Raw genomic sequence first — 47,597 nt, 5'->3', positions numbered from 1 at the left:
TTTAAAAAATAAGATCAAACTAATTAAAAAACAAAATACCGATAAAATAACGCTCAAAAAAATAAAAAGCTCAGCAGGAATTATTTCTAAAAAAGCAGGTAGTATCATATAAAACATAAGGAACACATCAGTAACACTGTAAATATTATCAGTATTAAAGCATAGAAATATACTCAGGTTAAGTTTATTCTAGCGTTATCATTAAACAGTGAATATTTAATAATCATTTATTAAATGAATACGATCCCCCATTTTATTAAGAATAGTAATTTCGCCATCACAAACAGCAATAATTGATTTTTCCTCCTTAAATTTTTCTGAAATAATCACGCGACCACTGGCATTTTGTGGAAACTGACCAATAAAGTGCATTAATTCAAGTGAGTTATCACAATAATAAATAATAGTAACGGTACGTAGCTTAGTGTTAGTCATAATTAAGGATATTTCAGGCTTTATTTTTCAGTGTTATATCAGTGTAGTTGAAAAAGCGAACATTACTGTAGGTAATAAAAAAGCGCCCTGAGGCGCTTTCTATAAATTGATTACCACAAAATCGCCATCAATTAGCTTTTTGACTGAGCATCTTGTACTTCAATCTTAGCTTTCCAAATAGCCGGTCCAGTAACATGAACAGATTCGCCTTGAGTATCAACAGCAACTGTTACTGGCATATCTTCAACTTCAAATTCATAGATAGCTTCCATACCCATATCTTCAAAAGCAACCACTTTAGCTTTTTTGATGGCCTTTGATACGAGGTATGCTGCGCCGCCTACAGCCATTAAATACACTGACTTATGCTTTTTAATTGTTTCAACCGTAGCCGCACCACGTTCCGCTTTACCAATAGAGCCAAGTAAACCTGTTTCAGCAAGCATCATTTCCATGAATTTATCCATACGTGTTGCTGTTGTTGGTCCGGCGGGGCCAACGGCTTCATCACGTATAGCATCGACTGGGCCTACGTAGTAAATAAACTTATCCGTAAAATCTACAGGTAATTTTTCGCCTTTTGCTAACATCTCTTGAATACGCTTATGAGCAGCATCACGTCCAGTTAATATCGTACCGCTCAGTAAAACAGTTTCACCGGTTTTCCATGAGCTTATATCGGCTTTCTTTAAATCGTCAACGTTAACACGGCGAACGTTTTCACCCACTTCCCAAGTAATTTCTGGCCAGTCTTCTAACTTAGGTGGCGTTAAATTAGCGGGTCCTGAACCATCTAAATGAAAGTGTACGTGACGAGTTGCTGCACAATTAGGGATCATGACCACAGGTTTTGATGCGGCGTGCGTTGGCGCCGACATGATTTTAATATCAACAACCGTTGTTAAACCACCAAGGCCTTGTGCGCCAATGCCGAGTTTATTTACGCGTTCAAAAATTTCTAAACGGAGCTTTTCTTCTGCTGTTTCTGCACCACGGTCAATTAACTCTTGAATATCAACAGGGTCCATCAAACTTTCTTTAGCAAGCACGCCTGCTTTTTCAGCCGTACCACCGATACCTATCCCTAACATGCCCGGTGGACACCAACCTGCGCCCATTGTTGGTAGTGTTTTAACGACCCAGTCAGCAATTGAATCGCTTGGGTTTAACATTACCATTTTAGATTTATTTTCACTGCCTCCTCCCTTTGCAGCAATCATAATATCGACACCACCGCCTGGCACCATATCAATATGCACAACTGATGGTGTATTGTCTTTGGTGTTAATACGTGCGCCAGCGGGGTCTTTAACAATAGAGGCGCGTAAAGGGTTGTTTGGATTTAAATAAGCTTGTCGAGTACCTTCATCAACCATTTGCTGGACGGTTAAGTCAGTTTTATCCCATTGAACATCCATTCCGACTTTTACAAAACATGTCACTATGCCCGTATCTTGACAAATTGGGCGCTGCCCGTGAGCTGACATTCTAGAATTAATTAAGATCTGAGCAATAGCGTCTTTCGCTGCTGTGCTTTCTTCTTTATGATAAGCTTTTTCAAGTGCTTGAATGAAGTCTAACGGGTGATAATAAGAAATATATTGTAATGCATCAGCAATACTTTCAATTAAATCTTGTTGTTTAATGATAGTCATGAGGGCCTCTTTTATGCAGATCTACATATGTAGTCCAACCGCATTTTCCTACGTCCCTGAAATTACAGATAATATCGGGTCGTTAAAAAGGGTTGAAAGTTATGAATTTGCAGATATCATACCCTTCTTGTTAACGAGCTACCACAATATTATCGAGTATAACCTGTCATGTTCACTATTTCTGCCCAGCACTTTACTGTAGACAAATCGATTGATGTAGCCGCACTATTCTCAGTTTTTAGTCAACAGCCTTGGGCGATGTGGCTTGATTCCTGTGGGAATAAAAAGGCGCCTTCTCACGTTGATAGTAATTTTGACATTATGGTTTGGCAACCAGAAGTCACACTAACCACACACGGTGAACAAACTGAAATACATTGGCTAAAAGATAACAAGAAAGAAATTAGTGATGAAAACCCCTTAACACTTATTAAAAATATTCAGCAACAGTGTTTTAGTGATATTAACGTTACTCGTAGCCATCTGCCTTTTAATGGTGGCAGTCTTGGGTATTTCTCTTATGACTTAGGTCGACGCTTTGAAGCACTACCTAATCTAACCACCCATGATATTGATTTAGCTGAAATGTCAGTTGGCATCTATTTACACGCTTTAATTTTTGATCACAAACAGCAGCAGTTCTGGCTTGTTTGTCCACAATCACTTCGCAAAAGCTTAACCGTTACTATAAATGAGCAACTCGCTTTAGCCGCTCAATGCCAACAAGCAACTGAAAAGTTTTCATTAACGTCAACGTGGCAATCGAATATGAGTAAAGCCAGTTATAATGAAAAATTTCAACAAGTACAAAACTATTTATTGTCCGGTGATTGCTATCAAATTAATTTAGCTCAGCGTTTTAAAGCGACTTATCAAGGTAATGAATTTGACGCTTATTGTGCACTTCGTGAGAAAAACAAAGCACCATTTTCTGCTTTTTTACGGTTTAATAATGCAAGTATTTTAAGTATTTCTCCTGAACGATTCTTACAAAAAATAGCGAATAAAGTACAAAGTAAGCCCATTAAAGGCACCAAACCACGAAGCGATGATGCGACCATTGACCTGCAAAATTCGATTGATTTACAGCATTCAGAGAAAGATCGCGCCGAAAACTTAATGATTGTAGATTTACTCAGAAATGACATCAGTAAAGTTTGTATGCCCGGTTCAGTCAAAGTTCCTAAGTTGTTTAACATTGAAAGCTTTCCTGCGGTTCATCATTTAGTGAGTACTGTTGAAGGTGAATTAGCACCGCAGTATCAGGCGACAGACTTATTAGCTGCATCATTTCCTGGTGGCTCAATTACCGGCGCCCCAAAAATAAGAGCCATGGAAATTATTGACGAATTAGAACCCCATCAACGCAGTATTTATTGTGGCTCTGTTGGCTATATCTCGGCTTGTGGAAACATGGACACGAGTATTACCATTCGTACTTTATTATGTGAAAGAAACATCGTAACAAAAGAAAACGCCCTCTATTGCTGGGCTGGAGGTGGTGTGGTTGCAGATTCAAAGGTAGACTGTGAATATCAAGAAACCTTTGATAAAGTAAATAAAATATTACCTGTGTTATCAGCACTTTAATTTTTCGCTCCTTTTGCTGTTTTAGCTTTACTCGCAATGGATGGATTTATAATGACAAAGCATGATTTTCTGCAAAAATTTCAGTTATCAATACTCAACGATTCACTTCATCAATATCAGCACCATGCGACGCTTAAACCTGCAGCCGTTCTTATTGCCTTAATTGAAGAAAATAAACAGTTATCTGTTGTGCTTACCAAACGCGCCAGCCATTTAAAGCATCATCCAGGACAAATTAGTTTTCCAGGCGGTAAAATGGAAGATTTTGATGCAGGTTTCGTTAGCGCGGCAATTAGAGAAGCTGAAGAAGAAATAGGCCTAAATAGTGACAACATAAATATTGTCGGTCAATTGCTCCCTTATGAAACAATCAGCGGCTATGTGGTTACCCCCATTATCGCTTTTATTGACAAGAAACAACATTATGTAATGGATGAAAATGAAGTTGCTGAAATTTTTCACGTACCCTTACAGCACTTTCTCAACATTAGTAATCATTATACCGTTACCATAGAGCGCCATCGAAAACCATTTTCAATTCACTTTACGCCCTTTGAGCACCATAACATATGGGGCGCAACCGCCGTCATGCTTAAAGATTTAGCCATTCAATTATCATAACGTTTAAATGTATGTCTAATATCACCTATAATTAAGCTATTATTGTTTTTCATGGTGATAGCTTTCAGTTACAATTACCGAAGATAATTCCAACTTTTGTTAATTTTAACAAAATAAATGCAGGTTTTAAGTATGATTAGTGTATTTGATATGTTTTCCATTGGCATTGGCCCTTCAAGCTCCCACACCGTAGGTCCAATGAAAGCTGCGAAGTTATTTGTTGAACAGCTCAAAAATGAGAATAAATTAACCCAAACAACGCGCGTAAAATGCGAGCTTTTTGGCTCATTAGGGCAAACAGGTATTGGCCATGGTACCGGTAAAGCTGTTATTTTAGGCTTGTCTGGTGAAAACCCTGACACGATTGCCGTAGAAGATATTGATTCAATTCTTGAAGCTGTGGTTAGTAGCCAACACATATCACTTAATGGCGAACACGTTGTTTCATTTCCTAAAAATGACGCTATTATTTATCATCGTCGTAAAACGTTGCCGGCTCACTCTAATGCGATGACTATATTCGCTTATGCAGAAATTGCAGGGAAAGAAAGTACTTTATTACTCGAACAAACATACTATTCAATTGGTGGCGGTTTTATTGTTAACGCACGCGACTTTGAAAAAGAAAAAGACAAAGCACTATCTCTTCATAATAATATAAAACGCCCACATTATTTTTCATCAGCAACCGAGTTGATTAACGAAGCGAATGAAAAAAACCTCAGGATCAGTACTATCATGATGAACAATGAAAAGTGCTTAGCTGATGAAGCGACAGTTAGAGCTAAGTTAGTTGATATTTGGCAAGCAATGAAAGATTGTGTTGACCGTGGTATTAAAACAGAAGGCATTTTACCTGGTGGTTTAAAAGTTGCGCGCAGGGCCCCGGCCCTATTTAAAGCATTGTCAGTTGAGAATAATAATGATCCACTTATTGCTATGGATTGGGTGAACTTATTTGCATTAGCGGTTAATGAGGAAAATGCCGCCGGTAGCCGTGTAGTTACTGCCCCAACTAATGGCGCCGCTGGTATTATTCCTGCTGTGCTGTGTTATTACGATAAATTTGTTAAACCCGTTGATGAAGACACTTGTGTTCGCTACTTGCTAACTGCAGCAGCCATTGGCATTTTGTACAAAACAAATGCATCAATTTCTGGTGCAGAAGTGGGTTGTCAGGGCGAAGTGGGTGTTGCTTGCTCTATGGCTGCAGGTGCATTAACTGAAATTATGGGAGGCACGCCAAGTAAAGTAGAAAACGCAGCAGAAATAGGTATGGAGCATAATTTAGGATTAACCTGTGATCCTGTTGGTGGTTTAGTACAAGTTCCTTGTATTGAACGTAATGCAATGGGCTCGGTTAAAGCGATTAACGCCTCTCGCTTAGCATTACGCGGAACGGGGAATCAAAAGGTACCACTGGATAAAGTGATTAAAACCATGTGGGAAACAGGCAACGATATGAAAACTAAATATAAAGAAACTTCACGTGGCGGCTTAGCGGTGAACATTACTGAATGTTAAGACATTTTTAATCGCAAAGCGTCAACAGACAAAGGGTTGATGGCAGAGCATTTCCGTTCCTTACTATCGATGGCACCACGGCATACCGTTCATCCTGAACATTCGTCGTTCCTTGCCATCCATGGCACCACGGCATACCGTTCATCCTGAACATTCGTCGTTCCTTGCCATCCATGGCACCACGGCATACCGTTCATCCTGAACATAAAAAAGCGACTAATACCAGTCGCTTTTTTATTGGGGGTTTTTGAGCTTAAATCACGCGTTTATTAACGAATAGGTAATTTAATATCAACAAACATTTCATCTATTTCATTATTGTTTTTCAATAAGACAGCTTTAGTTACTAAATCACGATTTAAGTGAGGAGCAAACCGCTCGATAAAATCAAACATATATCCCCGTAAAAAAGTACCGCGTCTAAAACCTATTTTGGTCGTACTTGAATTAAATAGATGACTTGCATCGATAGCCACTAAATCACTATCAATTCGAGAGTCTATTGCCATTGTTGCAATGACACCGACACCAACACCTAAACGAACATACGTTTTAATCACATCAGCATCAGTTGCTGTAAACGCTATTTTAGGCTCCATACCCACACTATTAAAGGCGGTATCGAGTTCTGAACGGCCAGTAAAACCAAAAACATAAGTCACTAAAGAATACTTTGCTAAGTCTTCAATGGTGATGCCTTGTTTCTTCGCTAAAGGGTGATCAGGTCGCACAATAATACTGCGGTTCCAGTGATAGCAAGGTAACATGACTAAATCGTTATATAAGTGCAATGATTCTGTCGCTATCGCAAAGTCCGCATCGCCTTTTCCAGCAGCATCACTTATTTGTGAGGGAGTACCTTGTGACATTTGCAAAGAAACTTTTGAGTACTTTTTCATGAAACCTTTGATGACTTCAGGTAAGGCGTAACGCGCTTGGGTATGCGTTGTTGCTATACGTAATTTTCCTTCATCTGGCTGAGTATGCTCACGGGCAACCGCTTTTATGGCTTCAACTTTAGAGAGGATTTCTGTAGCTATGTTAATCACTTCGTTACCTGGCGCGGTAACATGAGTTAAATGTTTACCACTACGTCCAAATATTTGAATACCGAGTTCATCTTCTAGCATACGAACTTGCTTGCTTATGCCCGGTTGAGAGGTAAATAAGCTTTCGGCTGTTGCAGACACATTTAAATTATTGTTGAGTACTTCAACAATGTAGCGCAGTTGTTGCAGTTTCATAATTATACTTCAAAATTTTTATACTGATTGCTTATGCAAAAAATATATACTTAAATGAAAACTTATTCCATATTAATTTTAATTAATATGCTAATTTTTGTGATTAACTTTAAAAATGTAGGATTATTACAACAATAATACCAAAAAGTCACATGAAGCCGCGGTGATATTTTCAAATGACATTTTTAATTAAAAATAAAAACATATCAACTGTCTTAAACACTCCTTACTGATAAAAGGTTCATATAAGGCTATGCTAATGTGTACATTTTTTGTAGACTGCGTTAAAGACATTTTCATTTTCATAGACGAGTAGTTAATATTATGGGCATTATCATTGCTTTAATTATTGCATTAATCATTATTGTTGTAGCTGTTAGTGCATTTCAGCAACACAAAGAAAAACAAGATAAAGCAAAACGAACAAAAGCAGCTAAGCAAAAAGCAATTATAGATGAAAGTGAAGATCTTATTATTAAACTTGCTAATTTGCCAAGCAACCCTAATATTGTCAATATTCTTAATCGTCGCAGCCTAACCGCTGCAAAAATGATGAGGTCTATTTTACCTGAATCAAAGCAAATAAAAAATAAGGTAAATGAAATAGAATCAAGGTTAAAAGCCTCTGAAGAACTTTCAGCTTCGCAACCAGAACAAGAAGAACAATTCATTCTTCCTGATAATGAACAACAACTTGTTGCTATTTTACAGTCTATTAAAAAATTACGACTTACCTTAAAATCAGAGCAAGCCAAAGGTGCATTAGACGCACAAACATTCACTCATGAAGATAAAAAACTCGACACTATGCAACTTCAAATTGGTGTGGAAAGTTTGTTAAAGCGTGGTAATATCGCTCATGAAAAAGAGATGTTAGGTTCAGCCCGCCAATATTATGAAAAAACACTACAAACATTGTCATCGCACCCTTTGCAGTCGGAATATACAACGAATAAAAAAGCTGAAGTTGAGATTAAACTCGAAGAAATAACCAATGCACTTAAAACCACAAACGCTAAAGATGCTGCCAAGAAAGCTAAAGATCAAGAAGACGATATAGATATGTTATTTCAACCAAAGAAAAAATGGTAACAATCTACCCTTAGTAAAGATTCAAACCAGCATTTTGCTGGTTTTTTATTCTCTTTTAACAGCCGATTTAACTCATGAAAACATCGCCCAGTCATATACCTGTCATTAACCTCCCCTCATTGCTGAGAAAAATTATAAAAGCTTATGCCCTTAAAGCCGGTATAAGAGCATGTGGCTGTGAACTTTATAGGATTGGTCGTTCTCGTAATTGGCAGCTAAAAGCGAGCTTTGAGCAATTAGAAGCGGTTGTCGCATTTATACAAGGTTCAGAAGAACCCAGCTGGCAGTGGCTAGTCAGTTATTTAATGAGCCAACGACAAGCCCTCAGTCATGATGAACTTATGCGAATAGCCCAATTAAAGTCTCCTCTTACTGTTAACCAGTTAATGGCTCGCACTGACTGTACGATTATTGAAGCAAGAAAAGTGATAGATGAATTAGAATGGCAGTAGAATAAAAGACTTACAAGCTGTATTCCCTCTATTAGAACGAGTACTATAGCTAGATTAGCATTACTTACTTTATGGAAAATCATGGCACTAAAAGCAACAATCAATAAAGCCAGTATACAGCTGTCTGATATGGACAGAAATTACTACGACACCCTCAATTTAACCATCGCCCAGCACCCTTCGGAAACAGATATCCGCATGATGGTTCGTCTGTTAGCCTTCATTTTAAACGCAAGTGAAAATTTGCAGTTTGGTAAAGGCGTTAGTGACGAAGAGGAAGCCGCTATCTGGCAAATTAACTACTCAGAAGTCATTGAATTATGGATAGAGCTTGGCCAGCTTGATGAAAAACGTCTTAAAAAAGCATGTAATCGTGCCCAAAAAGTTATTCTTTACACCTATGGTAGTAGTGCGGAAACATGGTGGAAACAATCACAAAATAAATTGCGCTTACTGAATAAACTTTCCGTCGAGATGGTTAGTCAAGAAACCTGTGAGGCATTAGCAAAACTCGCTGGACGCTCAATGGACTTTCAATGCAGTATTCAAGATGGCCAGTTATGGCTAACCGCAGGCGATGAAACCCTTTTAATTGAAACGACAACATTACAATAATAACTAAGGACAAATAATGATAATAAAAAACAACCTTAAAAAAAACTGTTTATCCTTAGCGCTGCTCGCTGGAATAACCTTGCTTTCAGCCTGTGGTGAACAACCAACACCTGCGGTGAAAATTGCTAAAATGACCTCAATACAAGTTGTGAAAGATATCACTTACCTAGCGAGCGATAATCTAAAAGGGCGAGCAAGCTTTTCACCAGGAATTGATCAAGCCGCTGATTATATTAGCCAACGTTTTACAGAAATAGGGTTAACTCCACTTGATACGAATAAAGACTTCAAGCAAACCTTTAAAGTCACCAGCATTATGCCCAGCAGTTTAACGGTAACATTAAACGGTAATGCCATTGAGGTCGCCCAATTAGGTATGGCAAGCACCATCGCGACGCTTGCATGGAACAGTGCAGAAGATGTTAATACCCATATTATTGGCGAAACTGACAATATGCGTGCGGCTTTAGGTAAAATCAATAATGAGGGCGGCGAACACTTTGTTATTATTCATTCAGCTCACGCGAAAACGTTTGCCGGTTATCAAGGTTACTTTAAACGAGGCTTAACTAAGCTTAGTCTTAAGCACCAAGGTGCTATTGTTATGGTGTTAGCTGATGACAGTGAAATAACCTCTCTAGTGGTTAATGCGGCCACGAGCATTACTGAGAAAACGTTAACCAATATTGTTGCGATACTCCCAGGCAAAGATAAAAATCTAGACAAGGCAAAAGAAGTCGTTTTATATTCATCTCACTACGACCACTTAGGGTTAAGCGCAGATGGTAAAGAGGTTTTTAATGGTGCTGATGATGATGCATCAGGTACTTCAGCTGTTATTAACCTTGCACAGCATTACGCGAGCCAAGGTACTAATAAAAGAACATTGATGTTCAGCGCTTTTACTGCTGAGGAAATTGGTGGCTTTGGCTCGAAATATTTTTCACAACAATTGAACCCTGATGATGTCGTGGCAATGATCAACATTGAAATGATCGGTAAACCTTCAAAATTTGGTGCGGGTACAATGTGGATGACAGGAATGGAACGTTCAAACTTAGGCGAATTACTTAACGCCAGCTTGCAGGAAAAAAACACGAAAGTCTACAAAGACCCATACCCTGAGCAAGGTTTATTTTATCGTTCAGACAATGCGACACTCGCCAGACTAGGTGTTCCAGCCCATAGTTTTAGTAGCACACAACTTGATAAAGATCAGCATTATCATCAAATATCTGATGATATCAATAGCCTAGACTTAGATTCGATGTACGAGGTTATAGAGTCGTTATCCGTAGCGACTCAAGGGTTAGTCGATGGCAGTATTACGCCAACACGTATCGATGTAAGTACCGTTCGAGCAAGTGGAAAAATTTACTAAGTATTGCCATTCATTCTAAACATTGTCACTGTTTGTCATCGACGTACGAGGATGTAATACTGTCGTAAAGAAATGGATGCCTACAAGGATGTAGGTATTTATGATTTTATGATTTTATGATTTTATAGAACATAAATAATGACCGTTCATCGTGAACATAAAAAGCTGGCTAGATCTTATCAATCACAACGCATTTGGTACTCTAATTCACTCTGCCCAGTAACAATAAAACCATGGCGTAAATATAAAGAGATCACCGGATTTGCCAACAAAACGTTTAAAGTTAATGGCAACTTAAGTTCCTTCGCTTTTTTTTTGACTAACACTAAAACTCTACTGCCCACTCCTTTTCCTTGATATTGTGGAGATATTTGCAACTGTCTGATATGTAATTTATCAGCTAAAACACCCAATTTTATCAATCCTATGGGCTGTTTATTTATCAAAATAATAGATGAATCAGCAAAGAACTCATTGATCCGTTCGAGGTGCTGTTGATCAGATAAATTTAGTCCCGCGCTTACAAGATGATCTCCCATTGAGGCTTTTCTTAATTGCAGTAAATAGGGAATATCACTTCGCTGTGCTTGTCGAAATCCTATTGTTACTTTTCCATCATTTTGCATATTTTTACGTTTTTTTAATCACGAATTACCCACGACTCAATACAATACATAAAAACCACTAATCGTGTCTACTAAAGAACCTATAACGGCTAATGATAAATTTATCGATGAATGATGATTAACAAGCAACGCAGTCTGCTAACATAACGTTTAATAAAATATTTTCACAGTAAGGAAAATCATGGAGTTGAAGATAATACCTGTTGTACAAGTACTATTCGCTGTTATCTTGATGATAACCTTCAGTAAATTGTGGCCTATGTTTTCATTCAATTGGCCAGCGTACCTGATAGTTGCTCTATTGTTATTAGTACTTTCGGTGGGTGTGGGTATTTCAGCCATAGTCAGTTTTAAAAAACATAAAACAACGGTTAACCCAACAAAGCCAGAAACAAGTTCAACAGTCGTCAGTTCAGGCATTTATGCTATTTCTCGTAACCCTATGTATTTAGCCATGCTTATAGCTCTCGTATCTCTCACTTATTACTTACAGCATTTGATGTGCTTACCCGTGATACTCATTTTTATAAGTTACATGACGCGTTATCAAATTATTCCAGAAGAACAGATGTTAATGAAGATATTTGGTCAGCAGTATAAAGATTACCAGACAAAAGTTAGGCGGTGGTTATAACCCATTCCTTAAAAATAAATTTATCTACGTTTTCGATGCACTAATGCACCGGAAGACAGAGTGTATGAGAAAGAGTTGAACATAAAAAATCCCTCCATTTGAAGGGATTTTTTATAGCATGAGAATGTTTAAGCTTTTTTCAAATACGCTGAAACTAAAACAATACGCGTACCATTTACTTTACCTTCTATGTGCTCAGGGTTATCTGTTAGTGTGATGCCACGCACCATAGTGCCCTGCTTAGCCGTAAAATTAGCGCCTTTTACTTTTAAATCTTTAATGAGGGTAACATCGTCACCATCTTGTAATTCAGTGCCGTTACTGTCTCGTGTTGGTCCTTCGCGCTCAGCGGCTGCGATACCTTGCTCTGCCCAGGTTTTTACATCATCTTCCATGTAAATCATTTCAAGTGCATCTTGTGCCCAGCTTTCTGCAGAAAGCTTATGAAGCAGTCGATACGACATTACTTGCACGGCAGGTTCTTGGTTCCACATACTGTCATTTAGACAACGCCAGTGACTAACATCTATTTCTGCTTCACCATTAATTTGTGCCATACAAGTAGCACAGAGATATATACACTGCTGAGCACTTAAATCACTGGTTGGGGGGACTGGAAATACCGCTAGTTTGTCGATTGAGGTACACAATTCACAGCGAGTGTTACTGCGTGCTTTTAATGCATTTTCGGTAGGCATAATATTAATTCACTAATTTTTGGGAAGATAATTTTTCGCCATTATGCTCCTAATGAAGTGATTTAAAAAGTGCTGATTAATCACTGAAGGTAAATGGCGCTCCCCTTTCATTTAAAGACAGTACGTTAGGCATTACAATACCGTCTTTAAATTAAGGGTAAAAGCTATTGATCTAAGTTTTTAGTGATATGGTGTGAGGCTGCTGCGGTAAAAATAACATCTGTAGAGCTATTCAACGCCGTCTCAGCAGAATCTTGAATAACACCAATAATAAAACCTATTGCGACAACTTGCATCGCAATGTCACTATCGATACCAAACAAACCACAAGCCAATGGAATAAGTAATAACGACCCACCTGCCACACCAGAAGCACCACAAGCTGATATCGAAGCAACAACACTCAATAAAATAGCCGTCGCAAAATCAACTTCAATATTTAAAGTATTCGCCGCGGCAAGTGTTAAAACGGTAATAGTAATCGCGGCTCCCGCCATATTAATAGTTGCCCCTAAAGGGATTGAAACGGAGTAAGTGTCTTCATGTAGGTTAAGCTTTTCACATAATTCCATATTCACAGGAATATTTGCCGCCGAACTACGCGTAAAGAACGCAGTAATGCCTGATTCTTTTAAACACGTGAGTACTAACGGATAAGGATTTTTACGCATAATAAAATAAACAATAATAGGATTAACCACCAACGCAATAATAAGCATTGAACCTAAAAGCACCAGTACTAAATGACTAAATTCACCCAAGGTATTAAAACCTGTTGTTGCTATCGTATTAGCAACTAAGCCCATAATACCTAAAGGTGCGAAACGAATAACCAATTTGACAACACTTGAAATAGCTTCAGCAAAATCATGCACCATCACTTTTGTTGATTCACTGCCTTTTTTTAAGGCGAAACCTAAGCCTAACCCCCAAGCTAAAATTCCAATAAAATTCCCTGTAACAACAGCATTGAAAGGGTTGTCAACAATTTTAAATGCTAACGTTGATAATATTTCACCTAAACCTTGTGGTGGATTAGCATTTGCGCCAACTATATCTAACGTTAATTGCACAGGAAAAGCAAAACTTAATGCGACAGCGACTAAGGCAGCACTGATTGTTCCAAGTAAGTAAAGACCAACTATAGGTTTTAAGTTAGCGTCACTATTGGGTTTTTGATTTGCAATTGATGAGGCGACTAAAGCGAGCACCAAAATAGGAGCAACCGCTTTTAATGCACTAACAAATAAACTCCCTAGTATAGAAAATGACTGAGCTATTTCAGGTGAAACAAGGGCAATAAGAACCCCAAAAATAATTGCAATAATGATTTGGTTTACGATGTTCATAGATTTTAGCTTGCCAAATAGCGACTGGTTTTCTAAAGAAGTATTATCTGTTGTCATAGTTTTTCTTATATTAGTTATTGTTCTTATTATTAAGATAAGGTGTTGATGAAAGATTTTTACCACTTATGTACCAACACTGTCTAGTTTATTCGTTACACGGTCACTTTATAAAGACAGTTCACCCTCCCATGAAAGCGAAAAAGCTGAACTTTCGTTATCTGCTGAATAAGCCTTACAGACAAACTGCCCTATTACAGCAACTAATTCATTGTCATAAAATAGAAAAGGCAATCTTTTTCTCTGCCAAGGTGGAATAACAAGCTCTTGTAAGACCTTTTTTACAGGCCGTGAATGCTGCCGGTATTGCGGCAAACATTTTGGGTTTTCATGAGAAAATCGAATGGTGACTATTTCGTTATTTATTGGCTTTTTAATAAACGCTTGCCAATGTTTAGTTAAGGGCTTTTCACGAGTGGGCATAAAAAAGCTCAATAAACCGAGTTTATCTGGAAGCACGATATTGACGAGTTTTTTATCTGCTAAAGCCGCTAAATTGACATCATGCTGCCATAAAGAAAGGTCTTGGAAAATAGGTGTTAAATACAGTTCGCCTTTAAATCGCCTTATGCAACACTCAGCTAATTGAACAATCGGCGACTTATCAACGTCTGCATTTAACTGCTGACATATTTGCTTTAGTTGCTGACGACTTGGCATTAAAAAATCACCAAGTGATAGAAAATAGCGTAACAGATTCTTAAGCCGCGGTTCACTCAAGCTATTCAAATAAAGCACAGAAAGCCTATTCGCTGAGTGCTGGCAATTAGTTAAGTCTTGCTCCGCTAATTCATCAAGTAACTGCTGCGCTTCAAGACAATGCTCGGCACTTCGTGCAATGGTTTTGTTGATACTTGGCCAGCGCTCAGTTAATTTAGGTAAGATTTGGTGGCGAAGAAAATTTCGATCAAAGCGCTCATCAATATTAGATTCATCTTCTATCCAGTCTAACGCATGCTCTTTTGCATAAGCTTCAATCTGTGTTCGAGAAATCGTTAATAAGGGTCTAACAAGTAACTGAGCTGCGAACGTTATTTCACTTTGCATCGCTGACAAACCTTTTAAACCCGAGCCTCTTTTTAGCGCGAGTAGGAAGGTTTCCGCTTGGTCGTCACTATGATGACCCGTAACAATTAAGTCATTTGATGTCGCAACTGACTTGAGTGCTTTATAACGTGCATCACGCGCTTGTGCTTCTAAACTCTGTTGTGCCGTGGCTTGCACATTTACAGGAATAATTTCTAACGGAAGATCAAATTCTTGGCATTGTTCTTTAGCAAATGCTTGCCATTTAAAAGCATTAGGACTTAAGCCATGATCAACATGACAGACACGAATATTGCTATTAATTGCATTTTGTTTTTTTAAAGAAGCAAGATTGTGTAAAAGAACTTGTGAGTCAATACCGCCACTGTAGGCAATAAGGAGTGATGATGTAGGATGTTGAGAAAAAAAATCTCTTAACGTATTTTCAATCATAATTTACTTTGTAAATTGACACTGGCATGAACAAAGCTGCAGCTTTAACTTACATATAAAGATACATAAGATAAAGCGGCAACTTTATCAGTAAAATGTTAAATAACACTTTACCGATGTCGGCTTAAAACGACTTAACAGTAACCGAAAGACATTAATCTGTCATAACGCTTTTCTATTAATTCATCTTTTGATAACCCTTCTAACTCAGCAAGATTTGATTTTAATTCTTGCTTTAAGTTAGCGGCCATAATATCCATATCACGATGCGCGCCACCTAATGGCTCTTCAACAATATTATCAATAAGCTCTAACTCTTTAATACGTGTAGCCGTAATACCCATTGCGGCAGCAGCAGTCGGTGCTTTTTCTGCCGTTTTCCACAAAATTGAAGCACAACCTTCAGGAGAAATTACTGAATACGTAGAGTATTTGAGCATATTAACGCGGTCACCCACGCCAATCGCTAATGCCCCACCAGAACCACCTTCACCAATAACCGTACAAACAATGGGTACCGTTAATCGTGACATCACTTTTAAGTTCATCGCTATCGCTTCACTTTGACCACGTTCTTCTGCACCAATACCTGGGTATGCGCCTGGGGTGTCAATAAAGGTGATGATTGGCATATTGAAACGTTCAGCCATTTGCATTAAGCGTAAAGCCTTGCGGTAACCTTCAGGGCGAGGCATACCGAAGTTGCGTTTAACTTTTTCTGCAGTTGAACGGCCTTTTTGATGACCAATAATCATGACGGGCTTTCCGTCTAAGCGTGCAGTACCGCCAACAATAGCGCGATCGTCTGCGTAATGTCTGTCACCTGCGAGCTCGTCGAATTCAGTAAAGATGCGCGGAATATAATCAAGCGTATATGGACGCTGTGGATGACGTGCAACGCGAGCTGTTTGCCAAGGGTCAAGATTAGCGAAAATCTTTTTGGTTAACTCTGCATTTTTACCACGTAATTGGGTAATTTGCTCTTCGAGATCAAGATCTAATTCTTGACCATTATTCACTAATTCTAATTCTTCAATTTTTGCATCAAGCTCTGCAATAGGTTGCTCGAAATCTAAAAAATTTAATGACATATGATTATTCTTACCTATGTTCTATGCCGTTTTATCAACAACAGCATTATTATTCGAATAAAGTACTGAGTAATCATCAATGACGACTCAGTTGTTAACAAAGTCGTCATCGACATTGTTATAAATTGTTTGTATGGGTTAACAATAAGTTACCATTTAATGCGACCTGAATCATTTAAACCTTAAAGTGACATCTCCATCACCTAATAAAGTTTTCAATGCATGTAATAAAGGGTCTGCAGGCGTTACACGCCATTGTACGCCTAATTCTAGCATAGCTTTTGCTTCATCTCTTTGATAAAACAGGCGAACTGGGCATGTACCATCTTTGTACGGTGTTAATACATCAGTAAATTTGTCAATAAAACCTTCACCTGCCTTAGTTTTATTAACATTTATATCAACTGAAGTAACATAATTTTCTCGAGCATCGGCAACAGTCATGATATCTCGAGCGGTCATTGTAATGCCTCCGGAGTATTCATCAAAGCTGACCTGTCCGCTACACACTAAAATAGCATCGCTAATGAGCAATTCAGCAAATTTATCATAGTCATCAGGAAAGAGTCTAATATCCATTCGAGCACTTTTATCGTCAAGCGTAACCAATGCCCATCGTCTACCCCGTTTATTGACCATCACTCTTACGCCTAAGACCAAACCTACGGCAACGGTAGTTTTATCTTTGCTAGTTGGCTGCAAGCTTACTAAGCGCCCTGAGGCGTAGTACTTAATCTCACTTAAGAATCGATTAATGGGGTGGCCTGTTAGATATAGGCCCAGTGTCTCTTTTTCGCCATTAAGCCAAACTTCCTCTGCCCACATTGGCACATCTTTAAACGCTTGTCGGGTATCTTCTGGCTCTTCATTAATTAAGCCAAATAAATCATTTTGCCCAACCGCTTGTGCTTTTGCGTATTGATCTGCCGCTTTAATCGCTTCAGGTAACGTTTCAAATAAAACGGCTCGATTAGGCACTTCTTTGCCATTAATTATTTTTTTCGGACCTAAGCTATCCATTGCCCCCGCTTTGACCAATTTTTCTAAGACACGCTTATTAATTTTTTTCAGATCAAGGCGAGCACAAAAATCAAAAAGGTCGCTAAATTCTCCCCCAAGCTCACGTGCAGCAATAATGGCTTCAATAGGCCCCTCTCCCACACCTTTTACTGCGCCGATACCATAAACAATTTGATCTTGTTCGTTAACCGTAAATTTATATTGGCCAGCGTTGACATCCGGAGGGAGTAAATCGATGCCCATATTGCCACATTCATCAACGAGGGTAACAATTTTGTCAGTGTTATCGATATCTGCTGACATTACCGCAGCCATAAAGGGGGCAGGAAAATGGGTCTTCATCCATAAGGTTTGATAAGAAACCAGTGCATAAGCCGCTGAATGCGATTTATTAAAACCATAACCAGCGAATTTTTCAACCAGATCGAAGATTTTCATGGCGAGTTCGCCATCAACACCACGGTCAATGGCACCTTGCTCAAAACCTGCACGTTGCTTCGCCATTTCTTCTGGCTTTTTCTTACCCATAGCACGGCGCAGCATATCGGCGCCACCTAACGAGTAACCAGCCAATACTTGTGCAATTTGCATTACCTGCTCTTGGTATAAAATAATACCGTAAGTGGGTTCAAGAATAGGTTTTAAATCAATATGCTGCCATGTAGCATCGGGGTAGCTAACGACTTCACGACCGTGTTTACGTTCGATAAAGTTATCAACCATGCCTGACTGCAGTGGGCCAGGTCTAAAGAGTGCCACAAGCGCGATAATATCTTCAAAGCAATCAGGTTTTAGTTTAGCAATAAGCGATTTCATACCACTAGACTCAAGCTGGAAAACAGCCGTTGTTTCTGACCTCAATAACACCTTAAAGCTAGCGGGGTCTTCTAATGGGATGCGCGAAATATCGATAGGTGCTTTGCCTTCCTTTAACAACTTTACATCGGCCATTTCAATAGCCCACTGTAAAATGGTTAACGTTCTAAGCCCTAGAAAGTCAAACTTGACTAACCCCGCATCTTCAACATCATTTTTATCAAACTGTGTGACCGGATTCTTACCTTCGTCGTCACAATAAAGTGGCGCAAAATCTGTGATGGTCGTTGGTGAAATAACAACTCCACCAGCATGTTTACCCGCATTACGTGTTGTACCTTCTAAAATACGACACATATCAATTAGATCTTTTACCTCAGAGTCTTGCGCATAAGCTTCAGGTAATTTTGGCTCTTCCTCGAAAGCTTTCGCTAAAGTCATTCCCGGTGTTGGCGGAATAAGTTTTGAAATACGGTCAACAAAACCATAAGGATGGCCAAGTACACGGCCAACATCTCGAATAACCGCTTTTGCTGCCATCGTACCAAAGGTGATAATTTGCGACACTGCATCACGGCCATAAAGTTCAGCAACGTGGTCGATCACTTCATCTCGTCTGTCCATACAGAAATCGATATCAAAATCGGGCATTGATACACGTTCAGGATTCAAGAAACGTTCAAAAAGTAAGTCGTATTCAAGGGGATCTAAGTCAGTGATTTTTTGTGCATAGGCTACGAGTGATCCAGCACCAGAACCACGACCGGGGCCAACAGGAATGTTGTTATCTTTACTCCACTGAATGAACTCCATGACGATCAAGAAATAACCGGGAAAACCCATATTATTTACAACTTTAAGCTCAATGGCTAAACGTTCATCGTAAGGTTTACGGTTTTCAGCAAAGTCTGGCGAATCTTTATCGAATAAGGTTTCTAAACGGTCTTGTAGGCCTTCTTCTGATACTTTAACGAGGTAATCTTCTATCGATAAACCTTCAGTGGGAAAGTCTGGTAAAACATATTCACCAAGCCTTACAGTAACATTACAGCGTTTAGCGATTTCTACGGTATTTTCAAGAGCCTCAGGAATATCGGAAAATAATTCACACATTTCCTCTTCACTACGAAGGTATTGTTCTTGAGAATATTTTTTAGGGCGTCGTTTATCATTAAGCGTAAAACCATCATGTATGGCAACACGTATTTCATGGGCATCAAATCGCTTCGGAGAAATAAACATCACTTCATTGGTAGCAACCACTGGGAGTGATACCCTTTCGGCAAGCTCTACCGCTAAATGAATATAGTTTTCTTCATTTTCTCTATTGGTTCTGATCAATTCAAGGTAAAAGCAGTTAGGAAAATACTGTTGATAAAAGTCAACCATTTGCTCAACAAGATCAGTATTTCCTTTAATTAACGCTTTACCAATATCACCTTCGCGACCAGCCGATAATAGAATTAACCCTGGCGCATATTTAATCAACCAAAGCTTATCGATAACCGCTTTGCCTTGAATGTGACCGCGAAGATAGGCTTGAGAAATAAGTTCGGTTAAATTTTTATAACCGACATTATCTGTCGCTAAGACAACAATGCGAAAAAGTTCATTTTCTAACTCTTCACTTTTCACCCAGAAATCACAGCCAATAATAGGCTTAATACCCGCACCATGAGCAGCATGATAATACTTAACCAAACCACAAAGGTTGGTTTGGTCAGTAAGTGCAATGGCTGGCATTCCTAAATCGGCCGCTGTAGCGATAATAGGTTTTACTTTATTCAAACCGTCACACATTGAATAGTCACTGTGCACGCGTAAATGAATAAACTTGGGTTGAGGCCCAGGCTGAACGATTTCTTGCGCTAAATCATTAATCTCAACTAATGCTTGTTCAGACATTAGCACGTCACCTGAGTTGTATCTGCTTTGGTTTTAGTAGGTAAAACACCTTGCATAGCAATAACCTGTGCTACTGGTTTAAAGCTGGCACGGTAACAATCAAGTACACCATGCTCTACAATTTTTTCTAAGTGCGCTTTCGTTGGGTAGCCTTTATGCTTAGCAAAGCCATACTCAGGATGTAATTCATCTAAAGCAAACATCTCATCGTCTCGCACTACTTTTGCAATTATTGATGCCGCACTTATTTCACTAACCCGATCATCACCTTTAACGACTGATTGGCTAGCAATATTACCATCCGCCTGCATAAAAATAGGGCAACGATTACCATCAACTAAAACGTAATCGGGTGTTACTGATAAGTCTTGTACTGCTCGTTGCATCGCTAACATAGTTGCGTGCAAAATGTTGAGTGTGTCTATTTCTTCGGGGGTGGCTCGCCCAACAGCCCAAGCAATCGCTTTTTCTTTTATTTCAACAAAAAGGAGTTGGCGCTTTTTTTCGGATAGTTTCTTTGAATCCATCAACCCTTCAATAGGGTTTTCTGGATCAAGTATCACCGCAGCAGTAACTACATCACCGACTAGAGGCCCACGACCAACTTCATCAACACCGGCAATACAATAGGCAATGGGGTATTCAAAAGGAGCGAAAACTTTTTTTGGTTTTGCCACTATTTTATTTTTTGTTATATTTGTTTCAACGGCGCTCTCATTACTCATTTTAACATTAGGTCCATAACCGCTTTCGCCGCTTGTTTACTCGCATTTTGCTTTAACGCAAGATGGATGTTTATATATTCATCTTCAAGCGAAGTTTGGTCTTGATATAGACGTTCTTTGACTAACGGTACTATATTATCAACGCTAACTTTACTTTGAAGTAATTCAGGTACAAGTGACTTTTTTGTCAATAAATTAGGCAATGAAAACCACTCTAATTTTACCAAACCTTTAAACATGTGATACGTAAATGCATTGAATTTATAGCAAATGACCATTGGCCGCTTAACCAGCGCTGCTTCAAGCGTTACAGTACCTGAAGCCATTAATAAGCAATCACTTGCCGCCATAACTTGCTGAGTTTTATGGGTAATAATAGTAACTGGCAAATGGGGTGCTATATTTTTCTTCAGTTGTTTAAATTGTTCGGCTCTCTTTTCACTGATCATGGGTACAACGAACTGTAAATCAAGGTCTTGTTCAAAAAGTTGCTCAGCAGAAAGTAAAAAAGGCTCAGTTAAACGAGATAATTCACCCGCACGACTGCCAGGCATAAGCGCAAGTATTTTTTTGTTAACAGGTAAATTAAGCGCTTGTCTTGCTTCAACTTTATCTGAGGTAAACGGAATATCATCAGCAAGCGGGTGACCAACAAAAGTACAAGGTACTTCATATTTATCGTAAAAATCTTTTTCAAACGGTAATAACGACAACACCATATCGGTGGCAGCTTCAATTTTAAAAATACGTTTTTCACGCCACGCCCAAACCGATGGGCTAACATAATGGACTGTTTTAATACCGGCTTTTTTTAATTGTCTTTCTAAACGCAAGTTAAAGTCTGGTGCGTCGATACCAATAAAAACATCAGGCTTATGATCAATAAACTGTTCAGCTAAACGGTCTTTGACATGAAATAAGCGTTTCAGACGACCTAACACTTCAAAAATACCCATCACTGAAAGTTCATCCATTTCAAATAAACTTTCAAAGCCCAACGATTGCATTTTAGGGCCTCCAATACCAATAAATTTAGCATTGGGATAAACACACATTAATGAAGTCATTAAGCCGGCACCCAGTGTATCGCCAGAATGTTCACCGACAACAATGCCAAAGACGGGGGATTGCTCAGCAGTCGAGTCATTCATTGTTGATGCTGTTGGGAGGTTAGCTTGGTTTTCTACTGTTTGGGTCATTAACGTTTACTCTACTACTTTTTAAAAAATTACTTCTAACGGGCAATACCACGACTAGAGTTTTTAATAAACTCGGCAAAAAAAGTTAACTCGGGCATATCATCTGCTAATGCTGCAACGTTAACTAAAGCTTCGTTAACATTTAAACCTTTGCGGTAGATTTCTTTATAAGCACGCTTGATGGTTAAGATAACATTTTTATCAAAACCGCGACGTTTTAGCCCTTCTGAATTCAAACCAAAGGGGGAAGCCGGTTGACCAGAAACCATCAAGTATGGCGGAATATCTTTTAATACAAGTGCGTTTGCCGCAACGAAACTATGCGCGCCAATATGACAAAACTGATGAACACCTGTCATACCACCTAAAATAGCGTAATCACCAACGTGTACATGCCCAGCAATAGAAGCATTATTCGCTAAAATACAATGATTACCCACGACACAATCATGTGCCACATGGGTGTAAGCCATAAATAAGTTTTTACTGCCTATTTGCGTTAAGCTGTTATCTTGGATTGTGCCACGATGAACCGTACATGATTCGCGGAAGATATTGTTATTGCCGATGATTAATTCGGTTTTTTCACCCGCATATTTTAAATCTTGGCAGTCTTCACCAATACTGGCAAATTGGAAAAAATGATTACCTTCACCAATTTTCGTGGGTCCTTTGATAACCACATGAGAATTAATCACACAGTTGTCGCCAATAACAACATCCTTGGCAATATAAGTCCAAGGACCAATGCTCACATTATTTCCGATACAGGCACCTTCTTCTATAATTGCCTGTGGATGAATTAAACTCTCGTTGTTGGAAATCACAATTTATACCACTCTTCTTGCACACATAAGTTCAGCAGAACACACAACTTTTCCTTCAACCCTAGCTTCGCCATAAAACTTCCACATACCTCGGCGTTCTTTTAAGAATTCAACATGCAAGTGCATAGTGTCGCCAGGCACAACTGATTTCTTAAACTTTGCTTTATCAATAGAGGCAAATAAGTACATTTCATTTTCATCACGGCCATCCGTGCTTTTAAAGCCCAAGAGACCCGTTGCTTGTGCTAAAGCTTCAAGGATCATCACTCCTGGGAAAATAGGAAGATCAGGAAAGTGACCATTAAACACAGGTTCGTTAATGCTGACATTTTTAATAGCGTGCAATGTTTTCATTGGTTGATAATCTAAAACGCGATCAACCAATAACATTGGATAACGGTGTGGCAGTAATGCTTTGATTTCTGCAATTTCAATGGTGTTTTTTGCTAATTCCAACGGACTATTCCTTTTCAATAATGTTGTTTAAGTGCTCAATTTCATGCTCTGCACTTTTGATACGCTTAAGTATACTTTCTAACTTACGAATTCTTGCATTATTTTTATTCCACTCTTTATTCGTTTGACACGGCATGCCAGAAGAATAAACACCGGGTTCATTAATATTTTTTGTCACCATACTCATGCCAGTAAAAACACAACCGTCACCAATTTCTATATGACCATTGATACCAACTAGGCCGGCTATTACACAATTTTTTCCAATCGTTGTACTGCCTGCAATAACACTACAAGCTGCCATCGCGGTGTTTTCACCGATAACGACATTATGAGCAATTTGAATTTGGTTATCTAAAATAACACCATTTTTAATAACCGTGTCTTCTAACGCGCCACGGTCTATTGTTGTGCTAGCACCAATTTCGACGTTGTCACCAATAATAACACCGCCCAACTGAGGGATTTTCAACCATTTACCTTTGTCATTTGCGTAACCGAAGCCATCAGAGCCAATAACAGTATTGGCTTGAATTAAACAGTTTTGGCCAATTTTGACTCGATGATAAACACTAACATTTGCCCATAGCTTAGTATGAGTCCCTATTAATGTTTCTTCTCCAATAAAACAACCCGCACCTATAATAACATTATCGCTAATAACAACACCTTTCTCTATTACCGCATTAGCACCAACCTCGACATTTACACCTAAAACAACATCAGGTGAGATTTGAGCAGAGGGGTGAATGTTATGAGCGGGTTTAGGGGTCGTATCGAGTAATTGTGCGGTAAGTGCATAACCTAAGTAAGGGTTGTCCATAACTAAGGCATGAGTGTTACAGTCATTAATATTTTGAGCAGAAATAATAACCGCTCCGGCTTTTGTTTCAGAAAGCTGCTGGCTATATTTTTTGTTTGCTAAAAATGCAATTTGCTGGGCACCAGCACTTGATAATGTTGCAAGTGAATGAATAATATAAGATGCATCACCGTGTACTTCTGCACCAATTTTTTCAGCTAGTTGTTTGAGAGTATAAGACATAAACACTTAATATTTGTATGGATGCTATGTGAGCATAACTGGAAAAGACGCTAAAACCAATATGATTTCTTTTAGGATAGAAAAAAAACTTGCAACTAATATTATAAATAATAGTTGCAAGTTTTATAACGATAATGTCTGATTTAGCACATTATCTAATACCTAAATGTAGACTTAGTTAAGTTTACTAACCTGCTCGACTACTTTGTTAGTGATCGTTGCATCTGGCTTAGAAAAAACAACCGCTTGTTGTTCTAAAACAAGGTCATATTTTTCTTTTGCTGCGATGTTGTCAATTGCCTGACGAACTAAGGCAACAATTTTATTTGTTTCTTCGTTCTTACGTAAACCAGTTGCTTGTTGGAACGCTTTACCTTTAGCTTGGTAATCTTGGTATAAAGTACCAATTTGAGCATCAAGTTCTTCTATATCTTTAGCGCTCATTAAAGAAGCATCACGTTGTTTCTTCTCTTGATAGTACTTAATGTCTTTTTCTAATTGGGCTAAAACGGCTTTATCATCTTTAAATTCAACTTCTAAACCCTGCATTACCGTAGCTGTTTGTGGAATTTTGCTCATCACTTCTTGAAAATTAACCACTGCAATTTTTTGATCTGCAGCCATAACAGAGCTTGCTAATAATAAACTTGACGCCACTGCTGAATAGGTAACTGTTTTAATGAATTTTTTCAATTTTATCTCCAAAATATTATTTCTAAGTAACTTTGGTTTAAGCTACATTAATTATTATAATTATCATTTAATTGCTATGGGGGCTAACTTATATAATTAAACCCCTTAAGACCACTTTTCTTTAAATGGTAAATGTTCTTTTAGTTAGAAAGTTTTGCCTATATTAAAACTAAAGAACTCTTTATCATCATCTTTTTCTGATTTTAATGCCTTAGCAAAACTAAAAATCATTGGGCCCATTGGCGATAACCACTGGACAGATAAACCTGCAGAACTTCTATAACGACCAACATCTGAATAATCATCGATTTTACCAAACTCAGGATTCGCTAAATCGTTGTAGTCATTCAAATTAAACTCTGTATCCCATACGTTGCCCACATCAACGAAAAAGCTGGTACGAACACTATTAGAAAAACCTTCATCTATCAATGGTGTTGGTACAATAAGTTCAACACCCGCAACAACAATGGCGTTACCACCGACAGAGCGCGATGAAACATTAATAAAGTCATGATCAGGTCCTAAACAACAGCTACTGCCGGCTTCTACTGGATCAGGAGCACCCGTTATAGCCGTTGGGTAACGAAATACCGCACGTGGTCCAACAATATTGTTCTCAAAGCCACGTAAGGTGTCAGAACCACCAGCTCTAAAATTTTCCCAAAATGGTAATACTTGATCATTGCCATCAACGGTGCCATAACCGTTACCATAACCGGCATTGAAACGTGCTAGTACCGTCCAACGTTGGTCTTGTGTTAATGGAAAGTACCATTTTGTGTCTACATTAATTTTAAAATAGTTTACGTCTGAATTAGGCGTTGTCATTTTATATGACAAACTTTGACTAGAACCGTCTGTTGGGAATGTACCTCTGTTTAACGTAGTACGTGAAATACCAACAGATAAATCAAAGCTTTCAAATTCTAAACCGCCATCTGGATTACTAGGATCAGAATAAATTTCATAAAACTTTTGAATTTGTTCATAAGTATCTAAACGGGTAATACCGTTATTTTTATAGCCGACACCAAAATTCAAGCGTAGATATTCATTAATAGGAAAGCCTAAATTAAGTCCTATACCATACGTTTTGTTGTTGTATTCTACTAAGTTGGCATTACCTGCATCAAATTCGCTGTAGTATATCTGCCCACCCAAAGAAACAGCATCAACCGTAAAGTATGGGTCCGTGTAAGAAATACTCGCACTTTGCTGATAGCTCATGGTATTGACATTAAAAGCAAGTCGATTCCCGGTACCTAAAAAGTTGTTCTGTTGTATACCCGCACTTAAACTTAAATTAGTCGTTGAACCATATCCTATACCCGCAGTAAAGGAACCTGATGGCTGTTCTTTTACTGAAAAATCGATATCAACAAGGTCATCTTCACCCGGTAACTGCTTAGTTTCATATTCAACATTTTCCAAATAAGGCAAACGTTGTAACCATGCTTTTGAACTTTCTGCAGCATTATTCGATAACCAAGCACCTTCCATCTGACGCATTTCACGGCGTAGCACTTTGTCTGAAGTAACATTATTACCTTGAAAGTTAATACGATTAACATAAACACGCTTACCAGGGTCAATTGAAATAGAAAGCTTAACCGTTTTCTCTTCTTCATTAATTTGAGGGATAACATTGACTTTAGGATATGCATAACCGTATCTCCCCAGAAAACGACTGATCGTTTCTTCGGTATAAGTAACTTCTGCACCATTATAAAGCTTACCAGCTCTCAGGGGATTAATGGCTCGAATAGTACGTTCAAAGCCAGCCATATCACCCATAAAATCTATTTCGCTTACTTTGAACTGTTCACCTTCGGTGATATTTAGAGCAATGTAAACGGCTTTCTTATCAGGCGTCATTGAAACTTGAGTTGAATCAACTTTATATTGCAGATAACCCCGGTCTAAATAGTAACTTTTGATGGTTTCGATATCACCTTGAAGGGTTTGTTTTTGATAGCGGTCTTGCGCCATAAAATCCCACCAAGGAGAGTCATACGTTAGCTCTATACGCTCAAGAAGGTCTTTGTCTGAAAATATCTCATTACCCACAATATTAATTTGCTCAATGGCTGCGGCTTCGCCTTCTGTAAAAACAAAATTAATGTTTACACGGTTACGCGGTAAATGCGTTATTTCCGCTTTTACATTAGCATTATATTTGCCGATACTATGATAGAAATCTTCTAAGCCAACTTCAATGCCTGATATAATGGTCATATCGAGTGTTTCACCCACTCTAATATCACTGCCATCAAGACTTTCAGTGAGTTGCTCTTCTTTTAAGTCTTTGTTTCCATCAAAGGTAATTTCACTGATGGTTGAACGCTCATGAACACGATAAATAATTCTATTCGCTTCACGATAAACTACAACATCATTGAAATGACCTGATTTATAGAGAGACTTTATCGACTGAGAAATACGAAATTCATTGAGAGTATCACCAGTATTAAAAGGAATATGGGTCAAAGCGGCACCGAGAGCGACACGCTGTAACCCTTTTACTTCAATATCTTCTACTTGAAATTCTTCAGAGGCTTGAACTGTTGTACCTAAGGCACCTAATAATACCGCAAGGGCAATTTTTTTAATTATCATAAATGCTTACTTTTGTTACTTCTTTTGTTATAACCGCGAAAAATCGTTAAATAATGCGATACTCATTAAGCCTAGGAGGGCTAGTGTACCAAACTTAAAACCTATTTCTTGTATTTTTTCTGGTACCGGTTTTCCTGTGACTATTTCCACAAGATAATAAAATAAATGTCCTCCATCAAGAACAGGTAAAGGTAATAAATTTATTATGCCTAAGTTAATGCTAATTAAAGCAAGAAAACCTAAAAAATATACCAAACCATATTCTGCACTACTTCCAGCTCCTTGTGCGATAGATATAGGCCCACTTAAGTTTTTAACAGAAACGTCACCTGTTATAAGTTTGCCTATCATGTCAAAACTTAGCACCACTAAATTCCAAGTGCGCTGTAAACTTTGTCCTAAAGCATCAACAACACCGTAACGTAGTTCAAATAAATATTCTTTTGGGTAGGGTTCAGACTTAGGTATCACACCCAAATAACCTACTTTTCTACCCGAACGTTCAATTAAAGTAGGTGTTACAGAAATTTCCTTATTTACCCCTTGTCTTTGGACGATCAGAACGACGTTTTGTTCCGGCAGTTGGCTAATATTACTTGAAAACATTGCCCAACTCCCGTTTATTGCTTCGCTATTGATGCTTATTAATTTATCTTCAACCTTTAGTCCTGCTTTATCTGCAGCACTTCCTTCTTCAATATAAGCTAATTCGGCATAAATTGGTGCACGAAACGGGGCGATACCTAAACTAGCAATAGCAGATTCTTTGTCTGGAGAAAAAGGCCATACTGATGTATCTAAGTTATGCGTTGTCGATGACGCACTTCCCTTATCTTTCGTTATTATCGTAAAGCTCGTCTCACCAATTTGAGAGACTAATGCTAAATTGACATCTTGCCAATCTAATGCTTTTTGGCCTGCTACTTCAACAATTTGGCTATCACTGTTTATTTTCGCTTTATGTGCAATAGATCCTGCAGCTATTTCACCAACAATAGGCTTTACACTAGGAACACCGATGAGAAACATCAAGTAAAATGCAAAAATAGCAAAAGCGAAATTAGCAAACGGCCCAGCAGCAATAATGGCTATACGTTGATAAACTGTTTTATTGTTAAAGGTTTTATCTATATCTTCAGGTTGTACTTCGTCAACACGCCCATCAAGCATTTTTACGTAACCACCCAATGGAATTAAGGCGATAACAAACTCAGTACCTTCTTTATTGACTTTGCGCCACAACACTTTACCAAAGCCGATTGAAAAGCGTTCTACTTGCACGCCGTTTCTTCGGGCAACCCAATAATGTCCATACTCATGAACAGTAATCAAAATGCCTAGAGCAACAACAAAAGACGCTAAATTCCAGAAAAAATCAAACAACTAATTATTACCCTTTTTGTTAACTTCTTTAGTCACAACACGACCAGCTTCAAAACAGCCACTCGCAATTAAATTACGTGAAAATTCTCGCACACTTGCGTCAAGTGCCATGACATCATCAATTGATGCTACCCTTTCTGAGACAAATTTATCCATAGAAGTTTCATTTATTTTTGCAATATCGGTAAATTTAATTTTATCGTTCAAAAAAGCATCAACAGCCACTTCATTTGCAGCGTTTAGTGCTGTACATGCACCTTGACCACTTCGACAAGCAACCATCGCTAATTTTAAATTAGGGTATTTATGATAATCGACGTCTTCAAATTCAAATGATTGGGTATTGAAAAAGTCTAAAGGTGCAACACCCGAGTCAATTCTTTCAGGGAAAGCTAAGGCATGAGCAATAGGGGTACGCATATCAGGATTACCCATTTGCGCGATTACAGAACCGTCTCTATATTGCACCATAGAATGGATGGTACTTTGTGGATGTAAAACAACTTGAATATCGTCAGGGTCTATATTGAATAACCATTTAGCTTCAATAAATTCTAAGCCCTTGTTCATCATCGTTGCAGAGTCTACAGAGATTTTTCGTCCCATATCCCAATTAGGATGGGCGCAAGCTTGTGCGGGTGTTACATGCTCTAACTGTTCAACTGAAAAAGTTCTAAAAGGGCCGCCCGAGCCGGTTAGCAATATTTTACTGACACCATTTTTTTCGAGGTCACATCGACCTGGGGTTGCTTGAACATTAGCAGGTAAACACTGAAAAATAGCGTTATGCTCACTGTCTATGGGCAATAGTTCAGCGCCATATTTTTCAACAGCATCTATAAACAAAGCACCAGAGGTAACCAATGCTTCTTTATTTGCAAGTAGTACCCTTTTACCTGACTTTACAGCAGCCATAGTAGGTAGTAAACCTGATGCACCAACAATCGCAGCCATTACAGTATCGCTAGTATCAGCTTGGGCAATGTCGATTAACCCTTGCTCGCCACTTCGCACTTCAATGGTATGCAAGCCACTTTCACATAATTTTTCTTTTAATGCCTGAGCGGCATTATCGTCAACCATAACAACCATGCTTGGATTAAATTCCTGACACTGCGCCAGCATTTCATCAACACGCATATTGGCCGACAAGCACTCAATAGAAAATAGGGTTGGATGACGTCGTACCACATCTAATGTACTTAAACCAATAGAGCCAGTAGAGCCTAAAACACAAAGTTTACGCATTGTTTATATCACCTACTGCCAACCTAAGAAAGCATAACATAATGCATAAATAGGCGCCGTTGCCGTTAAACTGTCAATTCGGTCTAATATGCCGCCATGACCCGGTAAAATTGAGCCACTATCTTTTATGCCCGCTTGGCGTTTAAACATACTTTCATTTAAATCACCTAATACTGAAACCGTCGTAATGATAGCGGTAACCTTTAGCGCTAAAGTAAACTGGTGCAACTGCCAGTCAAGGAAGTAACCCGCGATGGCAATAAATATACATGCACAAACAACACCGCCAACAAAACCTTCTAAGGTTTTACCCGGACTAACGTTAGGAAGAAGTTTACGCTTTCCTATTGATTTACCAACGAAGTAAGCGCCGATGTCAGCACTCCAGACCATTAAAAAAAGAAACATGATGAGTTGGGCGCCATGGTATGGGTCTTGGCTATATTCATTACTGCGGATCACCATAAAAGCAAGCCAAGTAGGAATAAGCGTTAACCAACCAAATACGCCACGAATTGAACGATGACTTGACCAAAACTTACTGTATCGAGGATAAAGAAAAGTGAGTGTTGCAGACAAAAGCCACCAACCTACAGCAATCCACAAGACGAGAGAAACACCTGAATGCAGTTCTCCGTTAGGAGACCACAGCTCTAATAAAGGGAGCGTGTACCAAAGCGCAGAAATAAGAATGATGGTTGCAGAAACAAAAGCAAGTCTACGTCGTTTATTGGCAAAGCCCATTAAAGGTCCCCATTCCCAGGCACCAATAGCCATAACGGCCATAAACAAAGCCGCAAATTTATCTAAAGGTAAATAAAAAATGGCAGAAATAGTTAAAGGCGCTAAGATAACAGCCGTAATAATTCGTTGTTTTAACAAATGGAAACCCTTTTAAATGCTATATATTTTGTTGTTATTATTTTAATTTTATAGTCTTATGTTTTTATTTGTTCGCCCGTCTGACCAAAACGTCTTTCCCTCTGGTCAAAACAGCCTATTGCTGTAATGAAAGCTTGCTCATCAAAATCAGGCCATAGCGTTTCGGTAAAATAAAATTCAGCGTAAGCCGCTTGCCATAATAGAAAGTTACTTATTCGAAAATCACCACCGGTGCGGATAAGTAGATCAAGTTCAGGTAAATTTGCTAAGCAAGTATACTGATGTAATGTTTCTTCTGATATTTCATCAACAGACATAGTGTTATTGGAAACTTTTTCGGCTAAAACTTTAGCGGCATTAGCGATGTCCCAACGTCCCCCATAGTTAGCTGCAATAGACAATACCATACCTTCATTGTTTGCGGTTAAATCTTCTGAAACTTTTATTTTTTTCTGTAAGTTGTCTGAAAAACGAGAAGTATCACCAATCACTTGAAAACGCACACCGTTTTTGTGAAGCTTTTTAACTTCTCGTGTTAGCACAAACATAAAGAGATCCATTAACACGCTAACTTCTTGTTCTGGGCGTTGCCAATTTTCACTACTAAAAGCAAAGAGTGTTAATGCTTTTACACCCTGTTTTATCGCTGTGCTTACTGATGATCGAACAGATTCGACACCTGATTTATGACCGGCGACGCGTGTTTTTCCACGCTGCTGTGCCCAACGACCGTTGCCATCCATAATAATGGCAACATGCTGTGGCACTTTGGTTAAATTCTCTGTAATTGCTTCAGTCATAAACGTTCCGTAATGCTCTTCAAGCTTCATTCAAATTTTATGTAAAAAAAACCGTAGTGACCATTTAAAGACTACGGCTTATTTTATCGGTTAAAGGCGTTATATCTCCATTAACTCTTTTTCTTTGATTGATAAAATATCATCAACTTGTTTGACATAAGTATCAGTCAACTTTTGAATATCGTCTTCTGATTGATGCATTTCATCATCACTGATTTCTTTTTCTTTATTCAAAGATTTAACATCAGAGTTAGCATCGCGGCGGATATTACGAATAGCAACCTTGCCATTTTCAGCTTCATTTTTAACCACTTTAACAAGGTCTTTACGACGTTCTTCTGTTAACGGCGGTAATGGAATACGAATAAGCGTACCTTGAGATGACGGATTTAAGCCTAAATCAGATTTCAAAATTGCTTTTTCAACAGCGCCGATCATACCTTTATCAAAAACGGTAATCGCTAAAGTACGCGCATCTGGTGTTGCGATATTACCCACTTGGCTCAATGGTGTTTCCATACCGTAATAATCAACAACAATATTATCAAGTAAAGAACGATGTGCACGGCCTGTTCTTACTTTATTTAGATTACTTTTTAATGAGTCGATGCTTTTGCTCATACGGTCTTGAGCATCTTGTTTTATTTCATTTATCACGTTGAATTTCCTTTAAATCAAAAAATTAAACTAAGTTTTCTGTGTGATCGATAGTTGTACCTTCATCGCCACCCATTACCACGTTTTTTAATGCGCCTGGCTTGTTCATGTTAAAAACACGAATAGTCATGCTATGATCCCGTGCTAACGTGAATGCAGCTAGATCCATCACTTTAAGTTCTTTCTCTAATACTTCGTTATAGCTTAATTGGCTATATAACGTAGCATCTGGATTCTTAACTGGGTCTTCTGAATAGATGCCATCAACTTTAGTGGCTTTTAAAACGACATCAGCCTCTATTTCAATACCGCGTAAACACGCTGCAGAATCAGTTGTAAAAAAAGGATTACCTGTGCCGGCACTAAAAATAACAACGCGGCCAGATTTTAATAAGCTGATACCTTCAGCCCAGTTATAACGGTCACAAACACCCGCCAAGTCAATTGCAGACATTAATTTAGCATTAACAAAAGCACGATGTAAGGCATCACGCATTGCAAGACCATTCATTACGGTTGCTAACATACCCATTTGGTCGCCAACAACACGGTTCATTCCGGCTTCGGCCAGACCTGCACCACGAAATAAGTTACCTCCGCCAATAACTAACCCCACTTGAATGCCCATTTCAATCAGTTCTTTAATTTCTTGAGCCATACGATCCAAAACTTTAGGGTCGATACCGAAACCCTCTTCACCCATTAGGGCTTCACCACTAAGTTTTAATAAAATTCGACGATATATTGGTTTTGGACTGATGCTCATAAAAAACATTCCTGTATTTTGTCTATAAATAGGCGAAAAAAATAGCCGTGATCAATTTGACCGCGGCTATTTTAGTACGTTTAGCTAACTATCGAAAGTCTAAACTGAAAAAAGAACTATTTTACTGAATTGAATGCTTAAAAATTAAGCTTTTGATGCAGCAATTTGTGCTTCTACTTCAGCAGCAAAATCTTCTTCTTTCTTAGCAATGCCTTCACCAACTTCTAAACGAACAAAGTTAGAAACCGTAATGCCTTTCTCTTTAAGAACAACACCAACAGTTTTCTTAGGTTCCATGATGAACGCTTGACCAGTCAAAGAAATTTCACCCGTAAATTTCTTCATGCGACCGATGATAATTTTTTCAAGCAATTCAACAGGTTTTTTCTTTTTATCATCAAGAGCATCGTTTTCAGCTTTTAAGATATCTAGTTGAATACGCTGTTCATTTTCTACAACACTCTCAGCAACATCTTCAGGCGTTAAAAATTCAGGCTTACTTGCAGCAACGTGCATAGCAATATGCTTTAATGATTCAGCATCGCCTTCACCAGCAACGACAACACCAATGCTAGCACCATGGCTATATGAAGCTAATGCAGTACCTTCAACGTATGATACGCGACGGATATTGATGTTTTCACCAATTTTAGTCACAAGGGTAATACGCTTTTCTTCGAATTGAGCTTGTAGCTCTTCGATTGTCGCTTTTGAAGCTAAAGCTGCTTCTGCAACTTCGTTAGCAAAACCTAAGAAGTTTGCATCTTTTGCAACAAAATCAGTTTGACAGTTAACTTCAAGAAGTGCAGCAACGCCATCAGCACTTTTAATTAAAATAGCACCTTCAGCAGCGATGTTACCAGCTTTTTTAGCTGCTTTTGCTTGACCGTTCTTACGCATATTTTCAATCGCAAGTTCCATGTCGCCTTCAGCTTCTTGTAAAGCTTTTTTACAATCCATCATGCCCGCAGCTGTGCGTTCACGAAGTTCTTTTACCATTGCAGCAGTAATTACCATGAGAGAATTCCTCAATTTTTGTTATCCCCTAAACTATTTAAAGCCGGGCATAAAAATGAATATGTTGCCACAAGCGTTAACACTTGTGGCAATAGCAAAAAAAATTATGAAAAACTGAAATTATTCAGCTTCTACAAAACCGTCTTTTTCAGCTTGAACAACAATGTTCTTTTCACGACCAGCTAAAACTGCGTTAGCAGCAGAATCAGTGTATAAAGTCACGGCGCGAATTGCATCGTCGTTACCCGGGATAATGAAATCAATATTATCTGGGTTTGAGTTTGTATCAACTACAGATATTACTGGAATACCTAAGTTTTTAGCTTCTTTGATAGAAATGTGTTCGTGATCAGCATCAATGATGAATAAAACGTCAGGTAAACCACCCATGTTTTTGATTCCACCAAGACTTTTGTCAAGTTTTTCCATTTCGCGTGTACGCATCAAAGCTTCTTTTTTAGTAAGCGCTTCAAAAGTACCGTCAGAGCTTTGTGCTTCAAGATCTTTTAAACGTTTAATTGATTGACGAACTGTTTTCCAGTTAGTCAACATACCACCTAACCAACGGTGATTAACGTAGAATTGATCACATTTGATAGCAGCATCTTTAATTGCATCGCTTGCAGCGCGCTTAGTACCAACAAATAAAACTTTACCTTTTTTCGCAGAAACACCTGATAAGAAAGCAAGGGCTTCATTGAACATAGGAACAGTTTGTTCAAGGTTGATGATATGAACTTTATCGCGTGAACCAAAAATGTAAGTTTTCATTTTTGGGTTCCAGTAACGGGTTTTGTGACCGAAATGAACACCTGCTTTAAGCATATCGCGCATAGAAACGTTTGGCATGATTTTTCCTTTATTTGGTTTAGGGGGTTAAGCGTTCATACATTCAAATATACCTAACTCTTTTATTGTTTGATGCTTTGCTTAAATAAGACAAAGTCAAACTGAGCACCCCAGTATATTCTTAATAAATGTATGTGAATTTATAATAAGTACAACTATTTTTAGCAGTACAAGTTTTTAAAGTTAAACATTATCAATAACAGCAATTTAGCCACTGGCTTACCCAATAAACATAATAACGCTAAGATAAAATCTCGGCGACTATACTATTTAATTGATAAATTTAACGGCGCACTTTATAACATATTAGTTTACTAAAAGCGAGAAAATAACGATTAAAGATCAATGCTTTTTAATTAATATAGTCATTATTTTACTGGGATAATTTTCCTGTACGCGCTAAAATTAGCGTCATTATATTTTGATTCAATTTTTGACTTAACACTAGGGCGATATATTACTATGTCTACAGAACTCTTTTTTATTTATGATACACACTGCCCTTGGAGCTTTGTAACAACTTCTTTAGTTAAAGAAATTGCTAATGCTTATCCAAATATCACTTTAAATTTATGGCATTGTGCACATTACGAAGGGGATGAAAAAGTCAGTAAAAAAACGATTGATGATATTGAAGACCACGTTGGCATTGAGTTTAGTCATGAGTATGTAAAAACACTCAACATTGAAAAGGATTCGACACTAAGCGCCAACTTAATTGGATGGGTTGGTCAGAAAGTACCACACTTGACCTTCGAACTAATAGAAGCGATTCAAAAGCAACACTTTCAACAAGGTACTCCTTTTACCCATGAAAGTGATTTTAATCAGATAGTAGAAGAACTTAAACTTTCCCCGCCCGCAAAAGTATTTAAAGAAGGTAAAATAGCCAAAGAGGCTGAGTTTACGCTACAAGAAATTTATGACTTTCAAGAAATCATTGGCACAAAAGCCCTTCCGGCTTTATTAATCGCTCACAATGAGAACTTAACATTACTCAACCATAACTTATATTTACAAAGCCCTAGCGCGATAATAGAAGCGGTTGAACTTGAAATAGCTAAAGATTAGACCAATAGACAATAACATTATTTTTAGGCAAAATAGCTACTGTAGCATTCACACTAAAAAGACAATTGAGGAATAAATGGGTATTACAATCAAAACTCAGCAAGAAATAGAAAAAATGCGGATTGCAGGAAAACTTGCGGCAGACGTATTAGAGATGATCACCCCTTATGTTAAGGCCGGTGTGACGACCAATGAGTTGAATACCCTGTGCGCGGAATATACCGATAAAGTGCAAAGTGCGATTTCAGCGCCGCTAAATTATCACGGTTTTCCCAAATCAATTTGTACATCAGTTAATCATGTCGTTTGTCATGGTATTCCTGATGATGTTCTTTTAAAAGATGGCGATATTGTTAATCTAGACATTACCGTGATTAAAGATGGCTACCACGGCGATACCAGTAAAATGTTTCTTATTGGCGACGTAAGCCTAGAAGACAATCGTTTATGCCGTATTACTAGAGAAGCTTTGTATGTTGGCTTAAAGAAAGTAAAACCTGGCAATACTTTTGGTGAAATTGGCACAGCTATTCAAAAGTTTCTTAAAAAATCAGGCCGCTACTCTATTGTTAAAGAATATTGTGGTCATGGTATTGGCAACGTATTTCACGAAGAACCACAAATTGTTCACTACAAAAATAACGATAAAGAAAAAATGGTTGAAGGTATGTGCTTTACCATTGAGCCTATGGTTAATTTAGGTCGCGCTAATACGCTTTTAGATAAAGAAGATAATTGGACCGTTTACACCTTAGATGGCAAAAAATCAGCACAATGGGAACATACCATTGTGGTTACTCGAACAGGCTGTGAGATATTAACACTTCATAGCGATGATACTCTTTCGAGACACTTACAAAACTAATTTTCTCTTGTTATTATAATAAAGTCTACGTTAGCGATAGTCGTTATTTGCTTTTACATCGATAAATAAAGCATGATGTCTATCGCCTTAACCTACTAAGTAAAATAATCAGCTATGCAAACTCTTCTACCTATAGAATATAGCAAATCCTTAGCCGTTAGCTCTCCTTATATTTCTACTCAAGACATCTGTCAACTCAGTCGTGACTTCCAGCAATGGCAAAAAGACACATTTCCTTATGTAGAAGTATCTGTTTTAGTTTCAACACGCTCACAATTTGTTGACAATGTGTTATCTAAACTTTGGTGTCAACATAACTTAGATGAACATCAAATTAGTTTACTTGCTGTAGGAGGTTATGGACGAGGTGAATTACACCCTTATTCTGACGTCGATATATTATTATTAACTCAAGAAAAAATCAGTGATGAATTATCAGAAAAAATATCAACATTTATCACCCAACTATGGGATGTAAAGCTCGACATTGGCCATAGTGTTAGAAGTGTTAAAGAGTGTATAAAGCAAGCAAAAAATGACGTCACTATTGCCACAAATCTGTTAGAGATTCGTCAAATTTGTGGAAATGAAGCATTAACTCAAAATTTATATCCATTATTAGCTAAAGATGTTTTTTGGACGTCTAAGAAATTTTTCTTGGCCAAACGTGAGGAACAGTTTGAGCGTCATCAACAATACCATGGTGCATCTTACACATTAGAGCCAAATTTAAAAGCAAACCCCGGTGGCCTGAGAGACATACAAACCATTGCTTGGGTGGCAAAGCGCCACTTTGTTGCAGACTCTCTTGAAGAACTTGTTGCACATCATTATTTAACACAAAATGAGTTTTTTGAGTTGTTAGAATGTCAAGACTATTTATGGCGTATGCGTGCTGCTTTACACATTATTGCTGGTCGTAATGAAAACCGTTTACTCTTTGACTATCAAGGTGAAGTTGCCAGCTTAATGGGCTTTGGTGATGAAGGTAAACGTGCCATTGAACGTATGATGAAACGATTTTTCCGTATCATAGGTCGTGTTGCTGAACTGAATAAAATGCTACTACAGCATTTTGACTACGCTATTATCAAAAAAGATCACCCTGTCGTGCCACTCAATAAAGATTTTACTATCATCGATGGGCAGATAAATGCGGTTAACGACAGAGTATTCATGAGCTCTGTAAAAATTATGGAAATGTTTTTACTGGTCGCTAAAAACGAAAATATTACCGATTTACATCCACATACGCTGCGGTTATTGAGAAATGCCCGCAGACGGTTAATTTCTGGTTTAATGGATTATGCCGAATGTCGAAGAATTTTCATTGAAATAATGAGGCATCCTAATGGCTTAGGGCTAACTTTTAGCTTAATGCACCGCCATTCAATTATCGCCGCTTATTTACCACAATGGCGTAATATCGTAGGGCAAATGCAATTTGATTTATTTCATGCTTACTCTGTAGACGAACATAGTTATCGATTAATTAAAAATATTTATCGTTTTAGCCAGCCAGAATACAACAACGACTACCCACTTTGTAGCAAGATAATGCAGCGCATTCGCAAACCAGAGGTATTGTATATAGCCGGAATTTTTCATGACATTGCCAAAGGTCGTGGTGGCGATCATGCTAAGTTAGGCGCGGTTGATGCATTAGAATTCAGCAAAGTGCATCCTATAAACGATCACGACGGCCGTATGATTGCTTGGTTAGTCAAAAATCACCTAGTAATGTCTGTAACCGCACAACGCCGTGATATATCAGATGAAGAAGTGATCAGAGCATTTGCTGGTATTGTTAGAGATGAAGCGCATCTAGATTACCTTTATTGCTTAACCGTTGCTGATATGCGTGCGACCAATGAAAGTTTATGGAATAGCTGGAAAGCAAATTTACTTGAAGAGCTTTATTTTAATACTAAAAGAGCTTTTCGACGAGGACTTGAAAAGCAAGTTGATTTACGTGCAAAAACACGCGAAAACCAACAAGCAGCGCTTGAGTTACTTAAAGAATATGCGTGCGATGTAACTCACATTAAAACTTTTTGGAACAAACTTAAAGCGGATTACTTTTTACGTTACTCACCCGTGCAAATTGCTTGGCATAGCAGACATATCATTAAACACAGTATTGTTAAACCTTTGGTATTGATCAGCCCAAAACCTCATCGAGGTGGTACTGAGATATTTATTTATACCAAAGCCTCTATTAATATTTTTGCTAAAATGGTGACATTGCTCGACGCACAACGTTTGTCTATTCATGACGCTAAAATTATTAGCAGTAAAAAAGGTTATACATTAAATACTTTTGTTGTATTGGACCAAAAAAACAAAGCGATTACTGACAGTAACCGTGCGTTAGATATAGCGAAAAAACTGACTAAGTCGTTAATGAAGGCTTCACCCAAAATAAAAACCAAACCTGCTCCAACGTATATTGATAATTTTAAAATTCCCACTAAAGTGAGTTTTATTGAAACAGCTACAGAGAAAACCACTTTATTAGAAATAATCGCGCTAGACCGCCCTGGCCTATTAGCCAAGTTTGCTCGAATATTTCAACAAAACAAATTACACATCCATTCTGCAAAAATCACCACTTTTGGTGAAAAAGTCGATGATGTTTTTACTGTTTCAAATGCTGATAATGTGGCTTTAACACAAGAGCAGCAACAACAACTCTCCGCGATGTTATGCGAAAAATAACTGAACAGATTAAACTTTAGAAATTAAATTTAAAAAGAATAGGAATTAGCATGTCAAACTTACAGAGTACAATAGAACAAGCTTTCGAAGATAGAATGAATATTACCCCAAAAACAGTATCGAGTGATGTTAAACAAGCTGTTTTAGATGCTTTAGCCGCACTTAACAATGGGTCAGCTCGTGTTGCAGAAAAAGTAGCGGGTGAATGGGTTGTTCATCAATGGCTTAAAAAAGCCGTTTTACTTTCTTTTAGAATTTGGGACAACAGCGTTATTGACGGCGCTGAAAGTACTTTTTTCGATAAAGTTCCAATGAAATACACTGGCTACACACAAGCGGATTTTGAAGCTGATGGCGTACGTGTTGTACCCGGCGCTTCCGTGCGTACAGGTAGCTTTATTGGTAAGAACGTTGTAGTGATGCCAAGTTTTGTTAATATCGGCGCGTTTGTTGATGAAGGCTGTATGGTTGATGCATGGGCAACTGTAGGCTCGTGTGCTCAAATTGGTAAGAATGTACATTTATCAGGTGGCGTTGGCATTGGCGGTGTTTTAGAGCCTTTACAGGCGGGACCAACAATTATTGAAGATGACTGTTTTATAGGCGCTCGCTCTGAAATTGTTGAAGGTGTTGTTGTTGAAGCAGGGGCTGTAATTTCCATGGGCGTTTATATTGGTCAAAGTACACGAATTTTTGATCGTGAAACAGGTGAAATACATTACGGTCGTGTCCCAGCAGGTTCGGTTGTTGTGCCGGGTAACTTACCTTCTAAATGTGGTACTTATAGTTTATACGCGGCAATCATCGTTAAGAAAGTAGATGCTAAAACACGTGCAAAAGTAGGCATTAATGCTTTACTTCGTTCGGTATCAGAAGAATAAAAATTTAAATTTTTTCTATGTATAGCGGTGATTTTATCACCGCTATTTTTTTGACACTTAATTAAGGAAAAAAATAACTTTACAATAAAACGTAGCAAACGTTACAAAAAACCTTCATCTCAATAAATAAAACACATCAAATTTTCATATAAATAACAGTTATATAATTAACTTTTTATTATATAAGCCAGCCAATCTAACCTTTAATAAAACACTTGGCATAGCATTTGCCATCTAGAGGTATCGTTTGCTTTATTATTGACTGAACATGAAAAATCTTTTGACTTCACTTACTGTGCTATTCGCTTTTTTACTTACTGCTTGTAGTTCAATACCACAAGATAAAATAGTAAAAAAACCTTTGATTTCTGATCATCATCTCATGATGTCATTACTTCATCGCCCGGTTACGGAAGATCAAAAAATGATGCTAGCATTCGCCGAACAACGCGAACGTTACAGTAACGATATTTTTATTAATACCGTTAGTATAAAAGGCCCAAAAACTGACGAGGATAATACTCAAAGAACACAACATGTTTATGCCGCATTAATTGAAAGAGACGTGAATTCAATCAGAATTATGGCAGCAGAATAAATTGATTATTTAAGAAGTTAAGCTATTTATTGTCTTTGGATCCCAAGCGAGTTCATCAAAAACCTGTAACCACTGTTGGTCAAAACTAGCCTCGATGATCACCTGACACTTTGTTATAGGATGAATAAACTCTACTTTTTTTGCTATGAGCATTAAGCGTTTAAAACCAAAATTTTTGATGAAAAATGGATTTTGTTTATTATCACCATAATTAATATCGCCAATAATCGGATGTCGTAAATGCGCTAGGTGTCGACGAATTTGATGCCTTCTTCCCGTAACGGGTCGTAATTTTATTAAAGAGTATCGGACACTATCAAACTTACCCACTTGTATCGGTAAGCTTGCCGTTAGTAAAGATTCAAAGTGAGTAACAGCCTCTTGTGGCGCTTTATCTGGACTGACATTTTTATCACCTAATTTATCTAATTTTTCTTTTAACGGATGATCTATCTCTCCTTCGCCAAGCAAATGTCCACGTGATAAAGCGATATATGTTTTTTGAATTTTTTTATCGATAAATACTTGCCCCATCAAACGCGCAACCTCTTCATTTAAACCAAATAATAAAACCCCTGATGTTGGTCTGTCTAATCGGTGAAGGGGATAAACATATTTTCCCACTTGGTCGCGAACTAACTGCAAAGCAAAGTATATTTCATCTTTGTCCATATAACTTCTATGGACAAATAAGCCCGCTGGTTTATCAACCGCGACGATATATTCATCTTGATATAATATCGTTAATATGGGTTTTTCATCAAAAGGCATGATTATCTCAGGGTTTATTATCTATGATGCAAAAAGCAAATAGTATTGATCTATTATTATCTCTATAATGCCAACATTATTCGATTATTATTTTATTTATTATTTTATCTATGAGTACTATTTCTACTATTTCTGAATTATTAACACTTTCTGGATCTCAATATAGGGTTTTTGATATTGGCCGGAAAATAGATAAATTGTCTAAAGAAACGTTTACTAAAATTGAAGCTAACCAAATTCCTTACCCATTTCCTTCTCAAGGGCATGCATTTATAGCGATATCTTTTTGGCAAAAGCCAAATTCGTCGCTATATTTATGGTTTGTAAAATTACCGCTTGATGAGCGAGGTTTACTTAACCTTGTAGCAAGAGATCATTTTATTGCAATTATTATTGAAGCATTGGGCGCAGAGCTTAATACCTCACCAAACGAGCAACAAGAAGCATTACTTAAAAGTAACCCCTATCATTTTACACCACCACAATACAAATTAGCTTATTTAAATAGTTTGATTTCTGTGGAAACAAAAAATAAGAGCAGCCAATACTTTTCAGGCGCATTAAGCTACTTATCAGGTGATAAAGATTGGCAAAACTGGCAGTCTGTTGGTGTGCAAGGGTTAAATGATTTTGCTGTGCGTTTATCTGATAAGAAAATGCAAAAAATATTAGTGAATGCTTTGCCACATTTACCTAAGCCCGTTTTACAACCCTTATGTTCTGCATTAGAAAATGTAAAATTACCGGTAGAAGTTATTGATGTACTCATTGCAAAATTTGAAAGCCTAGTAACCCATAAAGAGACTAACCAAACAACAGTGTTGAGTTTTTTATTACGCAGTTTAGCCTCAAGTTTTCAGCATCCCCATGTTGTACGATTTATTAATACTCTTATTGAGCAGCCATCACCTGAAACGTCAATGTCTGAAGAAATAGCCATAGTCATTACAGGAAGATGCTGGCAAGTTTTCAATAATGAACAACAAATAATGATCTTTTTTGAGTTATTAGTTGACCAGCAAGAACTTGAAGTATTTCAAGCAATTTTCAAAGACCTTGTTGCTATTCCAGCATTACGTCCATTAATATTTCAATGTATGAGATCGCCAAAACGTAGCCAAGCATTAAGTAAAGCTATTGGTCTATTATTTCAACGCTAACTATAGAGACCTCGAATGGAAAATATATATTTATTACTGATTGTTTGTTTATTTTTGTGGTACTTCATTTATCTCAGAAAAGTATCTGAATACGCTTTACGCCATATAAAGGCCTATTGTGATAAGGATGGCTTACAGTTTATTTCACTTTCTCGAAGCTCAAGTCGATTAACCTTTAACAAAGCTTTAGGGCCTCATTGGATAAGTGTCTTTGACTTTGAGTTTAGCGGGGATAGAGAATCAAGTTATCAAGGTCAAGCGACTTTAAAGGGATTTAAACTTGATAGTATCCATGTACCGATGTACAAAATTTAAATGCCAAACGACAATTAACAGTGGCAAAAAAAGTTAAAAAATACAGACATGCATTAGATGCATGCCATCTCATTATAACGTTCATCCTGAACATATATGCCATTCGGTATAATCGAATGGCATTTTTAGACTTAGGTATTATTAAAACCTTTTACAGAGATTTATCTTAATCAACTGCACCGATGTCTTTAGCTAATTGCTTAGAGAGTGACGTTAATGTATCAACCACTTTGAAACTTGCACTCTCCATCACTGTCAGTGCTTTTAGGGCACGTTCATTATCACCTTCAGCATGCGCCTTCAACGCTTCAATACCATGACTATGAACATCTATATGTGGGGCTTCTATTTGCTTGAAGGCACTTTTACTGGCGTACTTTTCTGCTCCTTCTCCTTGGTAAAACCACTTTCCTAGTCGACACATCGTATGGTCAGTAAAGTCAGCAGCAGTTTTATCAGACATACCGAGCATCACCTTATAGACATCAAGTTTCCAAACGACATGGTCCATTTTTACCGTTTGTAAAAATGAATCGGCGGTAGTATTAGTAATAACCGAGTACATATTTTTAGATAAGGTGACAATTTTCTTAGCCGTGGTTTCTATAGAAGAGGTACTAGCACTTATTTCTTGACTATTATCTCCCACGTGGCTTATACCACTGATCACTTCTCCCATTTGCGTATTTACTTGCTCAATAAGATTGGATATTTCATTAGAAGCTTCTGCCGAGCGTTGGGCCAATGTTCGGACTTCATCGGCAACAACAGCAAAACCTCGACCTTGCTCTCCTGCCCTAGCGGCTTCTATGGCGGCATTTAATGCCAATAAGTTTGTTTGGTCTGAAATGCCTTTAATAATATTTACAAAGTCATTAATACCTGATGATACTGTTTTTAATTGATCGGCTGATGAAGAAGCCGCTTGAGTATCTGTAGAAATTTGTGAAGTAGAAGTAATCGTACTGGACAGCATCTCCATAATTTGCTCAAAGAGCGCTTGTGACGACTGAAACGTATCTCGATGTTGATTTAAATGGGCTGATGATAGGGCTAGATCTTCACAAATAAGGTTAACGAGCGACGATGATTGCAACCATAGTTTATTTATTTCTTCTTGCGTACGATAGCGTGTAGAGTTACTTGAAATATCTTCGACAAGTTGACCTCTCTCTTTGTCAGCTAAAGCTAATTCAGCCTCTAACATTTCGATACGTGTCGTTAATTGACGGTTCTCAATAGTAAGCTGGGAAATTTTTTCTTTATTTTTTTCACCAAAAATCCTGTTATTTACTACCTTTAGTATAAAATTTCATCTCGTTAATATATATTAAAAAAAGCAGATGCATAGGCTTTTTTAGATATATAAGAGTATGCTAAAAGCAACAATGCCTAAAATTAATTAATGAAACGGAAGTATAAACAATGAATAACGCAATAAAGGTATTTACGGTTTTTTTTATTCTAACATTATCTTTTTCAAACTATGCCCTAGCATCAGATAGTGTTATTGAAAAAATAGCAGCAAAAAATGTTCAACAGTTTAGCCCGCAATTTATTATTGCTGGTCAACCTAACGAAAATGATTTAGTTATATTATCGAAAAGCGGCATTAAAACAGTAATTAACTTACGTGGTGAAGGTGAATTTAACGGGTTTGACGAACAAGCTACAGTTGAAGCGTTAGGCATGAATTATATCGCAGTGCCCATTAACGGTGCCAATGGTATTAATAAAGAAAATCTCGCGCTATTTACTTCAGCAATATCAAATAAAGAGAAAGCATTTATTCATTGCGCAAGTGGTAACCGTGTTGGTGCTATGTTCGCACTAGATGCACACTTCAATCACGGTAAAAATATTGAAGAAGCAATCACTACAGGAAAAAGCTCGGGCTTAGCAAGCTTAGAATCGACTGTTAGAAAGATCATCATAACTCAGTAAGTAAAATGCCAGTTTCTTGTTAAAGAAACTGGCACATTAATTCACAACGTAACGTTGATTAAAACGGCATTTTCATCCCAGGTGGTAATTGCATACCACCGGTTAAAGCACCCATTTTATCTTTATTTTGTTCTTCGACACGACGAACAGCATCATTAAATGCTGCTGAAATCAAATCTTCAAGCATATCTTTATCATCAGCCATTAGACTATCGTCAATTTCAACACGTCGAACGCTGTGACTACCTGTCATCGTTACCTTAACCATACCAGCACCTGACTCACCGATAACTTCCATTTTAGCTAATTCTTCTTGGGCTTTAGCCATTTTTTCTTGCATTTGTTGGGCTTGTTTCATTAAGTTGCCCATGCCACCTTTCATCATAATTTTTTCTCCAAAGTTCTATTGCCAGCAAAGATAGAGTTTAACACGGCAAATATCAAGTAACAGTTATAATGCTACAATTGTGTTTTCATCTAATTGGGCTTGGAAATGCATTTTCAAGCCCATAATTATTTCATCATTTTCTAATAATTCTTTCGCATAATCATAACGTTTATCATTAATATGCGATTGAATTTGATACGGATCATGCGATGTCTCGTCGACAATCGTTAATTCTACAGTAATTTTTCGCTTTAAAAACTCAGAGATGGATTGCTCTAGCTTTTTGTGAGCAACATCACTGTTTAAATGTTTTGTCGCTTGATTTAAATTAAGTAGCAAAAAATCGTCAGTTGATTGCTCATTAACAGTTGCATGTATCGCTAATTGACGCAGACGCCCCGTAAGTGACATTGCATCAATCATATTTGCCCATTTATCAACTTGATTTGCTGAGCGAATCTTTGCTGGGTCAATCACATTTACATCAAAAACCTGCTCTGAAATAGACTCAAATCGAGGAATATCAAGTCTTGGTGCATCCTCAATTTTTGATACCATAACCTCGTTACTGGAAGTATCTTGACGCTCTATAGCGTCTTCAGACTTTTTTGCGCTATTCTCCAAGCCCTTTTTTCGACTACGTAACATATTTCTTGTCGCTAAAGCACGCTCTATAGGTGATTGAACAAGCGGTGTATCGCTAGTTGACGGTTCGATATCTACATTTTGAGGAGCAACCGTTGAGTTATGATCAACTTGTTCTAATGAATTATCAAAGGGTGTTAAAGTCTCTGTATCAATATAACGAGGAGAATTATTCTCTTGCTCTATATCCCCAAGCGCCTTTATTTCTAAAGGAGGTATTTCAGCCGGTGATAATGGCGATGTTATCGCTTCAACCTCTGGTAAAGTGTTAGCTTCCTCAAAAGAAGGCTCATCTGTTACCAGATTAACGTTGCTCAGTGATTTATGGATATTTGTTTCATCAAATGTCACATCATCGAAATCATTTGTAGCGCGGGTAGAATTATCAGGAATGCTTTCGCTATTTTTTAATGGTCTAAACGCCAACAACCGAAGTAATAGCATATCAAACGCCGCTTGCTCGTCTGATGCATAAGGTAAATCTTTTCGCCCATTGAGCACAATTTGATAGTATAACTGAATATCTTCAGCACTCATGGCTTGACTGAACTTTTCAACCAAGAGGTTATGCTCTGGTGATAAGTCAAAATGTTGCCCGATGACTTGTGTCATGGCTACTTGGTGTAACAACTGAATAAGTTCAGCGGTTAAACGACTGTAATTAGGTGCATAAGACGCAATGTCTAATGAAAGGTGCATTAGAGCCTTTGGATTTTGCTTTAACAACGTAATGAGTATTTTAAAGACCCAGTTTTGGTCGACACCACCTAGCATTTGCTGCACATTGGCTA

General features: G+C 37.9%; 44 protein-coding genes and 1 pseudogene (1 of these 45 only partly in view). 16 read left to right on the top strand and 29 right to left on the bottom strand.

All coding sequences use genetic code 11. The annotated features are described in order from the left end of the window. Positions 1 to 216 precede the first annotated feature (216 nt). Both H4J52_RS19600 and H4J52_RS19595 read right to left on the bottom strand, forming a co-directional pair. Positions 217 to 435 (bottom strand): TIGR02922 family protein, encoded by a 219-nt coding sequence (locus H4J52_RS19600; RefSeq protein WP_182180278.1) that lies wholly within the window; start codon positions 433 to 435, stop codon positions 217 to 219. A gap of 131 nt (positions 436 to 566) precedes the next feature. Then, entirely contained in the window at positions 567 to 2,090 is a 1,524-nt protein-coding gene (locus H4J52_RS19595; protein ID WP_182180276.1) for a fumarate hydratase, read from the bottom strand. A gap of 168 nt (positions 2,091 to 2,258) precedes the next feature. On the opposite strand from H4J52_RS19595, the gene pabB reads away from it, so the two are divergent. From pabB to H4J52_RS19580, 3 genes are all read left to right on the top strand, one after another. Next, entirely contained in the window at positions 2,259 to 3,680 is a 1,422-nt protein-coding gene (gene pabB, locus H4J52_RS19590) for an aminodeoxychorismate synthase component I (protein WP_182225410.1), read from the top strand. 51 nt (positions 3,681 to 3,731) lie between these two features. Continuing rightward, positions 3,732 to 4,301, top strand: coding sequence for a CoA pyrophosphatase (locus tag H4J52_RS19585; RefSeq protein WP_182180272.1), 570 nt, complete (start codon positions 3,732 to 3,734; stop codon positions 4,299 to 4,301). A gap of 132 nt (positions 4,302 to 4,433) precedes the next feature. Then, positions 4,434 to 5,825, top strand: coding sequence for an L-serine ammonia-lyase (locus H4J52_RS19580; RefSeq protein WP_182180270.1), 1,392 nt, complete (start codon positions 4,434 to 4,436; stop codon positions 5,823 to 5,825). A 269-nt stretch (positions 5,826 to 6,094) separates the two neighbouring features. Here H4J52_RS19580 and cysB read toward each other — a convergent pair whose 3' ends face one another. Then, on the bottom strand, positions 6,095 to 7,069 hold the full coding sequence (gene cysB, locus H4J52_RS19575; RefSeq protein ID WP_182180269.1) for an HTH-type transcriptional regulator CysB: 975 nt from the start codon (positions 7,067 to 7,069) through the stop codon (positions 6,095 to 6,097). Between the two features lie 324 nt (positions 7,070 to 7,393). Here cysB and H4J52_RS19570 point away from each other — a divergent pair, with 324 nt between their 5' ends. From H4J52_RS19570 to H4J52_RS19555, 4 genes are all read left to right on the top strand, one after another. Continuing rightward, entirely contained in the window at positions 7,394 to 8,161 is a 768-nt protein-coding gene (locus tag H4J52_RS19570; protein WP_220461117.1) for a hypothetical protein, read from the top strand. A 74-nt stretch (positions 8,162 to 8,235) separates the two neighbouring features. Continuing rightward, positions 8,236 to 8,613 carry a ribosome recycling factor family protein gene (locus H4J52_RS19565; RefSeq protein WP_182180268.1) on the top strand — a complete coding sequence of 126 codons (378 nt, stop codon included), beginning with the start codon at positions 8,236 to 8,238 and terminating at the stop codon, positions 8,611 to 8,613. Between the two features lie 81 nt (positions 8,614 to 8,694). Beyond that, on the top strand, positions 8,695 to 9,228 hold the full coding sequence (locus H4J52_RS19560) for a YaeQ family protein (RefSeq protein ID WP_182180267.1): 534 nt from the start codon (positions 8,695 to 8,697) through the stop codon (positions 9,226 to 9,228). A gap of 16 nt (positions 9,229 to 9,244) precedes the next feature. Further along, positions 9,245 to 10,609 carry a M20/M25/M40 family metallo-hydrolase gene (locus tag H4J52_RS19555; protein ID WP_182180266.1) on the top strand — a complete coding sequence of 455 codons (1,365 nt, stop codon included), beginning with the start codon at positions 9,245 to 9,247 and terminating at the stop codon, positions 10,607 to 10,609. 179 nt (positions 10,610 to 10,788) lie between these two features. Here H4J52_RS19555 and H4J52_RS19550 read toward each other — a convergent pair whose 3' ends face one another. After that, the gene (locus H4J52_RS19550) at positions 10,789 to 11,235 is read right to left on the bottom strand and encodes a GNAT family N-acetyltransferase (RefSeq protein WP_259367893.1); all 447 of its coding nucleotides are present in this window, start codon (positions 11,233 to 11,235) and stop codon (positions 10,789 to 10,791) included. A 181-nt stretch (positions 11,236 to 11,416) separates the two neighbouring features. Here H4J52_RS19550 and H4J52_RS19545 point away from each other — a divergent pair, with 181 nt between their 5' ends. Further along, the gene (locus H4J52_RS19545) at positions 11,417 to 11,869 is read left to right on the top strand and encodes an isoprenylcysteine carboxylmethyltransferase family protein (RefSeq protein WP_182223158.1); all 453 of its coding nucleotides are present in this window, start codon (positions 11,417 to 11,419) and stop codon (positions 11,867 to 11,869) included. A 128-nt stretch (positions 11,870 to 11,997) separates the two neighbouring features. Here the strand turns inward: H4J52_RS19545 and H4J52_RS19540 are convergent, their stop codons facing one another. The 20 genes from H4J52_RS19540 to rpsB form a co-directional block, all read right to left on the bottom strand. Further along, on the bottom strand, positions 11,998 to 12,567 hold the full coding sequence (locus tag H4J52_RS19540; RefSeq protein ID WP_182180264.1) for an alkylphosphonate utilization protein: 570 nt from the start codon (positions 12,565 to 12,567) through the stop codon (positions 11,998 to 12,000). 164 nt (positions 12,568 to 12,731) lie between these two features. Next, entirely contained in the window at positions 12,732 to 13,973 is a 1,242-nt protein-coding gene (gene sstT / locus H4J52_RS19535; RefSeq protein WP_182180262.1) for a serine/threonine transporter SstT, read from the bottom strand. A 108-nt stretch (positions 13,974 to 14,081) separates the two neighbouring features. Continuing rightward, positions 14,082 to 15,452 (bottom strand): tRNA lysidine(34) synthetase TilS, encoded by a 1,371-nt coding sequence (gene tilS, locus H4J52_RS19530; RefSeq protein ID WP_182180260.1) that lies wholly within the window; start codon positions 15,450 to 15,452, stop codon positions 14,082 to 14,084. 134 nt (positions 15,453 to 15,586) lie between these two features. Then, entirely contained in the window at positions 15,587 to 16,543 is a 957-nt protein-coding gene (accA, locus tag H4J52_RS19525) for an acetyl-CoA carboxylase carboxyl transferase subunit alpha (RefSeq protein ID WP_182180258.1), read from the bottom strand. 171 nt (positions 16,544 to 16,714) lie between these two features. Beyond that, complete coding sequence (gene dnaE, locus H4J52_RS19520; protein ID WP_182223157.1) at positions 16,715 to 20,284, bottom strand: DNA polymerase III subunit alpha; 3,570 nt, start codon at positions 20,282 to 20,284, stop codon at positions 16,715 to 16,717. Beyond that, complete coding sequence (gene rnhB, locus H4J52_RS19515) at positions 20,284 to 21,009, bottom strand: ribonuclease HII (RefSeq protein WP_182225409.1); 726 nt, start codon at positions 21,007 to 21,009, stop codon at positions 20,284 to 20,286. The genes dnaE and rnhB overlap by 1 nt, the downstream gene beginning before the upstream one ends. Then, complete coding sequence (lpxB, locus tag H4J52_RS19510; RefSeq protein ID WP_182225411.1) at positions 21,006 to 22,160, bottom strand: lipid-A-disaccharide synthase; 1,155 nt, start codon at positions 22,158 to 22,160, stop codon at positions 21,006 to 21,008. The genes rnhB and lpxB overlap by 4 nt, the downstream gene beginning before the upstream one ends. An 83-nt stretch (positions 22,161 to 22,243) precedes the next feature. Then, positions 22,244 to 23,035, bottom strand: coding sequence for an acyl-ACP--UDP-N-acetylglucosamine O-acyltransferase (gene lpxA / locus H4J52_RS19505; protein WP_182180252.1), 792 nt, complete (start codon positions 23,033 to 23,035; stop codon positions 22,244 to 22,246). A 3-nt stretch (positions 23,036 to 23,038) separates the two neighbouring features. Beyond that, positions 23,039 to 23,491 carry a 3-hydroxyacyl-ACP dehydratase FabZ gene (fabZ, locus tag H4J52_RS19500; protein ID WP_182180250.1) on the bottom strand — a complete coding sequence of 151 codons (453 nt, stop codon included), beginning with the start codon at positions 23,489 to 23,491 and terminating at the stop codon, positions 23,039 to 23,041. A gap of 4 nt (positions 23,492 to 23,495) precedes the next feature. Next, positions 23,496 to 24,536: a UDP-3-O-(3-hydroxymyristoyl)glucosamine N-acyltransferase gene (gene lpxD / locus H4J52_RS19495; protein WP_220460661.1), complete on the bottom strand. Its 1,041-nt coding sequence runs from the start codon at positions 24,534 to 24,536 to the stop codon at positions 23,496 to 23,498. A gap of 174 nt (positions 24,537 to 24,710) precedes the next feature. Continuing rightward, entirely contained in the window at positions 24,711 to 25,229 is a 519-nt protein-coding gene (locus H4J52_RS19490; protein ID WP_259366548.1) for an OmpH family outer membrane protein, read from the bottom strand. A gap of 144 nt (positions 25,230 to 25,373) precedes the next feature. Beyond that, on the bottom strand, positions 25,374 to 27,848 hold the full coding sequence (bamA, locus tag H4J52_RS19485; RefSeq protein ID WP_182223155.1) for an outer membrane protein assembly factor BamA: 2,475 nt from the start codon (positions 27,846 to 27,848) through the stop codon (positions 25,374 to 25,376). A gap of 27 nt (positions 27,849 to 27,875) precedes the next feature. Then, a complete protein-coding gene (rseP, locus tag H4J52_RS19480; RefSeq protein ID WP_182180244.1) occupies positions 27,876 to 29,231 on the bottom strand; it encodes a sigma E protease regulator RseP in 1,356 nt (451 codons plus the stop codon). Next, positions 29,232 to 30,479, bottom strand: coding sequence for a 1-deoxy-D-xylulose-5-phosphate reductoisomerase (ispC, locus tag H4J52_RS19475; protein WP_182180242.1), 1,248 nt, complete (start codon positions 30,477 to 30,479; stop codon positions 29,232 to 29,234). Positions 30,480 to 30,491: 12 nt separating this feature from the next. Continuing rightward, complete coding sequence (locus H4J52_RS19470; RefSeq protein ID WP_182180240.1) at positions 30,492 to 31,361, bottom strand: phosphatidate cytidylyltransferase; 870 nt, start codon at positions 31,359 to 31,361, stop codon at positions 30,492 to 30,494. 56 nt (positions 31,362 to 31,417) lie between these two features. Further along, entirely contained in the window at positions 31,418 to 32,161 is a 744-nt protein-coding gene (uppS, locus tag H4J52_RS19465) for a polyprenyl diphosphate synthase (protein ID WP_259366549.1), read from the bottom strand. A gap of 99 nt (positions 32,162 to 32,260) precedes the next feature. Next, positions 32,261 to 32,818, bottom strand: coding sequence for a ribosome recycling factor (gene frr / locus H4J52_RS19460; RefSeq protein ID WP_182180236.1), 558 nt, complete (start codon positions 32,816 to 32,818; stop codon positions 32,261 to 32,263). A gap of 25 nt (positions 32,819 to 32,843) precedes the next feature. Beyond that, positions 32,844 to 33,584: a UMP kinase gene (gene pyrH, locus H4J52_RS19455; protein ID WP_182180233.1), complete on the bottom strand. Its 741-nt coding sequence runs from the start codon at positions 33,582 to 33,584 to the stop codon at positions 32,844 to 32,846. Positions 33,585 to 33,728: 144 nt separating this feature from the next. Continuing rightward, positions 33,729 to 34,601: a translation elongation factor Ts gene (gene tsf / locus H4J52_RS19450; protein ID WP_182180231.1), complete on the bottom strand. Its 873-nt coding sequence runs from the start codon at positions 34,599 to 34,601 to the stop codon at positions 33,729 to 33,731. A 120-nt stretch (positions 34,602 to 34,721) separates the two neighbouring features. Beyond that, positions 34,722 to 35,450 (bottom strand): 30S ribosomal protein S2, encoded by a 729-nt coding sequence (rpsB, locus tag H4J52_RS19445; RefSeq protein WP_070374057.1) that lies wholly within the window; start codon positions 35,448 to 35,450, stop codon positions 34,722 to 34,724. Positions 35,451 to 35,912: 462 nt separating this feature from the next. Between rpsB and H4J52_RS19440 the strand changes: the two genes are divergently transcribed. The 5 genes from H4J52_RS19440 (at position 35,913) to H4J52_RS19420 (ending at position 41,583) form a co-directional block, all read left to right on the top strand. Then, complete coding sequence (locus H4J52_RS19440; RefSeq protein WP_182180229.1) at positions 35,913 to 36,521, top strand: hypothetical protein; 609 nt, start codon at positions 35,913 to 35,915, stop codon at positions 36,519 to 36,521. A gap of 76 nt (positions 36,522 to 36,597) precedes the next feature. Beyond that, on the top strand, positions 36,598 to 37,386 hold the full coding sequence (gene map / locus H4J52_RS19435; protein ID WP_182180227.1) for a type I methionyl aminopeptidase: 789 nt from the start codon (positions 36,598 to 36,600) through the stop codon (positions 37,384 to 37,386). 114 nt (positions 37,387 to 37,500) lie between these two features. Further along, the gene (glnD, locus tag H4J52_RS19430; RefSeq protein WP_182180225.1) at positions 37,501 to 40,104 is read left to right on the top strand and encodes a [protein-PII] uridylyltransferase; all 2,604 of its coding nucleotides are present in this window, start codon (positions 37,501 to 37,503) and stop codon (positions 40,102 to 40,104) included. A gap of 50 nt (positions 40,105 to 40,154) precedes the next feature. After that, a complete protein-coding gene (gene dapD, locus H4J52_RS19425; protein WP_182225408.1) occupies positions 40,155 to 40,985 on the top strand; it encodes a 2,3,4,5-tetrahydropyridine-2,6-dicarboxylate N-succinyltransferase in 831 nt (276 codons plus the stop codon). Between the two features lie 268 nt (positions 40,986 to 41,253). Beyond that, the gene (locus tag H4J52_RS19420) at positions 41,254 to 41,583 is read left to right on the top strand and encodes a hypothetical protein (protein ID WP_182180222.1); all 330 of its coding nucleotides are present in this window, start codon (positions 41,254 to 41,256) and stop codon (positions 41,581 to 41,583) included. Between the two features lie 9 nt (positions 41,584 to 41,592). On the opposite strand, the gene truC is transcribed toward H4J52_RS19420, so the two are convergent. Continuing rightward, complete coding sequence (gene truC, locus H4J52_RS19415) at positions 41,593 to 42,354, bottom strand: tRNA pseudouridine(65) synthase TruC (RefSeq protein WP_220460052.1); 762 nt, start codon at positions 42,352 to 42,354, stop codon at positions 41,593 to 41,595. A gap of 110 nt (positions 42,355 to 42,464) precedes the next feature. Between truC and H4J52_RS19410 the strand changes: the two genes are divergently transcribed. Together H4J52_RS19410 and H4J52_RS19405 are read left to right on the top strand one after the other, a co-directional pair. Beyond that, on the top strand, positions 42,465 to 43,514 hold the full coding sequence (locus H4J52_RS19410) for a DUF3549 family protein (protein ID WP_182180220.1): 1,050 nt from the start codon (positions 42,465 to 42,467) through the stop codon (positions 43,512 to 43,514). Positions 43,515 to 43,529: 15 nt separating this feature from the next. Next, positions 43,530 to 43,829: a DUF3301 domain-containing protein gene (locus H4J52_RS19405; protein WP_182180218.1), complete on the top strand. Its 300-nt coding sequence runs from the start codon at positions 43,530 to 43,532 to the stop codon at positions 43,827 to 43,829. Positions 43,830 to 43,995: 166 nt separating this feature from the next. On the opposite strand, the gene H4J52_RS20600 is transcribed toward H4J52_RS19405, so the two are convergent. Both H4J52_RS20600 and H4J52_RS20595 read right to left on the bottom strand, forming a co-directional pair. Beyond that, positions 43,996 to 44,340: a CZB domain-containing protein gene (locus tag H4J52_RS20600; RefSeq protein WP_259366562.1), complete on the bottom strand. Its 345-nt coding sequence runs from the start codon at positions 44,338 to 44,340 to the stop codon at positions 43,996 to 43,998. Positions 44,341 to 44,424: 84 nt separating this feature from the next. Beyond that, a pseudogene (locus H4J52_RS20595) lies at positions 44,425 to 44,805 on the bottom strand (methyl-accepting chemotaxis protein); the annotation flags it as partial. Between the two features lie 449 nt (positions 44,806 to 45,254). Between H4J52_RS20595 and H4J52_RS19395 the strand changes: the two are divergent. Then, a complete protein-coding gene (locus tag H4J52_RS19395; protein ID WP_182225407.1) occupies positions 45,255 to 45,773 on the top strand; it encodes a fused DSP-PTPase phosphatase/NAD kinase-like protein in 519 nt (172 codons plus the stop codon). 58 nt (positions 45,774 to 45,831) lie between these two features. Here H4J52_RS19395 and H4J52_RS19390 read toward each other — a convergent pair whose 3' ends face one another. Together H4J52_RS19390 and dnaX are read right to left on the bottom strand one after the other, a co-directional pair. Beyond that, positions 45,832 to 46,161 (bottom strand): YbaB/EbfC family nucleoid-associated protein, encoded by a 330-nt coding sequence (locus H4J52_RS19390; RefSeq protein WP_182180286.1) that lies wholly within the window; start codon positions 46,159 to 46,161, stop codon positions 45,832 to 45,834. Between the two features lie 63 nt (positions 46,162 to 46,224). Next, positions 46,225 to 47,597, bottom strand: the 3' portion of a protein-coding gene (gene dnaX, locus H4J52_RS19385) for a DNA polymerase III subunit gamma/tau (protein ID WP_182225406.1). It continues 700 nt past the right edge of the window; the window shows 1,373 of its 2,073 coding nt (coding positions 701–2,073); its start codon lies beyond the right edge, outside the window; its stop codon occupies positions 46,225 to 46,227.

This window comes from Colwellia sp. MB02u-14 (assembly GCF_014076915.1).
In the GTDB taxonomy this organism is placed as follows: Bacteria; Pseudomonadota; Gammaproteobacteria; order Enterobacterales; family Alteromonadaceae; genus Colwellia_A.
The sequence above is the reverse complement of the archived record's forward strand: the minus strand, read 5'-3'. Positions and strand labels throughout refer to the sequence as shown.

Excerpts from the sequence above, each read along its gene's own strand:
- H4J52_RS19580 (WP_182180270.1), top strand. The coding sequence starts at position 4,434 with ATGATTAGTGTATTTGATATGTTTTCCATTGGCATTGGCCCTTCAAGC.
- dapD (WP_182225408.1), top strand. The coding sequence starts at position 40,155 with ATGTCAAACTTACAGAGTACAATAGAACAAGCTTTCGAAGATAGAATG.
- H4J52_RS19545 (WP_182223158.1), top strand. The coding sequence starts at position 11,417 with ATGGAGTTGAAGATAATACCTGTTGTACAAGTACTATTCGCTGTTATC.
- sstT (WP_182180262.1), bottom strand. The coding sequence starts at position 13,973 with ATGACAACAGATAATACTTCTTTAGAAAACCAGTCGCTATTTGGCAAG.
- H4J52_RS19565 (WP_182180268.1), top strand. The coding sequence starts at position 8,236 with ATGAAAACATCGCCCAGTCATATACCTGTCATTAACCTCCCCTCATTG.
- H4J52_RS19595 (WP_182180276.1), bottom strand. The coding sequence starts at position 2,090 with ATGACTATCATTAAACAACAAGATTTAATTGAAAGTATTGCTGATGCA.
- H4J52_RS19560 (WP_182180267.1), top strand. The coding sequence starts at position 8,695 with ATGGCACTAAAAGCAACAATCAATAAAGCCAGTATACAGCTGTCTGAT.
- lpxB (WP_182225411.1), bottom strand. The coding sequence starts at position 22,160 with ATGAATGACTCGACTGCTGAGCAATCCCCCGTCTTTGGCATTGTTGTC.
- cysB (WP_182180269.1), bottom strand. The coding sequence starts at position 7,069 with ATGAAACTGCAACAACTGCGCTACATTGTTGAAGTACTCAACAATAAT.
- glnD (WP_182180225.1), top strand. The coding sequence starts at position 37,501 with ATGCAAACTCTTCTACCTATAGAATATAGCAAATCCTTAGCCGTTAGC.
- H4J52_RS19410 (WP_182180220.1), top strand. The coding sequence starts at position 42,465 with ATGAGTACTATTTCTACTATTTCTGAATTATTAACACTTTCTGGATCT.
- H4J52_RS19550 (WP_259367893.1), bottom strand. The coding sequence starts at position 11,235 with ATGCAAAATGATGGAAAAGTAACAATAGGATTTCGACAAGCACAGCGA.
- tsf (WP_182180231.1), bottom strand. The coding sequence starts at position 34,601 with ATGGTAATTACTGCTGCAATGGTAAAAGAACTTCGTGAACGCACAGCT.
- H4J52_RS19395 (WP_182225407.1), top strand. The coding sequence starts at position 45,255 with ATGAATAACGCAATAAAGGTATTTACGGTTTTTTTTATTCTAACATTA.
- bamA (WP_182223155.1), bottom strand. The coding sequence starts at position 27,848 with ATGATAATTAAAAAAATTGCCCTTGCGGTATTATTAGGTGCCTTAGGT.
- H4J52_RS19540 (WP_182180264.1), bottom strand. The coding sequence starts at position 12,567 with ATGCCTACCGAAAATGCATTAAAAGCACGCAGTAACACTCGCTGTGAA.
- H4J52_RS19600 (WP_182180278.1), bottom strand. The coding sequence starts at position 435 with ATGACTAACACTAAGCTACGTACCGTTACTATTATTTATTATTGTGAT.
- H4J52_RS19405 (WP_182180218.1), top strand. The coding sequence starts at position 43,530 with ATGGAAAATATATATTTATTACTGATTGTTTGTTTATTTTTGTGGTAC.
- H4J52_RS20600 (WP_259366562.1), bottom strand. The coding sequence starts at position 44,340 with ATGGACCATGTCGTTTGGAAACTTGATGTCTATAAGGTGATGCTCGGT.
- map (WP_182180227.1), top strand. The coding sequence starts at position 36,598 with ATGGGTATTACAATCAAAACTCAGCAAGAAATAGAAAAAATGCGGATT.
- H4J52_RS19555 (WP_182180266.1), top strand. The coding sequence starts at position 9,245 with ATGATAATAAAAAACAACCTTAAAAAAAACTGTTTATCCTTAGCGCTG.
- lpxD (WP_220460661.1), bottom strand. The coding sequence starts at position 24,536 with ATGTCTTATACTCTCAAACAACTAGCTGAAAAAATTGGTGCAGAAGTA.
- dnaE (WP_182223157.1), bottom strand. The coding sequence starts at position 20,284 with ATGTCTGAACAAGCATTAGTTGAGATTAATGATTTAGCGCAAGAAATC.
- uppS (WP_259366549.1), bottom strand. The coding sequence starts at position 32,161 with ATGACTGAAGCAATTACAGAGAATTTAACCAAAGTGCCACAGCATGTT.
- truC (WP_220460052.1), bottom strand. The coding sequence starts at position 42,354 with ATGCCTTTTGATGAAAAACCCATATTAACGATATTATATCAAGATGAA.
- H4J52_RS19420 (WP_182180222.1), top strand. The coding sequence starts at position 41,254 with ATGAAAAATCTTTTGACTTCACTTACTGTGCTATTCGCTTTTTTACTT.
- pabB (WP_182225410.1), top strand. The coding sequence starts at position 2,259 with ATGTTCACTATTTCTGCCCAGCACTTTACTGTAGACAAATCGATTGAT.
- H4J52_RS19440 (WP_182180229.1), top strand. The coding sequence starts at position 35,913 with ATGTCTACAGAACTCTTTTTTATTTATGATACACACTGCCCTTGGAGC.
- H4J52_RS19570 (WP_220461117.1), top strand. The coding sequence starts at position 7,394 with ATGGGCATTATCATTGCTTTAATTATTGCATTAATCATTATTGTTGTA.
- H4J52_RS19585 (WP_182180272.1), top strand. The coding sequence starts at position 3,732 with ATGACAAAGCATGATTTTCTGCAAAAATTTCAGTTATCAATACTCAAC.
- accA (WP_182180258.1), bottom strand. The coding sequence starts at position 16,543 with ATGTCATTAAATTTTTTAGATTTCGAGCAACCTATTGCAGAGCTTGAT.
- pyrH (WP_182180233.1), bottom strand. The coding sequence starts at position 33,584 with ATGAGCATCAGTCCAAAACCAATATATCGTCGAATTTTATTAAAACTT.
- rpsB (WP_070374057.1), bottom strand. The coding sequence starts at position 35,450 with ATGCCAAACGTTTCTATGCGCGATATGCTTAAAGCAGGTGTTCATTTC.
- tilS (WP_182180260.1), bottom strand. The coding sequence starts at position 15,452 with ATGATTGAAAATACGTTAAGAGATTTTTTTTCTCAACATCCTACATCA.
- ispC (WP_182180242.1), bottom strand. The coding sequence starts at position 30,479 with ATGCGTAAACTTTGTGTTTTAGGCTCTACTGGCTCTATTGGTTTAAGT.
- rnhB (WP_182225409.1), bottom strand. The coding sequence starts at position 21,009 with ATGAGTAATGAGAGCGCCGTTGAAACAAATATAACAAAAAATAAAATA.